At 71.5% G+C, this 55,588-nt stretch carries 51 protein-coding genes and 1 pseudogene (1 of these 52 cut by a window edge); 28 read left to right on the top strand and 24 right to left on the bottom strand.

The window, feature by feature from the left end:
* Both KBY47_RS17840 and KBY47_RS17835 read left to right on the top strand, forming a co-directional pair.
* On the top strand, positions 1 to 1,025 hold the 3' portion of the coding sequence (locus KBY47_RS17840; RefSeq protein ID WP_210922143.1) for a 3-hydroxyacyl-CoA dehydrogenase. It extends 502 nt beyond the left edge of the window; only the last 1,025 of its 1,527 coding nucleotides appear in the window; its start codon lies beyond the left edge, outside the window; the stop codon is at positions 1,023 to 1,025.
* The gene (locus tag KBY47_RS17835) at positions 1,022 to 1,609 is read left to right on the top strand and encodes a TetR/AcrR family transcriptional regulator (RefSeq protein WP_210922142.1); all 588 of its coding nucleotides are present in this window, start codon (positions 1,022 to 1,024) and stop codon (positions 1,607 to 1,609) included. Before KBY47_RS17840 ends, KBY47_RS17835 begins: the two co-directional genes overlap by 4 nt.
* Positions 1,610 to 1,630: 21 nt before the next feature.
* Here the strand turns inward: KBY47_RS17835 and KBY47_RS17830 are convergent, their stop codons facing one another.
* Entirely contained in the window at positions 1,631 to 2,140 is a 510-nt protein-coding gene (locus KBY47_RS17830) for an Lrp/AsnC family transcriptional regulator (protein WP_210922141.1), read from the bottom strand.
* A gap of 175 nt (positions 2,141 to 2,315) precedes the next feature.
* Here KBY47_RS17830 and pdhA (KBY47_RS17825) point away from each other — a divergent pair, with 175 nt between their 5' ends.
* The 5 genes from pdhA (KBY47_RS17825) (at position 2,316) to KBY47_RS17805 (ending at position 8,330) form a co-directional block, all read left to right on the top strand.
* Positions 2,316 to 3,449 carry a pyruvate dehydrogenase (acetyl-transferring) E1 component subunit alpha gene (gene pdhA / locus KBY47_RS17825; protein ID WP_210922140.1) on the top strand — a complete coding sequence of 378 codons (1,134 nt, stop codon included), beginning with the start codon at positions 2,316 to 2,318 and terminating at the stop codon, positions 3,447 to 3,449.
* Positions 3,449 to 4,453 carry an alpha-ketoacid dehydrogenase subunit beta gene (locus tag KBY47_RS17820; RefSeq protein WP_210922139.1) on the top strand — a complete coding sequence of 335 codons (1,005 nt, stop codon included), beginning with the start codon at positions 3,449 to 3,451 and terminating at the stop codon, positions 4,451 to 4,453. Before pdhA (KBY47_RS17825) ends, KBY47_RS17820 begins: the two co-directional genes overlap by 1 nt.
* Positions 4,453 to 5,919 carry a dihydrolipoamide acetyltransferase family protein gene (locus KBY47_RS17815; RefSeq protein ID WP_210922138.1) on the top strand — a complete coding sequence of 489 codons (1,467 nt, stop codon included), beginning with the start codon at positions 4,453 to 4,455 and terminating at the stop codon, positions 5,917 to 5,919. Before KBY47_RS17820 ends, KBY47_RS17815 begins: the two co-directional genes overlap by 1 nt.
* 96 nt (positions 5,920 to 6,015) lie before the next feature.
* Complete coding sequence (locus tag KBY47_RS17810) at positions 6,016 to 6,951, top strand: NTP transferase domain-containing protein (protein ID WP_308405191.1); 936 nt, start codon at positions 6,016 to 6,018, stop codon at positions 6,949 to 6,951.
* The gene (locus KBY47_RS17805; RefSeq protein ID WP_210922136.1) at positions 6,948 to 8,330 is read left to right on the top strand and encodes a molybdopterin molybdotransferase MoeA; all 1,383 of its coding nucleotides are present in this window, start codon (positions 6,948 to 6,950) and stop codon (positions 8,328 to 8,330) included. The genes KBY47_RS17810 and KBY47_RS17805 overlap by 4 nt, the downstream gene beginning before the upstream one ends.
* On the opposite strand, the gene KBY47_RS17800 is transcribed toward KBY47_RS17805, so the two are convergent.
* A complete protein-coding gene (locus KBY47_RS17800; protein WP_247694859.1) occupies positions 8,304 to 9,392 on the bottom strand; it encodes a TrkA family potassium uptake protein in 1,089 nt (362 codons plus the stop codon). The genes KBY47_RS17805 and KBY47_RS17800 overlap by 27 nt on opposite strands.
* A 149-nt stretch (positions 9,393 to 9,541) precedes the next feature.
* On the opposite strand from KBY47_RS17800, the pseudogene KBY47_RS17795 reads away from it, so the two are divergent.
* Positions 9,542 to 10,216, top strand: a pseudogene (locus KBY47_RS17795) (TrkA family potassium uptake protein); the annotation flags it as partial.
* A 15-nt stretch (positions 10,217 to 10,231) separates the two neighbouring features.
* Here KBY47_RS17795 and KBY47_RS17790 read toward each other — a convergent pair.
* Positions 10,232 to 11,080 carry an ABC transporter permease gene (locus KBY47_RS17790; protein ID WP_210922134.1) on the bottom strand — a complete coding sequence of 283 codons (849 nt, stop codon included), beginning with the start codon at positions 11,078 to 11,080 and terminating at the stop codon, positions 10,232 to 10,234.
* Positions 11,077 to 12,093 carry an ATP-binding cassette domain-containing protein gene (locus KBY47_RS17785; RefSeq protein WP_210922133.1) on the bottom strand — a complete coding sequence of 339 codons (1,017 nt, stop codon included), beginning with the start codon at positions 12,091 to 12,093 and terminating at the stop codon, positions 11,077 to 11,079. The genes KBY47_RS17790 and KBY47_RS17785 overlap by 4 nt, the downstream gene beginning before the upstream one ends.
* 171 nt (positions 12,094 to 12,264) lie before the next feature.
* On the opposite strand from KBY47_RS17785, the gene KBY47_RS17780 reads away from it, so the two are divergent.
* Entirely contained in the window at positions 12,265 to 13,245 is a 981-nt protein-coding gene (locus KBY47_RS17780) for an NAD(P)H-quinone oxidoreductase (protein WP_210922132.1), read from the top strand.
* A 6-nt stretch (positions 13,246 to 13,251) separates the two neighbouring features.
* Here the strand turns inward: KBY47_RS17780 and KBY47_RS17775 are convergent, their stop codons facing one another.
* Entirely contained in the window at positions 13,252 to 13,554 is a 303-nt protein-coding gene (locus tag KBY47_RS17775) for a hypothetical protein (protein ID WP_210922131.1), read from the bottom strand.
* Between the two features lie 412 nt (positions 13,555 to 13,966).
* Here KBY47_RS17775 and KBY47_RS17770 point away from each other — a divergent pair, with 412 nt between their 5' ends.
* Positions 13,967 to 14,500, top strand: a complete 534-nt coding sequence (locus KBY47_RS17770; protein ID WP_210922130.1) for a PadR family transcriptional regulator — start codon at positions 13,967 to 13,969, stop codon at positions 14,498 to 14,500.
* Between the two features lie 37 nt (positions 14,501 to 14,537).
* On the top strand, positions 14,538 to 15,080 hold the full coding sequence (locus KBY47_RS17765; RefSeq protein WP_210922129.1) for a bacterial proteasome activator family protein: 543 nt from the start codon (positions 14,538 to 14,540) through the stop codon (positions 15,078 to 15,080).
* Between the two features lie 97 nt (positions 15,081 to 15,177).
* On the opposite strand, the gene KBY47_RS17760 is transcribed toward KBY47_RS17765, so the two are convergent.
* A complete protein-coding gene (locus tag KBY47_RS17760; protein ID WP_210922128.1) occupies positions 15,178 to 16,818 on the bottom strand; it encodes a protein kinase in 1,641 nt (546 codons plus the stop codon).
* Positions 16,819 to 17,199: 381 nt separating this feature from the next.
* On the opposite strand from KBY47_RS17760, the gene KBY47_RS17755 reads away from it, so the two are divergent.
* Entirely contained in the window at positions 17,200 to 18,780 is a 1,581-nt protein-coding gene (locus tag KBY47_RS17755) for a protein kinase (protein WP_210922127.1), read from the top strand.
* Positions 18,781 to 18,843: 63 nt separating this feature from the next.
* On the opposite strand, the gene KBY47_RS17750 is transcribed toward KBY47_RS17755, so the two are convergent.
* A complete protein-coding gene (locus KBY47_RS17750) occupies positions 18,844 to 19,860 on the bottom strand; it encodes a phosphotransferase (protein ID WP_210922126.1) in 1,017 nt (338 codons plus the stop codon).
* A 498-nt stretch (positions 19,861 to 20,358) separates the two neighbouring features.
* Here KBY47_RS17750 and pdhA (KBY47_RS17745) point away from each other — a divergent pair, with 498 nt between their 5' ends.
* The 3 genes from pdhA (KBY47_RS17745) to KBY47_RS17735 are packed head-to-tail and all read left to right on the top strand — an operon-like array spanning position 20,359 to position 23,961.
* Complete coding sequence (pdhA, locus tag KBY47_RS17745) at positions 20,359 to 21,540, top strand: pyruvate dehydrogenase (acetyl-transferring) E1 component subunit alpha (RefSeq protein ID WP_210922125.1); 1,182 nt, start codon at positions 20,359 to 20,361, stop codon at positions 21,538 to 21,540.
* Between the two features lie 2 nt (positions 21,541 to 21,542).
* Complete coding sequence (locus tag KBY47_RS17740) at positions 21,543 to 22,523, top strand: alpha-ketoacid dehydrogenase subunit beta (protein WP_210922124.1); 981 nt, start codon at positions 21,543 to 21,545, stop codon at positions 22,521 to 22,523.
* 10 nt (positions 22,524 to 22,533) lie between these two features.
* A complete protein-coding gene (locus tag KBY47_RS17735) occupies positions 22,534 to 23,961 on the top strand; it encodes a dihydrolipoamide acetyltransferase family protein (protein WP_210922123.1) in 1,428 nt (475 codons plus the stop codon).
* Positions 23,962 to 24,074: 113 nt separating this feature from the next.
* Here the strand turns inward: KBY47_RS17735 and KBY47_RS17730 are convergent, their stop codons facing one another.
* On the bottom strand, positions 24,075 to 24,869 hold the full coding sequence (locus KBY47_RS17730; RefSeq protein WP_210922122.1) for a carbon-nitrogen family hydrolase: 795 nt from the start codon (positions 24,867 to 24,869) through the stop codon (positions 24,075 to 24,077).
* A 182-nt stretch (positions 24,870 to 25,051) separates the two neighbouring features.
* On the opposite strand from KBY47_RS17730, the gene KBY47_RS17725 reads away from it, so the two are divergent.
* Positions 25,052 to 25,876 carry a maleylpyruvate isomerase family mycothiol-dependent enzyme gene (locus tag KBY47_RS17725; protein WP_210922121.1) on the top strand — a complete coding sequence of 275 codons (825 nt, stop codon included), beginning with the start codon at positions 25,052 to 25,054 and terminating at the stop codon, positions 25,874 to 25,876.
* 82 nt (positions 25,877 to 25,958) lie between these two features.
* A complete protein-coding gene (locus tag KBY47_RS17720; protein ID WP_210922120.1) occupies positions 25,959 to 26,744 on the top strand; it encodes a cyclopropane-fatty-acyl-phospholipid synthase family protein in 786 nt (261 codons plus the stop codon).
* A 4-nt stretch (positions 26,745 to 26,748) separates the two neighbouring features.
* Here KBY47_RS17720 and KBY47_RS17715 read toward each other — a convergent pair whose 3' ends face one another.
* Together KBY47_RS17715 and KBY47_RS17710 are read right to left on the bottom strand one after the other, a co-directional pair.
* Complete coding sequence (locus KBY47_RS17715) at positions 26,749 to 28,059, bottom strand: nitrate/nitrite transporter (protein ID WP_210922119.1); 1,311 nt, start codon at positions 28,057 to 28,059, stop codon at positions 26,749 to 26,751.
* Positions 28,056 to 28,718 (bottom strand): GntR family transcriptional regulator, encoded by a 663-nt coding sequence (locus tag KBY47_RS17710; RefSeq protein ID WP_210922118.1) that lies wholly within the window; start codon positions 28,716 to 28,718, stop codon positions 28,056 to 28,058. The genes KBY47_RS17715 and KBY47_RS17710 overlap by 4 nt, the downstream gene beginning before the upstream one ends.
* A gap of 190 nt (positions 28,719 to 28,908) precedes the next feature.
* On the opposite strand from KBY47_RS17710, the gene KBY47_RS17705 reads away from it, so the two are divergent.
* A complete protein-coding gene (locus KBY47_RS17705; protein ID WP_247694858.1) occupies positions 28,909 to 29,808 on the top strand; it encodes a D-alanyl-D-alanine carboxypeptidase family protein in 900 nt (299 codons plus the stop codon).
* Between the two features lie 16 nt (positions 29,809 to 29,824).
* Here KBY47_RS17705 and KBY47_RS17700 read toward each other — a convergent pair whose 3' ends face one another.
* Together KBY47_RS17700 and KBY47_RS17695 are read right to left on the bottom strand one after the other, a co-directional pair.
* Complete coding sequence (locus tag KBY47_RS17700) at positions 29,825 to 30,319, bottom strand: LURP-one-related/scramblase family protein (RefSeq protein WP_210922117.1); 495 nt, start codon at positions 30,317 to 30,319, stop codon at positions 29,825 to 29,827.
* Positions 30,316 to 31,326, bottom strand: coding sequence for a GlxA family transcriptional regulator (locus tag KBY47_RS17695; protein ID WP_210922116.1), 1,011 nt, complete (start codon positions 31,324 to 31,326; stop codon positions 30,316 to 30,318). The genes KBY47_RS17700 and KBY47_RS17695 overlap by 4 nt, the downstream gene beginning before the upstream one ends.
* A 51-nt stretch (positions 31,327 to 31,377) precedes the next feature.
* Between KBY47_RS17695 and KBY47_RS17690 the strand changes: the two genes are divergently transcribed.
* Together KBY47_RS17690 and KBY47_RS17685 are read left to right on the top strand one after the other, a co-directional pair.
* Entirely contained in the window at positions 31,378 to 31,782 is a 405-nt protein-coding gene (locus KBY47_RS17690) for a cupin domain-containing protein (RefSeq protein ID WP_247694857.1), read from the top strand.
* A gap of 38 nt (positions 31,783 to 31,820) precedes the next feature.
* Positions 31,821 to 33,641 (top strand): NHL domain-containing thioredoxin family protein, encoded by a 1,821-nt coding sequence (locus KBY47_RS17685; RefSeq protein WP_210922114.1) that lies wholly within the window; start codon positions 31,821 to 31,823, stop codon positions 33,639 to 33,641.
* Between the two features lie 24 nt (positions 33,642 to 33,665).
* Here the strand turns inward: KBY47_RS17685 and KBY47_RS17680 are convergent, their stop codons facing one another.
* The 3 genes from KBY47_RS17680 to KBY47_RS17670 all read right to left on the bottom strand — a co-directional run bounded on the left by KBY47_RS17680 (position 33,666) and on the right by KBY47_RS17670 (position 37,274).
* The gene (locus KBY47_RS17680) at positions 33,666 to 33,917 is read right to left on the bottom strand and encodes a DUF6458 family protein (RefSeq protein ID WP_210922113.1); all 252 of its coding nucleotides are present in this window, start codon (positions 33,915 to 33,917) and stop codon (positions 33,666 to 33,668) included.
* A 105-nt stretch (positions 33,918 to 34,022) separates the two neighbouring features.
* Positions 34,023 to 35,321: a M18 family aminopeptidase gene (locus KBY47_RS17675; protein ID WP_210922112.1), complete on the bottom strand. Its 1,299-nt coding sequence runs from the start codon at positions 35,319 to 35,321 to the stop codon at positions 34,023 to 34,025.
* A gap of 126 nt (positions 35,322 to 35,447) precedes the next feature.
* On the bottom strand, positions 35,448 to 37,274 hold the full coding sequence (locus tag KBY47_RS17670; RefSeq protein WP_210922111.1) for an acyl-CoA dehydrogenase: 1,827 nt from the start codon (positions 37,272 to 37,274) through the stop codon (positions 35,448 to 35,450).
* A gap of 186 nt (positions 37,275 to 37,460) precedes the next feature.
* On the opposite strand from KBY47_RS17670, the gene KBY47_RS17665 reads away from it, so the two are divergent.
* From KBY47_RS17665 to KBY47_RS17655, 3 genes are all read left to right on the top strand, one after another.
* Complete coding sequence (locus tag KBY47_RS17665; RefSeq protein ID WP_210922110.1) at positions 37,461 to 37,925, top strand: SseB family protein; 465 nt, start codon at positions 37,461 to 37,463, stop codon at positions 37,923 to 37,925.
* Between the two features lie 148 nt (positions 37,926 to 38,073).
* On the top strand, positions 38,074 to 39,045 hold the full coding sequence (locus KBY47_RS17660) for a pirin family protein (RefSeq protein ID WP_210922109.1): 972 nt from the start codon (positions 38,074 to 38,076) through the stop codon (positions 39,043 to 39,045).
* Positions 39,046 to 39,123: 78 nt separating this feature from the next.
* Positions 39,124 to 40,173, top strand: coding sequence for an AI-2E family transporter (locus KBY47_RS17655; RefSeq protein ID WP_210922108.1), 1,050 nt, complete (start codon positions 39,124 to 39,126; stop codon positions 40,171 to 40,173).
* On the opposite strand, the gene KBY47_RS17650 is transcribed toward KBY47_RS17655, so the two are convergent.
* Positions 40,149 to 42,284, bottom strand: a complete 2,136-nt coding sequence (locus KBY47_RS17650) for a SpoIIE family protein phosphatase (protein WP_210922107.1) — start codon at positions 42,282 to 42,284, stop codon at positions 40,149 to 40,151. The two genes, KBY47_RS17655 and KBY47_RS17650, sit on opposite strands and share 25 nt — an antisense overlap.
* Before the next feature lie 153 nt (positions 42,285 to 42,437).
* Between KBY47_RS17650 and aspS the strand changes: the two genes are divergently transcribed.
* Entirely contained in the window at positions 42,438 to 44,201 is a 1,764-nt protein-coding gene (gene aspS, locus KBY47_RS17645; protein ID WP_210922106.1) for an aspartate--tRNA ligase, read from the top strand.
* A 297-nt stretch (positions 44,202 to 44,498) separates the two neighbouring features.
* On the opposite strand, the gene KBY47_RS17640 is transcribed toward aspS, so the two are convergent.
* The 3 genes from KBY47_RS17640 to KBY47_RS17630 form a co-directional block, all read right to left on the bottom strand.
* Positions 44,499 to 44,915: a PIN domain-containing protein gene (locus tag KBY47_RS17640; protein WP_210922105.1), complete on the bottom strand. Its 417-nt coding sequence runs from the start codon at positions 44,913 to 44,915 to the stop codon at positions 44,499 to 44,501.
* A 2-nt stretch (positions 44,916 to 44,917) separates the two neighbouring features.
* Positions 44,918 to 45,166 (bottom strand): type II toxin-antitoxin system VapB family antitoxin, encoded by a 249-nt coding sequence (locus KBY47_RS17635; RefSeq protein WP_210922104.1) that lies wholly within the window; start codon positions 45,164 to 45,166, stop codon positions 44,918 to 44,920.
* 77 nt (positions 45,167 to 45,243) lie between these two features.
* Complete coding sequence (locus KBY47_RS17630) at positions 45,244 to 46,158, bottom strand: helix-turn-helix domain-containing protein (protein WP_210922103.1); 915 nt, start codon at positions 46,156 to 46,158, stop codon at positions 45,244 to 45,246.
* A gap of 377 nt (positions 46,159 to 46,535) precedes the next feature.
* On the opposite strand from KBY47_RS17630, the gene KBY47_RS17625 reads away from it, so the two are divergent.
* Positions 46,536 to 47,411, top strand: coding sequence for a helix-turn-helix transcriptional regulator (locus KBY47_RS17625; protein WP_210922102.1), 876 nt, complete (start codon positions 46,536 to 46,538; stop codon positions 47,409 to 47,411).
* Complete coding sequence (locus KBY47_RS17620; RefSeq protein ID WP_210922101.1) at positions 47,408 to 47,620, top strand: DUF397 domain-containing protein; 213 nt, start codon at positions 47,408 to 47,410, stop codon at positions 47,618 to 47,620. The genes KBY47_RS17625 and KBY47_RS17620 overlap by 4 nt, the downstream gene beginning before the upstream one ends.
* Positions 47,621 to 47,643: 23 nt before the next feature.
* Here KBY47_RS17620 and KBY47_RS17615 read toward each other — a convergent pair whose 3' ends face one another.
* The 4 genes from KBY47_RS17615 to KBY47_RS17600 form a co-directional block, all read right to left on the bottom strand.
* On the bottom strand, positions 47,644 to 48,009 hold the full coding sequence (locus tag KBY47_RS17615; RefSeq protein ID WP_210922100.1) for a PH domain-containing protein: 366 nt from the start codon (positions 48,007 to 48,009) through the stop codon (positions 47,644 to 47,646).
* 75 nt (positions 48,010 to 48,084) lie between these two features.
* A complete protein-coding gene (locus tag KBY47_RS17610) occupies positions 48,085 to 48,354 on the bottom strand; it encodes a hypothetical protein (protein WP_210922099.1) in 270 nt (89 codons plus the stop codon).
* Positions 48,355 to 48,480: 126 nt separating this feature from the next.
* Complete coding sequence (gene metG, locus KBY47_RS17605; RefSeq protein ID WP_210922098.1) at positions 48,481 to 50,196, bottom strand: methionine--tRNA ligase; 1,716 nt, start codon at positions 50,194 to 50,196, stop codon at positions 48,481 to 48,483.
* 158 nt (positions 50,197 to 50,354) lie between these two features.
* The gene (locus KBY47_RS17600; protein WP_308405190.1) at positions 50,355 to 52,052 is read right to left on the bottom strand and encodes a VWA domain-containing protein; all 1,698 of its coding nucleotides are present in this window, start codon (positions 52,050 to 52,052) and stop codon (positions 50,355 to 50,357) included.
* A gap of 19 nt (positions 52,053 to 52,071) precedes the next feature.
* Here KBY47_RS17600 and KBY47_RS37230 point away from each other — a divergent pair, with 19 nt between their 5' ends.
* Together KBY47_RS37230 and KBY47_RS17595 are read left to right on the top strand one after the other, a co-directional pair.
* Complete coding sequence (locus tag KBY47_RS37230; protein WP_308405189.1) at positions 52,072 to 52,287, top strand: hypothetical protein; 216 nt, start codon at positions 52,072 to 52,074, stop codon at positions 52,285 to 52,287.
* A gap of 234 nt (positions 52,288 to 52,521) precedes the next feature.
* A complete protein-coding gene (locus tag KBY47_RS17595; protein WP_210922096.1) occupies positions 52,522 to 54,618 on the top strand; it encodes a PhoX family phosphatase in 2,097 nt (698 codons plus the stop codon).
* 37 nt (positions 54,619 to 54,655) lie between these two features.
* On the opposite strand, the gene KBY47_RS17590 is transcribed toward KBY47_RS17595, so the two are convergent.
* On the bottom strand, positions 54,656 to 55,585 hold the full coding sequence (locus KBY47_RS17590) for an endonuclease/exonuclease/phosphatase family protein (RefSeq protein WP_247694866.1): 930 nt from the start codon (positions 55,583 to 55,585) through the stop codon (positions 54,656 to 54,658).
* Between the last annotated feature and the right edge of the window lie 3 nt (positions 55,586 to 55,588).

Below are 55,588 nucleotides of genomic sequence, written 5' to 3'. Positions count from 1 at the left end.
CCACGCGCGCGTACGAGACCGCCCGCGCCTGGGGCAAGACGCCGGTCGCCTGCGCGGACACCCCCGGCTTCATCGTCAACCGCATCGCCCGGCCCTTCTACGCCGAGGCCTTCGCGGTCCTGGAGGCGCAGGGCGCCGACCCCGCCACCATCGACGCGGTGCTGCGCGAGAGCGGCGGCTTCAGGATGGGCGCCTTCGAACTGACCGACCTGATCGGGCAGGACGTCAACGAGTCCGTGACGCACTCCGTCTGGCAGTCCTTCTTCCAGGACGTGCGCTTCACGCCCTCGCTCGCCCAGCGGCGGCTGGTCGAGTCCGGCAGGCTCGGCCGCAAGAGCGGCCACGGCTGGTACGACTACTCGGGCGCCGACGGGGCCGCCGAGCGCCCCGAACCGCACACCGCCGAGCAGGCCCCGCCGCCCGCCTACGTCGTCGCCGAGGGCGACCTCGGCCCGGCCTCCGACCTGCTCGCGCTGATCCGCGAGGCGGGCATCCAGGTCCGTGAGGAGGAAGAGGACCACGGCACCCGGCTGGTGCTGCCCGGCGGTGGCCAGCTGGCGCTCGCGGACGGCCAGACGTCCGTGGAGTTCCGCGACGTCGTCTACTTCGACCTCGCCCTGGACTACCGGCGCGCCACCCGCATCGCCCTGTCCGCCTCCCAGGACACCTCCTCGACGACCCTCACCGAGGCCACCGGCCTGTTCCAGGCGCTCGGCAAGAAGGTCAGCGTCATCGGCGACGTGCCCGGCATGATCGTCGCCCGCACGGTCGCGCGGATCGTCGACCTCGCGCACGACGCGGTGGCCAAGGGCGTGGCGACCGAGGAGGACATCGACACCGCGATGCGGCTCGGCGTCAACTACCCTCTGGGTCCCTTCGAGTGGAGCCGCCGCCTGGGCCGCAACTGGGCGTACGCCCTCCTCGACGACCTGCACCTGCGCGACCCGTCCGGCCGGTATGCGCCGTCCCTGGCGCTCTACCGCCACGCCTACGCCTCCGACAAACGGGAGGGCAGCACCTCATGACCACCGCCAAGCGCGACACCTACACGCCGGAGACGCTGCTGTCGGTCGCCGTGCGGGTCTTCAACGAGCGCGGCTACGACGGCACGTCCATGGAGCACCTGTCCAAGGCGGCCGGGATCTCCAAGTCCTCGATCTACCACCATGTCTCCGGCAAGGAGGAGCTGCTGCGCCGTGCGGTGAGCCGGGCGCTGGACGGCCTCTTCGGCATCCTCGACGAGGACCACGCGCGCGTGGGGAGCCCCGCCGACCGCCTGGAGCACGTCGTACGGCGCATGGTCGAGGTGCTGATATCCGAGCTGCCCTATGTGACGCTGCTGCTGCGGGTGCGGGGCAACACCGGCACCGAGCGGTGGGCGCTGGAGCGGCGCCGGGAGTTCGACCACCGGGTCGCCGAGCTGCTGAAGGCGGCGGCGGCCGACGGGGACATACGGGACGACGTGGAGGTGCGGCTCGCGACCCGGCTGGTCTTCGGGATGGTCAACTCGATCGTCGAGTGGTACCGCCCGGACGGCCGCGGCATGGGCGAGCGTGAGGTGGCCGACGCGGTGGTGCGGGTGGCGTTCGCGGGGCTGCGGCAGGGCTGACGCCACGGGGAGGGGACCGGCTCAGCCCGGCGGTTCCAGGTCCTCCTCCTCGAACACCAGCAGGGTGCGGGTGCTGAGCACCTCGGGGATCGCCTGGAGCCGGGTGAGGACCAGCTCGCGCAGGGCGCGGTTGTCCGGGGTGTGCACCAGCAGCAGGACGTCGAAGTCGCCGCCCACCAGGGCGATGTGCGCCGCGCCGGGCAGCTGGCGGAGCCGCTCGCGGACCGTGCGCCAGGAGTTCTGGACGATCTTCAGGGTGATGTACGCCGAGGTGCCCTGGCCCGCGCGCTCATGGTCGACCCGGGCGCCGAAGCCGCGGATCACCCCGTCCTCGACCAGCCGGTTGATGCGCGCGTAGGCGTTGGCGCGCGAGACGTGCACGCGCTCCGCGACCGACCGTATCGACGCCCGGCCGTCCGCCTGGAGCATCCGCAGGATGTCCTGGTCGACGGCGTCGAGGGGACGCGCGGGCGGTGCGGGCGGCGCCGGGCCGCCGGCGTCCGCACCCCCGGCCATTTGTTCAGATGCCATGTCCCCCCGCCTCCGTAGCATGGACGTACTGCGTCCATCACAGGCTGTGGAGAACCGTTTGTCCACAGCCCATGGGTGCCTGTAGCCAAAATGTGCCGACGACCGAACAATCGGTAGGTGAGGCGCATCACACCCGCGCGCCTCTTCTCAGCCGCTCCCACGAGGAGGTGCCGTCATGACGGTCATGGAGCAGCGTGGCGCGTATCGGCCGTCGCCGCCGCCCGCCTGGCAGCCCCGCACCGACCCCGCGCCGCTGCTGCCCGACGCGGCCCCGTACCGCGTCCTCGGCACCGAGGCCGCCGCCCAGGCCGACCCCGCGCTGCTGCGCCGTCTGCACACCGAGCTGGTGCGCGGCCGCCGCTACAACACGCAGGCCACCGCCCTCACCAAGCAGGGCCGCCTCGCCGTCTATCCCTCCAGCACCGGCCAGGAGGCCTGCGAGGTCGCCGCCGCGCTCGCCCTGGAGGACCGTGACTGGCTCTTCCCCAGCTACCGCGACACGCTCGCCGTCGTCGCGCGCGGCGTCGACCCCGTCGAGGCGCTCACCCTGCTGCGCGGCGACTGGCACACCGGCTACGACCCGCACGCGCACCGCGTGGCCCCCCTGTCCACCCCCCTCGCCACCCAGCTCCCGCACGCCGTCGGGCTGGCGCACGCCGCCCGGCTCAAGGGCGACGACGTGGTCGCGCTCGCCATGGTCGGCGACGGCGGCACCAGCGAGGGCGACTTCCACGAGGCGCTGAACTTCGCCGCCGTGTGGCAGGCCCCGGTCGTCTTCCTGGTCCAGAACAACGGCTTCGCGATCTCCGTGCCGCTCGCCAAGCAGACCGCCGCCCCGACCCTGGCCCACAAGGCCGTCGGGTACGGGATGCCGGGCCGCCTGGTCGACGGCAACGACGCCGCGGCCGTGCACGAGGTGCTCAGCGAGGCGGTACGGCACGCCCGCGCGGGCGGCGGCCCCACCCTCGTGGAGGCGGTGACGTACCGCATGGAGGCACACACCAACGCCGACGACGACAAGCGCTACCGCGGTGACTCCGAGGTCTACGCCTGGCGCGACCACGACCCCGTCCAGCTGCTGGAGCGGGAGCTGACCGCCCGTGGCCTGCTCGACGAGGACGGCGTCCGGGCCGCCCGGGACGCCGCCGAGGCCTTCGCCGCCGACCTGCGCGCCCGCATGAACCAGGACCCGGTCCTGGACCCGGCGGACCTCTTCGCCCACGTCTACGCCGAGCCCACACCCCAGCTGCGCGAACAGCGGGCGCAGCTGGACGCCGAGCTGGCCGCCGAGCAGGAAGGGGCGCACTGATGACCACGGTCGCCGTGAAGCCCGCCACCATGGCGCAGGCCCTCACGCGCGCGTTGCGCGACGCGATGGCCGCCGACCCGGCCGTGCACGTCCTCGGCGAGGACGTCGGCACCCTCGGCGGTGTCTTCCGCGTCACCGACGGACTCGCCAAGGAGTTCGGCGATGACCGCTGCACGGACACCCCGCTCGCCGAGGCGGGCATCCTCGGCACCGCGGTCGGCATGGCCATGTACGGGCTGCGCCCGGTCGTGGAGATGCAGTTCGACGCCTTCGCCTACCCGGCCTTCGAACAGCTGATCAGCCATGTCTCCCGGATGCGCAACCGCACCCGCGGCGCGATGCCGCTGCCGATCACCGTCCGCGTCCCCTACGGCGGCGGCATCGGCGGCGTGGAACACCACAGCGACTCCTCCGAGGCGTACTACATGGCGACTCCGGGGCTCCATGTCGTCACGCCCGCGACCGTCGCCGACGCCTACGGCCTGCTGCGCGCCGCCATCGCCTCCGACGACCCGGTGGTCTTCCTGGAGCCCAAGCGGCTGTACTGGTCGAAGGACGCCTGGAACCCGGAGGAGCCCGGGACCGTTGAACCGATAGGCCGCGCGGTGGTGCGGCGCTCCGGCCGGAGCGCCACGCTCATCACGTACGGGCCGTCCGTACCCGTCTGCCTCGAAGCCGCCGAGGCGGCGCGGGCCGAGGGGTGGGACCTCGAAGTCGTTGACCTGCGCTCCCTGGTGCCGTTCGACGACGAGACGGTCTGTTCCTCGGTACGGCGGACCGGGCGAGCGGTCGTCGTCCATGAGTCGGGCGGGTTCGGCGGACCGGGCGGGGAGATCGCGGCCCGGGTCACGGAGCGCTGCTTCCACCACCTGGAGGCGCCGGTGCTGCGCGTGGCCGGGTTCGACATCCCCTATCCGCCGCCGATGCTGGAACGGCATCATCTGCCCGGCGTCGACCGGATCCTGGACGCCGTGGCGCGTCTGCAATGGGAGGCCGAGAGCTGATGGCAGGTGCTTCTGAGATGCACAGTCTGGAGTTCAGGCTGCCCGACCTCGGCGAGGGGCTCACCGAAGCGGAGATCGTGCGCTGGCTCGTCGAGGTCGGGGACCTGGTCGAGGTCGACCAGCCGGTCGTCGAGGTCGAGACGGCCAAGGCGATGGTCGAGGTGCCCTGCCCCTACGGCGGTGTGGTCACCGCCCGCTTCGGCGAGGAGGGCACCGAGCTGCCCGTGGGCGCGCCGCTGCTGACGGTCGCGGTGGGCGCGGCGGCCTCCGGCTCCCCTGAGCCGCGGACCGCTTCCCGTGCCGGTGCGGTCGCGGACGGGTCCGCCCGCGCGGAGGCGGCCCCGGCCCGGCAGCAGGGCGAGGGCTCGGGCAACGTCCTCGTCGGGTACGGCACCGGCGCGGCCCCGGCCCGGCGCAGAAGGGTCCGCCCTACGCCGCCCAGTCCCGCGTCCGGTGCGGCCGACGCCGTCCCGGCGGACCCCGGTTCGCCGCCGTCGGCGCCGGGCAACGCCCCGTCAGCTCCCGGCACCGCCCCCGCTCGGCCTGCCAACGGCCACCGCGGTGAGGGCCCCGTCCCCGTGATCTCGCCCCTCGTGCGGCGGCTCGCTCGGGAGAACGGGCTCGACCTGCGGGAGCTGACCGGCTCCGGGCCCGACGGGCTGATCCTGCGCGCGGACGTCGAGTACGCGCTGCGGGCGGCCGCGGCACAGGCCCGCCCGGCGGCGACCGCACAGCCGCGCAGCGAGGCGCCCGCCCCGGAGGCACCGGCCGCCCCCGGCGAGACCCGCGTCCCGCTCAAGGGCATCCGCGGCGCCGTCGCCGACAAGCTCTCCCGCAGCAGGCGCGAGATACCGGACGCGACCTGCTGGGTGGACGCCGACGCCACGGAGCTGATGCGCGCCCGCACCGCGATGAACGCGTCCGGCGGGCCGAGGATCAGCCTCGTCGCGCTGCTGGCCAGGATCTGCACCGCGGCCCTCGCACGGTTCCCCGAGCTGAACTCCACGGTCGACACGGCGGCCCGGGAGGTCGTCCGGCTCGACCGGGTGCACCTCGGCTTCGCGGCCCAGACCGAGCGCGGCCTGGTCGTGCCGGTGGTCCGGGACGCGCACACCCGCGACGCGGAGTCGCTGACCGCCGAGTTCGCGAGGCTGACCGACGCGGCCCGCGCCGGGACGCTCACCCCCGCGGAGCTGACCGGCGGCACCTTCACGCTGAACAACTACGGCGTGTTCGGCGTCGACGGCTCCACGCCGATCATCAACCACCCCGAGGCGGCCATGCTCGGCGTCGGCCGGATCGTCCCCAAGCCCTGGGTGCACGACGGCGAGCTGGCGGTGCGGCAGGTCGTACAGCTCTCGCTCACCTTCGACCACCGGGTCTGCGACGGCGGCACGGCGGGCGGCTTCCTGCGCTACGTCGCCGACTGCGTGGAACAACCGGCGGTGCTCCTGCGCACCCTGTGATCCCCGGGGCCCGTGTTTCCCAGGGGCCCAATGGCCCTGGTGATGAGGTCCTCCGTCCTCGTTCCCTGTGATCCGCCCGGCCCGCATACTCGGGGGGTGACCGAACACCAGCCCCCCGCGAGCCGGTCCACCGAGGACACGACGGCCTACGACGCCGTCGTGCTCGCCGGTGGTGGCGCACGGCGGCTCGGCGGCGTGGACAAGCCCGGAGTGCGGGTCGGCGGCCGGGCACTGCTCGACCGGGTGCTGGCGGCCTGTGCCGACGCCCGGCGCACGGTCGTCGTCGCCGAGCCCCGGGAGACCGCCCGGCCCGTGCTGTGGGCGCGCGAGGACCCGCCGGGCGGCGGACCGCTCGCCGCCCTCGGCGCCGGGCTGCGGCACAGCACGGCGGAGCTGGTCCTGGTCGCCTCGGCCGACCTGCCGTTCCTCGACACGGGAACCGTGCGGCGGCTGCGGGACGCCCTGCGGACCGGCGGCGCCGACGGCGCGCAGCTCATCGATGCCGAAGGCCGGGCACAACCGCTGGTGGCCGTGTACCGGGCCGCGGCGCTGCGCCGGGGGCTGGCCTCGGTCACCGAGGAGCGGGGCGGCCTGACCGGGCTGCCGCTGCGGCTGCTGACCGCCGGTCTCCACCTCACCCGGGTCCCGGACCCCGTCGCGGCCTTCGACTGCGACACCTGGGACGACATCGCCATCGCCAGGGCACGCATCAGGGAGCATGGGCACGTGTTGGATGAATGGATTTCCGCAGTCAAGGACGAGCTGGGCATCGAACTCGACGTCGACACCGGCGTCCTGCTCGACCTGGCCCGGGACGCCGCGCACAACGTGGCCCGGCCCGCGGCGCCCCTGACCACGTTCCTGGTCGGCTACGCGGCCGCGCAGGCCAAGGGCGGCCCACAGGAGGTCGCCGAGGCCGCCCGCAAGGCCGCGGCCCTGGCCCTGCGCTGGTCCGAGGAGGACACCAAGGCTCCCGGGAAGCCGGACGCGGCCCCGGACGCCACTCCGGACACCCGCCCGGACGCCGGATGACCGCCCCCGGCACCCGGACCGAGCAGGACGCCGACGACCTCGACGTCGAGGAGGCGCTCGCCCTGGTCAAGCACCCGGACCCCCCGCATGGACAGCCGTCGTCCCAGCGGCCCCAGGCGCCCCATGGATCACCGGAGTCACAGGCGACCCGCACAGCACACGACACCCACCACAGAGCCACCCCCTGGCCCGACGCGCGGGCGATCGCCGAGCGGGCCGGGCGCCGCGCCGGTGCCCGCCGGGAGCTGGTCTCGGTGACCCTGGACTCCGCGCTCGGCCTCACCCTGGCCGCTCCCCTGACCGCCCTCACCGACCTGCCGTCCTTCGACAGCTCGGCGATGGACGGCTGGGCGGTCGCCGGGCCCGGCCCCTGGGACGTCCGGGACGAAGGCGTCCTCGCCGGGCACGCCGAACCCGCGCCGCTCGGTGACGGCGAGGCCGTCCGGATCGCGACCGGCGCCCGTATCCCCGCCGGGACCACCGCCGTGCTCCGCAGTGAGCACGGCCGCACCGACGAGAAAGGCCGGCTGCACGGCACCCACGGCCCGGTCGGCCACGGCCAGGACATCCGCCCACGCGGCCAGGAGTGCCGCAGCGGCGACCAACTGCTGCCGGTCGGCGCCCTGGTGACCCCGGCCGTGCTCGGTCTCGCGGCCGCCGCCGGGTACGACACCCTCACCGCGGTCCCCCGCCCCACCGCCGAGGTCTTCGTCCTGGGCGATGAACTGCTCACCGAGGGACTCCCGCACGACGGCCTGATCAGGGACGCGCTCGGCCCGCTGCTGCCGCCCTGGCTGCGCGCGCTCGGCGCCGAGATCACCGCCGTGCGCCGACTCGGCGACGACGCCGAGGTGCTGTACCGCGCGGTCAGGGACAGCACCGCCGATCTGATCGTCACCACCGGCGGCACCGCCGCGGGGCCGGTGGACCATGTCCACCCCACCCTGCGCCGCGTCGGTGCCGAGCTGCTGGTGAACGGCGTCAAGGTGCGCCCCGGACACCCGATGCTGCTGGCCCGCACCAAGGAGGACCAGCACCTCGTCGGGCTCCCCGGCAACCCGCTCGCCGCGGTCTCCGGTCTGCTCACGCTCGCCGAGCCGCTGCTGCGGACCCTCTCCGCCCGCCCGGCGCCGGAGCCGTATGCGCTGCCGCTGGCGGAGGCGGTGCAGGGGCATCCGTACGACACCCGGCTGGTGCCCGTGGCGCTGCGGGGCGACCGGGCCGCGCCGCTGCACTACAACGGCCCGGCGATGCTGCGCGGTGTCGCGGCGGCCGACGCGCTGGCGGTCGTAGCGCCCGGTGGGGCCCGGATGGGTCAGGAGACGGAGATCCTCGATCTGCCCTGGGCGGCTTCAGGAATCAGCGTGTGTTTCACGTGAAACAGCCGCCCGTGCGATGGTGACCACCTGGTCCCCCTTCCGTAGCTCCGTCAGCCGGGGGTCGGTGAAGTCCAGGACGGTCTTGTCGCGCACCACGGCCAGGACCAGCTCGGTGCTCTCATGGGGCGGTCGTCCCACCTCACCGGGGGCCACCGGCCGCTCGATGAGGTCCAGGCCGCTGCCGATCGTCATCAGATCCTCCAGCGTCCGGGCCACGGGCGGGCTGACCAGGGACATTCCCAGGAGCCGACCGGCGGAGCTGGAGCTGGTCACCACGGTGTCCGCGCCGCTCTGGCGCAGCAGCGGGACGTTCTCGTCCTCGCGGACGGCCGCGACGATCGTGGCGCGCCGGTTGAGCTGGCGGGCGGTCAGGGTGATGAGCGTGGCCGCCTCGTCGCGCTGGGGGGCGACGATGACCTGCGCTGCGCGCTGTACCTCAGCCTTGAGCAGGGTCTCGGACCGGGTGGCGTCACCGGTCACCGCGACCAGACCGTCATCGCCGGCCGACTCGGCGTTCTTGCCCAGTGCGTCCACGACGACGATCCGGTCCCGGGGGATGCCCTGGGCGAGCAGAGTCCGTACGGCGTGCCGCCCCTTGGTGCCGTAGCCGATGACCACCACATGGTCGCGGGTGCGGTGCCGCCACCGGTGGATGCGGACCTGCTGCCGGGTGCGTTCGGTGAGCACCTCCAGCGTGGTGCCGACCAGGATGATCAGGAACATCACGCGCAGGGGGGTGATGACGAAGATGTTGGTGACCCGGGCCGCGTCACTGGCCGGGGTGATGTCGCCGTAGCCGGTGGTGGAGAGTGTGACGGTGGCGTAGTAGGCGGCGTCGAGCAGGTCGATGGAACCGTCGAGGTTGTCGTTGTAACCCTCACGGTCGAAGTAGACGATCAGGGTGGTGGTCACCAGGACCAGCAGGGCCATGGCCAGCCGCCGCAGCACCTGTTGGAGCGGTGGCAGGACGGTCTGGGTGGGCATGTTGATGGAGCGGCCCGCCTCGGCGTCGTCCCGGGCCTCCCGCTGTGAGCGGGTCCAGAGTGATCGGAAGAGGGACAATCGCCCCGACCGGGAAGGTGATTGCTCGTCTCCTGGCAACGCGGGCCCCCTGTGGTCCTGCTGATCCGGACAGTGGGCACCATGGTCTCCGACCGCTCGCGGTCACGCTCACCGGGTCACCCGTCCGTCACCTGCCCGCCCGACCCCACTGGAGAACTCACGTGCGCGACCACACCGTTGTCATCGGCTTCGGCACGAAGGGGCGGGCCACGATCCACGCCGTCTGCGCGGCCGGGCTGAGGAAGGACCAGGTCGCCGTCGTCGACACCTCGGCCAAGGTCATCGACGCGGCCATCGGCGAGGGCTACTCGGGCGTGGTCGGCGACGGCACGCGCAGCGATGTCCTGCGGCGGGCCGAGGTGCAGCGGGCCGGGCGGATCGTGATCTCGACGGGCCGGGACGACACCGCCGTACTGGTGGCGCTGACGGCCCGGCAGATCAACCAGGGAGCGAAGATCGTGGCCGCGGTGCGGGAGGAGGAGAACGCGCCGCTGCTGAAGCAGTCCGGCGCGGACGAGGTGGTCACCAGCTCGGGTGCGGCGGGGCGGCTGCTGGGACTGTCCGTGCTCAGCCCGGCGGCCGGTCTGGTGATGGAGGACCTGATCCGGCGCGGCACCGGACTGGAGATGGTGGAGCGGCCGGTGACCCGGGCGGAGGTGGGGCTGAGCCCGCGCGAGACGGACGACATGGTGGTGAGCGTCGTCCGCGGGCACCGGGTCCTCGGCTACGACGATCCGGCCATCGGGCGGCTGGAGCTGACCGACCGGCTGATCACCGTCGTACGGACCACGCCGGAGAAGAACCGGCGCGGGCCGCGCGACTGACGGGGTGGCAGAGGCCTACTTGCGGTTGTACAGCCGCATCGTGACCGGTCCGAAGACCAGGACGAACAGCGCGGCCCACCCGAGCGACCAGGCGATCTCGGCGGCGGGCCAGTCGCCCGCCATCAGTCCGCGCACCGCCGACGCCAGATGCGTGATCGGGCTGTTGTTGACGAAGGCCTGGAGCCAGCCCGGCATGGTGTGCGGGTCGACGAAGACGTTGGACAGGAAGGTGAGCGGGAAGATCACCATCATGCTGACGCCCATCACCGACTTCTCGGTGCGCAGCAGCAGCCCGAACATCGTCCAGATCCAGGAGAACGCGAAGGAGAACAGCACCAGCAGCGCGATCCCGACGAGCACACCGCCGACGCCGCCGTCCGGCCGGTAGCCGAGGATCATGCCGACCGTCAGCATCACCACGGACGCGATCGTGTAGCGCAGGGCGTCGCCGAGGAGATAGCCGACCATCACCGACGGCCGCCAGATCGGCAGGGTGCGGAACCGGTCGAAGACGCCCTTCTCGATGTCCGTGTTGACCGAGACCCCGGTGTACATCGTGATCATCACGACCGACATCACCAGGATGCCGGGCAGCAGGAACTGGATGTACTCCTTCGGCGAACCGGCCAGCGCCCCGCCGAACAGGTACGTGTACATCAGCACCATCATGATCGGGAAGGCGGTGACGTCGAAGAGCTGCTCGGGTACGTGCTTGATCTTCAGGATCGCCCGCCAGCCGAAGGTCAGCGAGGCCGACCAGGCGCTCGGCCGCGGCGGACGCTCCCTGGCGACCAGCAGCGCGGCGAGCGACTCGGCGCTGACGGGGGCGAGTTCCTTGGTCTCGGTGGTGGTCGCGGTGCTCATGCCGCCGCCTCGCTCTCGGTGCCGTCGGGGGAACCGGCATGCGTGTCATGGCCGGTGAGGGCGAGGAACACCTCGTCCAGACTGGGCTGACCCAGCGAGAAGTTGTCCACGACGACGCCGCCGCGGGCCAGTTCCGCCAGCGCCCGCGCCGCCTGCTCGGCCGCGCCCTGGCCGTTCGAAGCCCCGGCGCCCACCCGGGCCGTCAGCGCCACGGGATCGGGCTCCAGCTGCACATCGGCGTCCAGCGCCAGCCGCAGGACCTGCTCGGCCTGCGGGCGCTGCGCCGGGTCCCGCAGCCGCAGATGGACGGACCCGGCGCCCACGGACGCCTTCAGCTCGCCCTTGGTGCCCTCGGCGATCACCTTGCCGCGGTCGATGACCGCGATCCGGGACGCCAGCTGGTCGGCCTCGTCGAGGTACTGCGTGGTCAGCAGCACGGTGGTGCCCTGGGAGACGACCGCGCGCACGATGTCCCACACCTGGTTGCGGCTGCGCGGGTCGAGACCGGTGGTCGGCTCGTCCAGGAACAGCAGATCGGGGGTGTTGAGGATGGACGCGGCGATGTCGATACGGCGCCGCATACCGCCGGAGTAGTGCTTGACCTGCTTCCCGGCCGCCTCGGTCAGTCCGAACGCCGCCAGCAGCTGGTCGCCGCGCTCGCGTGCGGCCCGCTTGCCGTGCCCGAGGAGGCGGCCCAGCAGGACCAGGTTCTCGCTGCCGGTCAGGTCCTCGTCGACGGACGCGTACTGCCCGGTGAGGCTGACCCGGCCGCGCACCTCGTCGGCCTCGCGCACGACGTCGTGGCCGAAGACACGGGCCTCGCCGCCGTCCGGCCGCAGCAGGGTGGCGAGCATCTTGACGGTGGTGGTCTTTCCGGCGCCGTTGGGGCCGAGGACGCCGTAGACCGTGCCCGTCGGCACGGCGAGGTCGACGCCGTCGACGGCCCTGGTCTCACCGAACGTCTTCACCAGGCCCGCGGTCTCGATGGCCAGGCCTGGACTTCGCTCGCTCATGGTGGGGTGTCCTTCCGCGTACATGGGCTACGCATGGGGAGACCTTTACCGTCCCGCAAACTCATCGGTCCCGCACCGGAATTTCCTGCGGATCCGACCGACGACGCACCCCTGACTCCGTCCGGAGGCGGAAACGGATCGGCCGCAGGACCGAGGAGTAGCGTCCCCCGTATGCATGCGATCACGATTCCCGAACCTGGAGGGCCCGAGGCGCTGGTGTGGGACGAGGTCCCCGACCCGGTGCCCGGCGAGGGCGAGGTCCTGGTCGAGGTGGCGGCCAGCGCCGTCAACCGCGCCGACCTGCTGCAACGCCAGGGCTTCTACGACCCCCCGCCCGGCGCATCCCGCTACCCCGGCCTGGAGTGCTCCGGCCGGATCGCCGCGGTCGGACCCGGCGTCGGCGGCTGGTCGGTCGGCGACGAGGTGTGCGCCCTGCTGTCCGGCGGCGGCTACGCCGAGCGGGTCGCCGTCCCCGCCGGCCAGCTGCTGCCGCTGCCCGAGGGCGTCGGCCTGGTCGAGGCCGCCGCGCTGCCCGAGGTGACCTGCACGGTCTGGTCGAACGTCTTCATGGTCGCCCATCTGCGCCCTGGCGAGACCCTCCTCGTGCACGGCGGCTCCAGCGGCATCGGCACCATGGCCATCCAGCTCGCCAAGGCCGTCGGTGCCAAGGTCGCCGTCACCGCGGGCAGCGAGGAGAAGCTGGAGCGCTGCGCCGAGCTGGGCGCCGACATCCTGATCAACTACCGGGAGCAGGACTTCGTCGCCGAGATCAGGGAGGCCACCGGCGGCGCGGGCGCCGACGTGATCCTCGACAACATGGGTGCCAAGTACCTGGACCGCAACGTCAGGGCGCTGGCCGTGAACGGACGGCTGGCGATCATCGGGATGCAGGGCGGGGTCAAGGGCGAGCTGAACATCGGCGCGCTGCTCGCCAAGCGCGCCGCGATCAGCGCGACCTCGCTGCGGGCGCGCCCGCTGAGCGAGAAGGCGGCGATCGTCGCGGCCGTACGGGAGCATGTGTGGCCGCTGCTGTCCGGCGGTCATGTGCGGCCGGTCGTCGACCGTGAGCTGCCGATGCCGCAGGCGTCCGAGGCGCACCGGCTGCTGGAGGAGAGCGGTCACGTGGGCAAGGTCCTGCTGGTCACGTCCTGAACCGGCTCATCCGGCCCCGCGCCGCACCCGCAGCCCCACGAAGGCGAGCCCGAGCCCGAGGCCGATGAGGACCAGCCCGCTGCCGAGCGGCAGGATCCGCAGCACGGGCTCGGCGCCCCCGCCCGCCTGCCGTACGGGCTGCTCGGGCGGCGCGGGGGGCACGGGGACGGCCGTGGCCCGCTGCGGGGGCCCGGCGGACGCGGCGGGGGCCGTGGACGGCACCTCGGCCCCCGGCTCCACCGGCCGCCCGGGCCGCGCCCGCCCCTCCCCGGCGGAACTTCCGGCCCGCCGCGGGGCATCGCCGGACACGGACGGCAAGGGGGAGGACGGGGGGGATGCGGACACCGCGTACGCCGCTGGGGAGGCAGGCTTCGTGTATGCCGCCGGGGAGGACGAGGGGGGTGCGGACACCGCGTACGCCGCCGGGGAGGCAGGCTTCCTGTACGCCGCCGGGGGGGACGAAGGGGAGGGCGAAGGGGTGGCGGACACCGCGTCCGCCGTCGCGTGGCCGTACCCCGCGACGAAGCCCCCGGCCCCCCACCCGACCGCCACCGCGGCCACCACCGCCCCCCAGCGCACCAGACGCAGCCATGGAGTCACCCTCGTGACCCCCTCCCGGGCCGGACCCATCGAGCAGTCGGACCCTCCCAGCCTCACAGCGGCCGACGAAGGCGGCACTCGGGGCTCCGCCGATGGGCCGACCCCGCTGCACAATCCGCTTATGTCGATACGACACGGCCTGCTGGCCCTCCTGGAGCCGGGCTCCCGCTACGGCTCACAGCTGCGCACCGAGTTCGAGGCACGGACGGCGACGAGCTGGCCGCTCAACATCGGCCAGGTGTACACGACCCTCGGTCGTCTGGAACGGGACGGCATGGTCGTCCAGGAGGGCGTCGACGAGGCCCGGCGGGTGCGGTACGCGCTGACGGAGGCGGGCCGCGCCGAACTGCGGGCCTGGTACGCGCGGCCCGTAGAGCGGGCTACCCCGCCCCGGGACGAGCTGGCGATCAAGCTGGTGATGGCGGTCGCGGCGCCGGGCGTCGACGCGGGGCAGGTGCTGCGGACGCAGCGGCGCCATGTGACCGAGGCGCTCAGGACGTACGTACGCGAGCGGGAGCGGGCGCTCGCGCGGGCGGCGCCCGGACACCCGGAGGAGGTGGCGCGGCTGCTGCTGCTGGAACAGCGGGTCTGCCACGCGGAGGCGGAACTGCGCTGGCTCGACCACTGCGAGGCCCGGCTGTCGGGGCTGACCTGACGTCCGGTGTGCCATGGGTGTGGGGGAGAATGGCCGCATGGAGATGCCGAGGAACGAGAGGTCGCCGGAGAACGCCCAGCGGATCCTGGTCGTGGGCCAGGACGGCATGGCACTCGGCGGCGGCGGGGACGACGACTCCCACGAGACCCCGGTGACGGAGCAGGTCGAGCAGCCTGCCAAGGTCATGCGGATCGGCAGCATGATCAAGCAGCTTCTTGAGGAGGTGCGCGCGGCTCCCCTCGACGAGGCCAGCCGGGTCCGCCTCAAGGAGATCCACGCCAGCTCGGTGAAGGAGCTGGAGGACGGTCTGGCGCCGGAGCTGGTGGAGGAGCTGGAGCGGCTGTCGCTGCCGTTCACCGACGAGGCCACCCCGAGCGACGCGGAACTGCGGATCGCCCAGGCTCAGTTGGTCGGCTGGCTGGAGGGCCTGTTCCACGGCATCCAGACCACCCTGTTCGCGCAGCAGATGGCGGCCAGGGCCCAGCTGGAGCAGATGCGCCGGGCGCTTCCGCCGGGGGTCGCCCAGGAGATGGAGGACCACCAGGGGCCGGGGGGCCGTACGGGCGGGCCGTACCTGTAACCCGTACCCCCTCGACCAGCCACATCCGGGCCCGGCATCGGCGATGCCGGGCCCTGACCCTGTCCGGGGTGTCCTTGTCCGGGGTCCTCGTCCGGGGTCAGGAGGGCGGGTTGCCCGTGGACACACTCAGCTCGATGTCGGGCATCTTGTTGGGGTCGACGTCCGTGCCCGCCGAGGGGAACTGCTGCATGACGGCGCCCTCGCCGTAGGTGTTCTCGTTGACGTCCTTGATGTCCAGCTGCCAGCCCGCGGCCTGCGCGCACTTCTTCACCGAGTCGATGTGCTTGTACCGGAAGTCCGGGAGCTGGATCAGGTCCGGGTCGTTGTACGACTCGTGCGGCTCGCTGCACTCTGTCTCGTCGATCTTCTTCGACGTGTCCGGGCCGCGGTAGCCCGCCTCCTGGGTCTCCGAGGCCGACACCGAGGGATCGGCGGAGCCCTCCGCCCCGCCGCCGCCCTCGTCGCCCCCGCCGTTCATCATCAGGGCGGCGATCAGCCCGCCGACGGCGAGCAGGGACACCACGACCGAGCCGACGATCACGGGCTTGTTCCGGCCCCCACCGCCCGAGGGCCCCTGCGGGGTGATGTTGTACGGCGGCGGCGTCGACGGGCCCTGCGGGGTGTACGCGGACGGGTTCGGGGTCTGGTAGCCGCCCTGCTGCGGATAGCCGTACGCCGGGGAGGGCGCCGACGGGTGCGGGGTGTTGTACGGGTTCGGCTGCGGGGCCGGCTGGTACGGCGTCTGGACGCCGCTCTGGGGCGCCGGGGCGGACTGGTCGACCGGCGGGAACACCGCGGAGCCGACTCCGGCGCCGCTCGGTGTCTGCGCGCCGGGCACGATGCTCGGCGCGGCGGCGTGGAAGGAGGACGCCACGCGCAGGCACTCCTCGCGCATGGCGTCGGCGGTCGGGAAGCGCTCGTTCGGGTTCTTCCGCAGCGCGCGGGCGACGAGCGCGTCCACGGCGGGCGGCAGCGAGCGGTTGACGCCGGACGGAGCCACCGGCTCCTCCTGCACATGCGCGTACGCGATGGCCAGCGGCGAGTCCGCGTCGAACGGGAGCCGCCCGGTGACCAGCTGGAACAGCATGATGCCGACCGAGTACAGGTCGGAGCGGGCGTCCACGCCGCGGCCGAGGGCCTGTTCGGGGGAGAGGTACTGCGGGGTGCCGACGACCATGCCGGTCTGCGTCATCGACGTCACCCCGGACTGCATGGCGCGGGCGATGCCGAAGTCCATGACCTTGACCACGCCGCGCTTGGTCATCATCACGTTGCCCGGCTTGATGTCGCGGTGGACCAGCCCCGCCTCGTGGCTGATCTCCAGCGCGGCCAGCACGTCCGCGGTGATCTTGAGCGCCTTGTCGGCGGGCATCGCGCCGTACTGCCGCACGTCCTGGTCGAGGACCGAGCCGAGGGGACGGCCCTCGACGTACTCCATGACGATGTACGGCGTCATCACGCCGTCGACGTCGTCCTCGCCGGTGTCGAACACCGAGACGATGTTGGTGTGGGTGAGCTTGGCCACGGCCTGGGCCTCGCGGCGGAACCGCTCGCGGAACGCCTGCTCGCGGCCCAGCTCGGTGTGCAGGGTCTTGATCGCGACCTGGCGGTCCAGCACGGAGTCGTAGGCGAGGTGCACGGAGGCCATGCCGCCCTGGCCGAGCAGATCACGCAGTTGATAGCGGCCACCCGCGATCGCCCGCCCCGCGTACTGGTTGTGCGCGCCGTCCTGGCTCATCTCTCCGTGTCCCCCATACAGCCCGTGGCGCCGCCGACCGTCCTTCGGGCCACCGCCTGGCCCCCGTCAGGATCTGCCTGGACCTGTCTTGATCCAAAGTGTCTATTCCCGGCCAAGTCTGCCCCAGGGCACTGACACGTCAAGCTCGGTGCCCGTTCCGTGACCGTACGCGAAAGAAGCGTCGCGGAAGCGTTACAGCGGGCCTACGCCCGGTACACAGGATTTGCACGGCGGAGCGTCAGCGCGGTTTCATGGCCGGTCCGTCTCGGGCCGGTCCCGGCACCCATAGCGGACCGGCGGTTGGCGCGGAGGCTGTAGCGTGGCCGACGGAGACCGTAACAACACCGCGCGCACCGCGGGCAGAAACGACGGCGAGGACTGATGGCACAGCAGCAGCGCGCTCAGGGCCCGTCCGACCCCGAGGCGACTGGCGGCGGCATCTCGGACGCGCCGGAGACCTGGGGCAACGGAGGGCTTGTCGGGGACGGCCGGTACCGGCTCACCCGCAGGCTCGGCCGGGGCGGCATGGCCGAGGTGTTCGCGGCCGAGGACGTACGCCTCGGGCGCACCGTGGCGGTCAAGCTGCTCCGCGCGGATCTCGCCGAGGACCCGGTCTCCAAGGCCCGCTTCACGCGCGAGGCACAGTCCGTCGCCGGGCTGAACCACCACTCCATCGTCGCCGTGTACGACTCCGGCGAGGACGTCGTCGGCGGTCAGTCGGTGCCGTACATCGTGATGGAGATCGTCGAGGGGCGGACCATCCGCGATCTGCTCATCAACGCCGAGGCGCCCGGCCCGGAGCAGGCCCTGATCATCGTCTCGGGGGTGCTGGAGGCGCTCGCCTACTCGCACCAGCACGGCATCGTGCACCGCGACATCAAGCCCGCCAACGTGATCATCACCGACAACGGTGCCGTCAAGGTGATGGACTTCGGCATCGCGCGCGCCCTGCACGGCGCGTCCACGACGATGACGCAGACCGGCATGGTCATGGGCACCCCGCAGTACCTCTCCCCGGAGCAGGCGCTCGGCAAGGCCGTCGACCACCGCTCCGACCTGTACGCGACGGGCTGTCTGCTCTACGAACTGCTCGCCCTGCGCCCGCCGTTCGTCGGCGAGACCCCGCTGTCGGTGGTCTACCAGCACGTCCAGGACATCCCGACGCCGCCGTCCGAGGTCTCCGACGCGGTGCCGCCGGAGCTGGACGGCCTGGTGATGCGCTCGCTCGCCAAGGAGCCCGACGACCGCTTCCAGACCGCCGAGGAGATGCGCGGCCTGGTCCAGTACGGCCTCCAGATGCTGTACGACCAGGGCGGGCACACCGGCACCTGGAACACCGGGCCGGTGGCCGGCCACGACGGGCGCAAGACCGCGGTGATGGGCATGGCGGGCACCTCCGTCATGCCGCACCCCGACGCCTCCGGCACCACTCAGATCCCGCAGCCGATCCTGCCCTCCGGCTACGGCGGCGGGGACGACGGCGGCTTCGAGGGCCACGGCAACAAGGGCAGCGGTCGCGGCAAGCTGTGGATCCTCGCGGTGCTCGCGGTGATCGCCATCGCCGCCGGGGTCGCACTGGCCCTGAACAACGGCGACGGCGGGGAGGGCGGTCCCGGCACCACGCAGTCGCCGACGGTCTCCCAGACCACCACCGACGAGGAGGCCAGTCCGACGCCGAGCGAGGACGCCACCGAGGAGGAGACGGACCCCGGCACGGACCAGGGCACCGGCACCGGCGGCGACTGGAACTGGACGCCGACGCCGACACCGTCGTGGACGCCGTCGCCGACGCCCACCGACGACCCCACGGACACCCAGCCGACGAACACCGCGCCGACCGACACGGAGCCCACGGACACCGAGCCGACCGACACGGAGCCCACGGACACCGAGCCGACCGACACCGAGACGGGCGGCACGGAGGGCGGCACCGGGAGCCTGGAAGGTGCCCTGGGGGGCTGAGGCCCCCACCGAGGCCTGGCGCTGGGGGGGGCTGAGACCCCCACCGGGGCCTGAGGGCGGCCCTCACTCCACGAACGCGTCGCACACCGCGTCGTACTCGCGCGTCCACCACACCGCGAGCGCGGAGGCGGCCGGGAACTGCGGGTCCGCGCGGGTGTCGCCGCGCTCGTAGTGCCAGCGCAGCATCCAGAAGTCGTTCAGCCGCTCCCACCACACCCGGTGCACGGCCGCCGCGAGCTGCGAGGGCGTGGCCTGGGCGGCGCGCCGGTACGCGCGCGCGTACGCCCGCGCCTTCGTCAGGTCGAGGGTTCCGTCGGGCCGTACGAAGAAGATCGCGGCGGCGCGTACGGCCTCCTCGCCGCGGGGCTGCACGCCGAGCCGGTCCCAGTCGACGATCGCGGCCGGGGCGTCGCCCCGGTACAGCAGGTTGAACGGGTGGAAGTCGCCGTGCACCCAGCCGACCGAGCCACCGCGCGGGGGACGCCGGTCGGCGTGCCGTTCCAGCAGGGCGCGGCGCTCCAGGAGGCGGTGGTGGGCCAGTTCGTCGAAGGAGTCGGCGGGGCGGTGGCGGCGCACCCGCGCGAGCAGGTCGTCGATGAGGGCGAAGGTCTCGGCCGGGTCGGCGCTGCGCACGGGGTGCGGGCTGGTGGCGGGGGCGGTGCGCCCCTTCGGCGGCATCACCCGTTCCAGACCGGCGTGTACGGCGCCCAACAGCGCGCCCAGCCGGGTGCACTGGCCGGTGGTGAGCTGGCCGCCGTGCCGGTGGCGGCCGTCGATCCAGGGGTGCAGCGCATAGGTGTGGCCGCCGACGACGGCGACCGTACGGCCGTCCCGCCCGGCCAGCGGCGGGGCCACCGGGACGCCCAGGCCGGCGAGGCGCTGGGTGGCCCGGTGGCGGCGTTCCAGGGCGGCCGGGTCGGCGGTCTCGGGGTCGAAGTGGTGCTTGAGGAAGTAGTGGCCGCTGGTCGTGCGGAGCCGGTAGCCGCGGTTCAGCAGGCCTTGGTCGACGGGTTCGCAGGTGAGCGCCGAACCGGCGGCGTAGCGGCGGAGCAGGTCGCCCAACGGGGGCGCATGGGGCATGGGGGGTGGTACACACGGGCGCGACACGCGGCAGATGCTAGGGCACGAAAAACGCCGCTGAGCTGGGGGTAATCACAGAACGTCGCACTCTGTCACTTTCGGTCACAGCTGATGCTGCTCCATTCAGTGCGGCTGATCGGCTTGATTTTTCCGTGGTCGTCAGCTCTTCCCGTGACCTCGGTCACCGGGTTAACGTGCCGTTGTTCCGGCCCTCTGCAAGGCTGTGACCAGCAGCTGTCCCCTGATTCCCGGATTTACTTGGAAATCCAAGCAAAAACGCAGGTCAGATGGGGTTTCACAGAAATGTGCGGCTATAGGTAACGTGCTTTTTGCAGGGCGCTCGCCGGGGCACCTGTCACGCCTGGTCCCGACCGAGCGCACCCACCCTGTGCGCCCTGCCCGGATCGGGTGAGCCGCTCCCCCAAGCTCCTTAAAGGGAGCAGGGGGGACCCCCAGGCACCCGGCGAACCCGGGGGCCGGACCGACGGAGGAGCACACGTGACCGTGGAGAGCACTGCCGCGCGCAAGCCGCGACGCAGCGCCGGAGGCAAGAGCACGGCCGGCAAGCGCACGACCGCCAGGACGCCGGGCACCGAGCCCGAGCTCGTGCAGCTGCTGACGCCCGAGGGCGAGCGCGTCAAGAACGCCGAGTACGACAAGTACGTCGCCCAGATCACGCCCGAGGATCTGCGCGGCCTGTACCGCGACATGGTCCTCACCCGCCGTTTCGACGCCGAGGCCACCGCACTCCAGCGCCAGGGCGAGCTGGGCCTGTGGGCCTCGCTGCTCGGCCAGGAGGCCGCCCAGATCGGCTCCGGCCGGGCGCTGCGCGACGACGACTACGTCTTCCCGACCTACCGTGAGCACGGCGTCGCCTGGTGCCGCGGGGTCGACCCGACCAACCTGCTGGGCATGTTCCGCGGCGTGAACAACGGCGGCTGGGACCCGAACGGCAACAACTTCCACCTCTACACGATCGTCATCGGCTCCCAGACGCTGCACGCCACCGGCTACGCCATGGGCATCGCCAAGGACGGCGCGGACAGCGCGGTGATCGCCTACTTCGGTGACGGTGCCTCCAGCCAGGGCGACGTGGCGGAGTCCTTCACCTTCTCCGCGGTCTACAACGCCCCCGTGGTGTTCTTCTGCCAGAACAACCAGTGGGCGATCTCCGAGCCCACCGAGAAGCAGACCCGTGTCCCGCTCTACCAGCGCGCGCAGGGCTACGGCTTCCCCGGCGTCCGCGTCGACGGCAACGACGTGCTGGCCTGCCTCGCCGTGACCAAGTGGGCGCTGGAGCGTGCCCGCGGCGGCGAGGGGCCGACCCTGGTCGAGGCGTTCACCTATCGCATGGGCGCCCACACCACCTCCGACGACCCCACCCGCTACCGCGGCGACGAGGAGCGCCTCGCCTGGGAGGCGAAGGACCCGATCCTGCGCCTTCGCCGCTACCTGGAGGCCGCAAACCACGCGGACGAGGGATTCTTCGCGGAACTCGAGACCGAGAGCGAGGCGTTGGGCAGACGAGTGCGCGAAGCGGTCCGTGCCATGCCCGACCCGGACCACTTCGCCATCTTCGAGAACGTCTACGCGGACGGGCACGCGCTCGTCGACGAGGAGCGCGCCCAGTTCGCCGCCTACCAGGCGTCGTTCGCGGACGCAGAGGGACAGGGGGTCTGATCATGGCAGCCGAAAAGATGGCTCTGGCCAAGGCGATCAACGAGTCGCTGCGCCGTGCCCTGGACTCCGACCCCAAGGTCCTCGTCATGGGCGAGGACGTCGGCAAGCTCGGCGGCGTCTTCCGCGTCACCGACGGCCTCCAGAAGGACTTCGGCGAGAGCCGCGTCATCGACACCCCGCTCGCCGAGTCCGGCATCGTCGGCACGGCCATCGGCCTCGCCCTGCGCGGCTACCGCCCCGTCGTCGAGATCCAGTTCGACGGCTTCGTCTTCCCGGCGTACGACCAGATCGTCACCCAGCTGGCGAAGATGCACGCCCGCTCCCTGGGCAAGGTCAAGATGCCCGTCGTCGTGCGCATCCCCTACGGCGGCGGCATCGGCGCGGTCGAGCACCACTCGGAGTCCCCGGAGTCGCTGTTCGCCCATGTGGCGGGCCTGAAGGTCGTCAGCCCGTCCAACGCCTCGGACGCCTACTGGATGATGCAGCAGGCCATCCAGAGCGACGACCCGGTGATCTTCTTCGAGCCCAAGCGGAGGTACTGGGACAAGGCCGAGGTCAACACCGAGGCGATCCCCGGCCCGCTGCACAAGGCCCGCGTGGTCCGCGAGGGCACCGACCTCACCCTGGCCGCGTACGGCCCGATGGTGAAGACCTGCCTGGAGGTCGCCGACGCGGCCGCCGAGGAGGGCAAGAACCTGGAGGTCCTGGACCTGCGTTCGGTCTCCCCGCTCGACTTCGACTCCATCCAGGCGTCGGTGGAGAAGACCCGCCGCCTGGTGGTGGTCCACGAGGCCCCGGTGTTCTTCGGTTCGGGCGCGGAGATCGCGGCCCGCATCACCGAGCGCTGCTTCTACCACCTGGAGGCCCCGGTGCTCCGGGTCGGCGGCTACCACGCCCCGTACCCGCCGGCGCGCCTGGAGGAGGAGTACCTGCCGGGCCTGGACCGGGTGCTCGACGCCGTCGACCGTGCCCTGGCGTACTGAGGAGAGGGGCATGACGACGATGACTGAAGCGTCCGTACGTGAGTTCAAGATGCCCGACGTGGGCGAGGGACTCACCGAGGCCGAGATCCTCAAGTGGTACGTCCAGCCCGGTGACCAGGTCACCGACGGCCAGGTGGTGTGCGAGGTCGAGACGGCCAAGGCCGCGGTGGAGCTGCCGATCCCGTACGACGGCGTCGTGCGTGAGCTGCGCTTCCCCGAGGGCACCACGGTCGACGTGGGCACGCCCATCATCACGGTGGACGTCGGCGGCGGCGGTGCCCCGGCGCCCGAGGCCGCCCCCGAGGCGGCGCCGGAGCCGGAGGAGCCCAAGGCGGAGGGCCGCCAGCCGGTCCTCGTCGGCTACGGAGTGGCGGCCACCTCGACCCGCCGCCGCCCTCGCAAGGGTCCCGAGGTCCAGGTGCAGTCGGCCTCCGCGGCGATCCAGTCGGAGCTGAACGGCCACGGCACGGCACCGGCCGCGCCCGCGGCGCCCGCCGCGACCGCCGCCCCCACCGGCCAGCGCCCGCTGGCCAAGCCCCCGGTGCGCAAGCTGGCCAAGGACCTGGGCGTCGACCTGACGACGGTCGTCCCGACCGGCCCCGACGGGATCATCACCCGCGAGGACGTGCACGCGGCGGCGGCCCCGCGGCAGGCGCCGGAGCCCGTGGCGGCCCCGACGGCCCCGGCCGAGGCCCCCGCTCCGGCGTCCGCGGCCGTCCCGGCGTCGTACGACACCGCGCGTGAGACCCGGATCCCCGTCAAGGGTGTCCGCAAGGCGACGGCGGCGGCGATGGTCGGCTCGGCGTTCACGGCGCCGCACGTCACCGAGTTCGTGACGGTCGACGTGACGCGCACGATGAAGCTCGTCGAGGAGCTGAAGCAGGACAAGGAGTTCACCGGCCTGCGGGTGAACCCCCTCCTCCTGATCGCCAAGGCCCTCCTGGTCGCCATCCGGCGCAACCCCGACATCAACGCCTCCTGGGACGAGGCCAGCCAGGAGATCGTGGTCAAGCACTACGTCAACCTGGGCATCGCCGCGGCCACCCCGCGCGGGCTGCTCGTCCCGAACATCAAGGACGCGCAAGCCAAGACCCTGCCGCAGCTGGCGGAGTCGCTGGGCGAGCTGGTGTCGACCGCCCGTGAGGGCAAGACGTCCCCCGCCGCCATGCAGGGCGGCACGGTGACGATCACCAACGTCGGCGTCTTCGGCGTCGACACCGGCACGCCGATCCTCAACCCCGGCGAGTCGGCGATCCTCGCGGTCGGCGCGATCAAGCTCCAGCCGTGGGTGCACAAGGGCAAGGTCAAGCCCCGCCAGGTCACCACCCTGGCCCTGAGCTTCGACCACCGCCTGGTCGACGGCGAGCTGGGCTCCAAGGTCCTCGCGGACATCGCCGCGATCCTGGAGCAGCCGAAGCGGCTGATGACCTGGGCGTGAGCCGAGCCCAGGGCGGCGGTTGCCGCTGAAGCGAGGACGGCCCCTGCCGCCGGGAAACCGGGGTCAGGGGCCGTCTCCCGCATCCGGGAGACCGGGGCCAGGCCGTCCGTTGTTCACCGCCGGGGTTCGGCCAGCCCCAGCACCCGGTCCTTCAGCGCCGGGAACTGCTCCCTGGTGGCCTCGACCTTCCCGATGTCGACCGACACGGAGAGCACCTCCTCGCCGGGTCCCGCCTCGCCGACCACGTCGCCCCACGGATCCACCACGATCGAGTGACCCGCCTGCGGAACTCCCGCATGCGTCCCGGCCGTTCCACAGGCAAGCACGAACGCCTGGTTCTCCACCGCCCGCGCCCGAGCCAGCAGCGTCCAGTGCTCCCGTCGCCGCTCCGGCCACCCGGCCGGGACGACGAAGCCCTCGGCACCAGCGTCCACAAGCCCACGGAAGAGTTCGGGGAAACGGAGGTCGTAACAGGTGGCCAGCCCCAGCACGGTCCCCGCCGGCCGCGCGGTCACCAGCTCCCGCCCCGCGCCCATCAGCACGGCCTCGCCCTTGTCGAAGCCGAAGCGGTGGATCTTGCGGTAGGCGGCGGCCAGGTCACCGGCAGGAGAGAAGACCAGGGAGGTGTTGTAGAGGGTCCCGTCCGCGTCCCGCTCCGGGATCGAGCCCGCGTGCAGCCAGAGGCCCGCGTCGCTCGCCGCCTTCGCCATCGCCTCGTGCGTCGGCCCCTCCAGTGGCTCCGCCTCGTCGGCGAACACCCGGTAGGCGAACGCGCCGGTGGTCCACAGCTCCGGCAGCACCACCAGATCGGCTCCGGCCTGCTCCCTGACCAGCGAAGCGACTCGACGTCGGCGTGAATCAACCGATTCGTCGTCATCTACGGCGATTTGGAGAAGGGAGGCGCGCACACTACCACCGTCCTGGCATTCGAGCCGCTCATACGGGCCTACGATCGTCACACGAAAGCACTGCCGGGGTGCCGCACAGCAGCGTAACTTAGCGTTCCACGACACCCGCCGACAGCCGCCACCTCCCGCTGGCAACGCCGCCACCAACTGCCCGAGTACCAACCGCCGAGGGGTCCCGTTCCGTGAGTCTGCATCCCACTCTCCAGCCCTACGCCGACGCCTGGACCCACTCCATCGAAGCGATATCCGAGCTGGTGGGGCCCCTGGTGGAGGCCGACTGGAACCGGCGCACCCCGTGTCCGGGCTGGTCCGTCCGCGACATCGTCTCCCATGTCATCGGCCTCGACTGCGAGATGCTCGGCGACCCGCGCCCCATCCACACCCTCCCGCGCGACCTGTTCCATGTGACGAACGATCACCAGCGCTACATGGAGATGCAGGTGGACGTCCGCCGCCACCACACGGCGCCCGAGATGACCTCCGAGCTGGAGTACACGGTCATCCGCCGCAACCGGCAGCTGCGCAACGAGTCCCGGGACCCCGGCACCAAGGTGCGCGGCCCGCTCGGCGCCGAGCTGACCCTTGAGGAGGCCATGCGGGGCCACGCGTTCAACGTGTGGGTGCACGAACAGGACCTGCGCGCCGCCCTCGGCCGCCCCGGCAACCTCGACTCCCCCGGCGCCCTCGTCGCCCGGGACGTCCTGCTGGAGCGGCTCCCCGAGGTCGTCGCCGGACGGGCCGACGCGCCCCGCAGCTCGGCGATCGTCTTCGATGTGCACGGGCCGGTCGAGTTCCTGCGCACGGTCCGCGTCGACATCCAGGGCCGCGGCACCGTGGAGACCACCCCGGCGCTCGGCCCGGCCGCCACCCTCACCCTCGACTGGGAGACCTACGTCCGGCTGGCCTGCGGCCGGGTCGCCCTGGAGTCCGTGCAGGACCGGGTGAAGGCGGAGGGCGACCCGGAGCTGACGGCGGCCATCCTGCGGCACTTCACCGTGACGCCGTAACGCGCGACGGACGAGGGCCGGCCGACGCCGGGCGCCAGGAAATTCCCGGCGCCCGGGGCACCGCCCCAGTACGGTCCCGGACATGACCCCCTCTCAGCCTGCCACCGCCACCGACCTCCCGCCCCGCCTCACCCGCCTCACCTTCCACGGCCCGCTCTCCGAGGCCCGGGCGGACCGGATCGTAGGGCGGCTCGCCCAGGCGGCGCCCGCGTCCGCGACCGTGCTCGACATCGGCTGCGGCTGGGGCGAGTTGATGCTGCGGCTGCTGGCCGCCGTGCCCGGCGCGAGCGGTGTCGGCCTCGATCTGAACGCCGACGACCTGGACCGGGGCCGCCGCAACGCCGAGCGGCGCGGGCTCGCGGACCGGGTCCGGTTCCTTCAGGAGTCCGCGCAAGGCACCCCGCACGGCCCCGCCGACCTGGTGCTCTGCGTCGGCTCCAGCCAGGCGCTCGGCCCCGTCGAGCCGCCCCGGCACCTCCCCGAGGCGCTCGCCGCCCTGCGCCGACTGGTCAGCGACGACGGCCGGGTGCTGCTCGGAGAGGGCTTCTGGCAGCGCACCCCGACCGAGGCCGAGCTGTCCGGCATGTGGCCGGGCGCCTCCGCCACCGACCACCCCGGCCTCGGCACGCTGCTCGACCTCGCGGTGGCCGCCGGGTTCCGGCCCGAGTGGACGGAGACCGCGAACGCCGACGAGTGGGAGGAGTTCGAGTCGGCGTACCAGGCGGACACGGAGGTGTGGCTGGCCCGGCACGGCGACCATCCGCTGGCCGCCGTGACCCGGGAACGGCTCGACGGGCACCGCTCCCAGTGGATGAGCTACCGGGGCGTGCTCGGGCTCGCGTACCTCACCCTCGTACCGGTGATCTGAGCGCTCACGCCGGGACGTGCACCGTCTCCACCCGGCTGGCGACCAGCCGCTCGCGCTCCCGGCGGGCGGCGCGTCGGCGCAGCCGCAGGATCTGGCTCACGCCGAGCGCCTGGAGCACGAAGACGGACGAGAAGGCGACCGTGTAGTCGTCGTCGGTCGCGTCCAGCAGCACGCCCACCGCGAACAGCGTCGTCATCGAGGCCACGAAACCACCCATGTTGGTGATGCCGGAGGCGGTGCCCTGACGCTCCGGCGGGTTCGCGGGGCGGGCGAAGTCGAAGCCGAGCATCGAGGCCGGCCCACAGGCGCCCAGCACCACGCACAGCACGATCAGCAGCCACATCGGCGCCCGGTCCGCCCCGGTGAGCGCGGGGTGGAAGACGGTCGACGCCCACAGCAGCGCCGTAGCGCCCACCGTGCCCAGCGCGAGCGGCAGCCGCGCCCCGTGGTGCCGGGCGACGATCTGGCCGTAGACCAGGCCGATCACCATGTTCGACAGCACCACCAGCGTCAGCAGCTCACCGGCCGTGGCCCGGGACAGACCCTGCGCCTCGACGAGGAACGGCAGCCCCCACAGCAGCAGGAACACCATCGCCGGGAACTGGGTCGTGAAGTGCACCCACAGCCCCAGCCGGGTGCCCGGCTCCCGCCAGGAGGCGGCGATCTGCCGTCGTACATAGGCGGCGCCCCGGTGCGGGAAGGGCTGCGGTTCATGGCCCTCGGGGTGGTCCTTGAGGAAGAGCAGCAGCAGGACCAGGACGACGACACCGGCGAGCGCGCTGCCGGCGAACGCCGCGGTCCAGCCGACGCCGTGCAGCAGCCGGGCCAGGACCAGCGTGGAGACCAGGTTGCCCGCCATCCCGGCGAGCCCCGCGAGCTGCGCGATCAGCGGCCCGCGCCGGGCCGGGAACCAGCGGGTGCCGAGCCGCAGCACGCTGATGAACGTCATCGCGTCACCGCAGCCCAGCAGCGCCCGCGAGGCGAGCGCCGTGCCGTACGACGGGGAGAGCGCGAAGCCCAGCTGTCCGGCCGTGAACAGCACCACCCCGATGGTCAGCACCCGCTTGGTGCCGAGCCGGTCCACCAGCAGGCCCACGGGTATCTGCATGCCCGCGTAGACCAGCAGCTGGAGGATCGAGAAGGTGGACAGCGCGGAGGCGTTGACGCCGAAGCGGTCGGCGGCGTCGAGTCCGGCGACCCCCAGCGACGTACGGAAGATGACGGCGACGAAGTAGACCGAGACGCCGATGCCCCAGACGGCGAGGGCGCGGCGACCGCCGGGAGGATCACCCGGCAGGGTGCCGGTCCGGCTCACCGGACCTCACCCCGCGCCAGGTGCGAGAACCAGCCGATGTGCCGGTGGATGACGCCCACGGCCTCGTCGGCGTCGCCGGAGCGCAGCGCCGCCAGGATCTCCTCGTGCTCGGCGAGGGTCTTGGCGATCCGGTCGGGGTGGGAGTGCATGACGGCGACGCCCATCCGCAGCTGACGGTCGCGCAGCTGGTCGTAGAGGCGGGAGAGGATCTCGTTGCCGCCGCTGCGGACGATCTCGGCGTGGAAGCAGCGGTCGGTGACGGCGGCCCCGGCGAGGTCGCCCTCGGCGGCCTGCCGCTGCTGCTTCTCCAGCAGCTCCGCGAGCCGTTCGACGAGGCCCGGCGGGGCGGGTACGGCCTTGCGCGCGGCGTGCTCCTCGACCAGCAGCCGGGTCTCCACGACGTCCTTGATCTCCTGCGCGGAGACCGGCAGGACCAGCGCGCCCTTCTTCGGGTACAGCTTCAGCAGGCCCTCGACCTCCAGCCGCAGCAGCGCCTCGCGCACCGGGGTGCGGGAGACCCCGACGGCCTCGGCCAGCTCGCCCTCGGTGAGGAGGGTGCCGCCTTCGTAGCGGCGCTCCAGGACGGCCTGTTTGACGTGGGTGTAGACGCGGTCGGCGGCAGGGGGCTGTTTGACGGCGGTCACGTCGGCCAAGGTCATGCCGACAGGATAGATACAACACGTACGCATGTCGGCGCCGGTCCAGCATGCGGACGTCAAGAACGCCGCGGAAAACACCGGTCCGCCGCACAACCCTTCACCCCCCTCGCGTGTCTCATACGTGCGGCCCAACCCTGTCGCCCCAACACGGCCGCACCCACGGGGCATTCACGCAATCGGGGTATACGACTTGATTACCGGCATCAAGGGCGTCCGTGTCCGCAGAGCCGCCGCCGTCGGCGTGACCACCGGCGCCATGCTCGCGGCCTGGGCCGTCACCGCCACGCCCGCCCAGGCGCTGACCAAGCCCACCATCTCCGCCCTCGGCGGCTACGCCATGAACGGCGCGAACGGCACCACCCTCTACACCAAGGCCGCCGACACCAAGCGGGCCACCGGCTCCACCACGAAGATCATGACCGCGAAGGTGGTGCTGACCCAGGCGAACCTCAATCTCGACGCCAAGGTCACCATCCGCAAGGCGTACAGCGACTACATCGTGTCGAAGAACGCCTCCTCCGCGCGGCTGATCGTCGGCGACAAGGTCACCGTCCGCCAACTGCTGTACGGCCTGATGCTGCCCTCCGGCTGCGACGCCGCCTACGCGCTCGCGGACAAGTTCGGCACCGGCGACACCCGCGCGGCGCGCGTGAAGTCGTTCATCGGCAAGATGAACCGCAAGGCCGCGCAGCTCGGCATGACCAACACGCGCTTCGACTCGTTCGACGGCATAAGCAATGGCTCGAACTACTCGACGCCGCGCGACCTGACCAAGCTCGCCCGCAGCGCGATGGGCCACTCCACCTTCCGCGCGGTCGTGAAGACCAAGTCGACCCAGCAGAAGGTCACCACCGCCAGCGGCGGCTACCGGTACTACAACTGGTCGAACACCAACACACTGCTGAGCAACTACTCCGGCGCCACGGGCGTGAAGACCGGCTCCGGCAGCCTCGCCAAGTACTGCCTGGTGTTCGCCGCCACCCGCAACGGCAAGACCGTGTACGGCGCCGTGCTCACCGCGCCGTCCGCCAGCCAGCGCGAGACGGATGCCAAGCGGATCCTCAACTACGGGTTCGCCAGGCTGGGCTGAGCGTCCGAGGCGGCGGTCACGCGTTGTCGCGCTCCTTCTCGGAGAGGTGGATCGCGCAGACCGCCACCGCGATCAGCAGCGCCGGATCGGCGTCGTCGCGGACGATGTCGATGCCGTAGGTGTCGCGGACGTGGAACCAGCGGCGGGAGACCACGGCCAGGAGTTCGTCGTCGTACTCGACGGCGAACTCACGGTCGAGGATCTTGCCGCTGACGTCCAGTTCGGTGCCGTCGACGAGCGTCACCCGGTAGTGGTTGCGCAGCAGTGACAGCCGCTTGCGGCGGATGGTGGCCAGCGGGCCGCCGTCGCGTTCGATGAGCATGGTGTCCCGCAGGGAGAGCAGCTTCTGCCGGATGTCGATCAGCACCCGGCCCTGCGGGTCCTTCAGCTCGAAGGTGTCCCGCAGCCGCATCGCCTTGCCGTCGACGAGGAACGCCTTGTCGCCCTGCTGGTCCTCGATCCAGTAGTCGTCACCGAGGCCCAGGATCCGGTCGCGCACGAGATATCTCATGGGACCACCGGTTCCCCGGCGGCCGGTCCGAAACGCCGTCGATAGGCCGACGGACTGAGTCCGGTCTCCCGGCGCAGCCGCGCCCGCAGGTTGGCCGCGGTGCCCAGGCCGCTGCGGGCCGCCACCACGTCCAGGCGCTCCTCGCCCCGCTCGATCAGACGGCAGGCCAGCGCCACCCGCTCACCCGTCAGCCACGCCAGCGGGGTCGTCCCGAGCTGCGCCCGGAAGCGGCGGTGCAGGGTGGCCGGGGAGAGCGCGGCACGCTCGGCGAGGTCCGTCACCGTCAGCGGCTCGGACAGGTGTTCCCGCGCCCAGGCCAGCAGCGGTGCCAGCGACTCGTCGGGCACTTCCGGAAGCGGGCGTTCCACGAACTGCCGCTGTCCGCCGTCGCGGTGCGCGGCGAAGACCAGCCGCCGGGAGACGGCGTTCGCGACCTCGGCGCCGTGGTCGCGGCGGATGACGTACAGCCCGAGGTCGAGCGCGGCGGCGCTGCCCGCGGCGGTGAGGATGTCGCCCTCGTCCACGAAGAGCACATCGGGTTCGAGGAGCACGCGCGGGTGCAGCTCCCGGAAGGCGTCGGCCCACATCCAGTGCGTGGTGGCCCGCCGCCCGTCCAGCAGCCCCGCCTCGGCGAGCGCGAACGTGCCCGTGCACAGGCTCAGCACGCGTGCCCCGCGCGCGTGGGCGCGCCCGATGGCGTCCAGGACGTCCGCGCCGCGCGGGACGACGTTGTCGGGGCGGCCGGGCACCACCAGGGTGTCCGCCTCGTCGACGGCCTCCAGACCGGGCAGTCCGGTCATGGTGAAGAAGCCGTGGTTCATGCGCACCGCGCGCGTGGGCGTGCACAGCGTCACCCGGTACAGCGGCCCCTCCAGCCCCAGCTCCGGCCGTGGCAGCCCGAACAGCTCCGTGGCGACGCCCACCTCGAAGGGGTTGGTGCCCTCGTCGACGATCACGGTCACCCGGTGCGGTGCCGTCGTGGCGGCCTGAGAGGATCGTTGCGGCATATGCGATTTCTAGCACTCGTACGGCGCCCTGTCCCGCCCGAGGATGGCCGCATGGCATCCGAACCCGTCTCACAGCCCGTCTCCCTGCCCGCCGCATTCGCTTCCTTCTCCGAGCAGTGGAGCCCCCGCATCGTCACCGCCGTCAACGACTACGACGTCCGCGTCGCCAAGGTCGAGGGCGAGCACCTCTGGCACGTGCACGACCACACGGACGAGTTCTTCCTCGTCCTGGAGGGGGAACTGCACATCGGCCTGCGCGAGCCCGGCGGGGAGCGCACGGTCGTGCTCGTGAAGGACTCCGTCTTCACCGTCCCGCGCGGTATCGAGCACAAGCCGTACGCCCCCGTCCCGACGCGCATCCTGCTCTTCGAGCCCACCGGCACCCTCACCGTCGGCGACCGCCACGACGCCGTACCGGCCCATGTGGACGCGACGACCGGGCACCGGCTGGCCTGACCGGCCGATTGTCGGTGGCGGGTGGCACTCTTGGGTCCATGACCGCTTCGTCCCCCCGCCGCCGCGCCCGCGTCCGCGCCCCCGAGCTGACCGGCAAGGGCGGCTGGCTGAACACCGGTGGCAGCCAGTACAGCCTCGCCGACCTGCGCGGACGCATCGTCGTCCTGGACTTCTGGACGTTCTGCTGCATCAACTGCCTGCATGTCGTGGACGAGCTGCGGGAGCTGGAGGAGCGGCACCGGGACACGGTCGTGGTGATCGGGGTGCACTCCCCGAAGTTCGTGCACGAGGCCGACCACGAGGCGGTCGCGGACGCGGTGGAGCGGTACGGCGTCGAGCATCCGGTGCTCGACGACCCCGAGCTGGCGACCTGGAAGCAGTACGCCGTGCGCGCGTGGCCGACGCTCGTCGTGATCGACCCGGAGGGATACGTTGTCGCCCAGCACGCCGGTGAGGGGCATGTGCACGCCATCGAGCGCCTGGTGACGGAACTGGAGGCGGAGCACGAGGCGAAGGGCACCCTGCGCCGCGGCGACGGCCCGTACGTCGCTCCGGAGCCGGAGCCGACCGTGCTGCGCTTCCCCGGCAAGGCGATCCTGCTGCCTTCGGGGACCTTCCTGGTCAGCGACACCACCCGGCACCAGCTGGTGGAGCTGGCGGCGGACGGGGAGACCGTGGTGCGGCGGATCGGGTCCGGGGCGCGCGGCCTCACGGACGGCGGCGCCGGCACGGCCTCCTTCAGTGAGCCCCAGGGACTCGCCCTGCTGCCCGACGGCTCCGTGGTGGTCGCCGACACCGTCAACCACGCCCTGCGCCGCTTCGACCCGGAGACGGGCCGTACGACGACCCTGGCGGGGACCGGCGCCCAGTGGATGCACGGGGACACCACGTCGGGCCCGGCCCGCGAGGTGAACCTGTCCTCCCCCTGGGACGTCGCCTGGTGGCGGGGCCGGGTCTGGGTCGCCATGGCCGGCATCCACCAGCTGTGGGCCTACGACCCCGACGCGGACACCGTCGCCGTCGCCGCGGGCACCGCCAACGAGGGGCTCGTCGACGGACCCGGCGCCGAGGCCTGGTTCGCCCAGCCGTCCGGGCTCGCGGCGACCGGGGACCGGCTGTGGCTCGCCGACTCCGAGACCAGTGCCCTGCGCTGGGTGGACCCGGACGGCGCCGTCCACACCGCCGTCGGCACCGGCCTGTTCGACTTCGGGCACCGTGACGGCGCCGCCGGACAGGCCCTCCTCCAGCACCCGTTGGGCGTCACCGCGCTGCCCGACGGCTCGGTCGCCGTCAGCGACACCTACAACCACGCCCTGCGCCGCTACGACCCGGCCACCGGCGAGGTCACCACCCTCGCGACGGACCTGCGCGAACCGAGCGGTGCCGTGGTGGCGGGGGAGGACATCGTCGTCGTGGAGTCCGGGCGGCACCGGCTGACCCGGCTGCGGCTGCCCGAGGAGGCCGTCCGCGTCGAGGCGGTCGCCCACCGCACCCGGCGCGCCGCCACCGAGGTCGCCGCCGGGAAGGTCCGGCTGGACGTGGTCTTCCAGGCCCCGGCCGGTCAGAAGCTGGACACCCGGTACGGCCCCTCGACCCGGCTGCTGGTCTCCGCGACCCCGCCCGAACTCCTGCTGCACGGCGAGGGCGCGGGAACCGAGCTGTCCCGCGCCCTGGAGCTGAACCCGGCCGTGCCGGAAGGGGTGCTGCACGTCTCCGCGACGGCCGCGTCCTGCGACGACGACCCGGAGAACGCGTACCCCGCCTGCCATGTCCACCAGCAGGACTGGGGCGTCCCCGTCCGGCTGACGGCGACCGGCGAGGACCGGCTGCCGCTGGTCCTCGCCGGGCTGGATGTCTGACGGTGCCCGTGCCGGGCGTGGTGCTCACATGCCGTAGCCGTCGCTGTAGCCGTCCCGTCGTGAGTGGGGCCGCTCCTCGTCGATCACCGGCGTCGCGGGGGGCACCACCACGCGCCTGCGCCTCGCGATGCTGCTGAACGTGGTGACGCCGATCAGCCCGACGATCATCAGGATGATCCCGACGAGGTCGAGGTTGACGCCTTCCATCTCCCAGTTGGTCGCGAAGGTGAGGATGGCTCCCGCGGCGATGAGGATGATGCACCCGCCGAGGCCCATGAGTTGTCGCCTCCTGCCCGGTCCGGTCGTTCCGTCTTTCCGGTCAACAACGGGTACCCGGAGACGTCGTGGGCAGTCCTCACCCCCGGACCCGGCGGGCGGGCCTCACCCCTGGAGGAACGCCACCAGCGCGTTGGCCAGCAGATGCGGGTCGTCCCCGCCGCACAACTCCCGTGCGCTGTGCATGGACAGGATCGCCACCCCGATGTCCACGGTCTTGATGCCGTGCCGGGCCGCGGTGATCGGGCCGATCGTGGTGCCGCAGGGCATGGAGTTGTTGGAGACGAAGGACTGGAAGGGCACGCCCGCCTTCTCGCAGGCCGCCACCCACACGGCCCGCCCCGAACCGTCCGTCGCGTAGCGGTTGTTGACGTTCACCTTCAGGATCGGGCCGCCGTTGACGCGCGGGTGGTGCGTCGGGTCGTGGCGCTCGGCGTAGTTGGGGTGGACGGCGTGGCCGGTGTCGGAGGAGAGGCAGACGGTCCCGGCGAAGGCCCGTGCCCGGTCCTCGTAGCCGCCGCCCCGGGCGAACACCGAGCGCTCCAGCACACTGCCGAGCAGCGGTCCGTCGGCGCCGGTGTCGGACTGCGAACCGTTCTCCTCGTGGTCGAAGGCGGCGAGGACGGGGATGTACGGCAGCCCCGCGTCGGCCGTCGCCACCGCCGCCAGGGCCGCCGCCCCGGCGTGCACGGAGAGCAGGTTGTCCATCCGGGGCCCGGCCACCAGCTCCCGGTCGCGGCCCAGGTGGGCGGGCGGCTCCACGGAGTGGACCATCAGGTCCCAGCCCGTCACCTCGCCCGCCGCGAGCCCCGACTCCGCCTCCAGGAAGGAGATCAGGCCGCCGTCGCGGACGTCGTCGCCCAGGCCCCAGACCGGCTGGAGGTGGCGCTGCTTGTCGAGCTTGAGGCCCTCCGAGGAGACCGCGCGGTCCAGGTGGATGGCGAGCTGCGGCACCCGCAGCAGCGGCCGGTCGACGTTGACCAGGCGGGTGGAGCCGTCGCGCAGGCTGAGGCGGCCGGCGAGGCCGAGGTCGCGGTCGAGCCAGGAGTTCAGCAGGGGGCCGCCGTAGATCTCCACGGCGATCTGGCGCCAGCCGTGCGCGCCGGTGTCCGGCAGGGGCTTGACCCGCAGGTTGGGGGAGTCGGTGTGGGCGCCGACGATCCGGAAGGGGGTGTGCGGTGCGGCGCCCTCGGGGACGTACCAGGCCACGATCGCGCCGCCGCGCAGCACGTACTTGCCCCCGCTCGTGCCGTCCCAGGCGTCCGTCTCGGCGACCTGGCGGAAGCCCGCCTTCTCCAGCCGTTCGGCGGTGTTCGCCACGGCGTGGTACGGCGACGGGCTGGCCGCCAGGAAGGACATCAGGTCGTCGGTGTGGCCGCGGTCGAAGCGGGAGGGTGCGCTCATGGAGTTCACCTTAACGACGTGGGAACGGTCGCCTCGCGGGTCGCGTCGGCGCCGGGGAGCACGAAGCGGGCCGTACCCGGACGGTGTGTCCGGATACGGCCCGCTCGGTGCCCTGGGAGGCGGGGACTAGAACGCGTCCTCGTCCAGCTCCATGACGTCCAGGTCGACGCCCTCGGCCACCTTGCGGGCCAGGGTGACGCCGGGCAGGACGGTGGCCGCGAAGAACTTCGCCGCGGCGATCTTGCCGGTGTAGAAGGCCTTGTCCTTGGCGGAGGCCGAGGGCAGCTTCTCGGCGGCGATCGCGGCGCCCTTCAGCAGCAGGTAGCCGACGACGACGTCACCGGAGGCCATCAGCAGGCGCGTGGTGTTCAGGCCCACCTTGTAGATGTTCTTGACGTCCTGCTCGGTGGCGGCGAGGTCGGTCAGCATCAGGCCGACGATCGCCTCCAGCTCGACGGCGGCCTTGGCCAGGTGCTCGCGGGCCGTGGAGAACTCCTCGCCGCCGGTGCCGAGGGCGAGGAACTTCTTGATGTCCTCGGCGAGGGTGTTCAGCGCGGCGCCCTGGTTGCGGACGATCTTCCGGAAGAAGTAGTCCTGGCCCTGGATGGCCGTGGTGCCCTCGTAGAGGGTGTCGATCTTGGAGTCCCGGATGTACTGCTCGATCGGGTACTCCTGGAGGAACCCGGAGCCGCCGAAGGTCTGGAGCGACTGGGCGAGCTGCTCGTAGCCCTTCTCGGAGCCGTAGCCCTTGACGATCGGCAGGAGCAGGTCGTTGAGCGCGTGCTCGGCCTTGGCGTCCTCGCCCGCCGCCTCCTTCACCGCGATCGCGTCCTGGACCGAGGCGGTGTACAGGACGAGGGCGCGCATGCCCTCCGCGTACGCCTTCTGCGTGAGCAGCGAGCGGCGCACGTCGGGGTGGTGGGTGATGGTGACCTTGGGCGCGGTCTTGTCCATGAAGTTCGCCAGGTCGGGACCCTGGACGCGCTCCTTGGCGTACTCCAGCGCGTTCAGGTAGCCGGTCGAGAGCGTGGAGATCGCCTTCGTGCCGACCATCATCCGCGCGAACTCGATGATCCGGAACATCTGGCGGATGCCGTCGTGCTTGTCGCCGATCAGCCAGCCCTTGGCGGGGTGGCGGTCGCCGAAGGTCATCTCGCAGGTGTTGGAGGCCTTCAGGCCCATCTTGTGCTCGACGTTGGTGGCGTAGACACCGTTGCGCTCGCCCAGCTCGCCCGTCTCGAAGTCGAACAGGTACTTGGGCACGAGGAAGAGGGAGAGGCCCTTGGTGCCGGGTCCGGCGCCCTCGGGGCGCGCGAGCACGTAGTGGAGGATGTTCTCCGACATGTCGTGCTCACCGGAGGTGATGAAGCGCTTCACGCCCTCGATGTGCCAGGACCCGTCCTCCTGCTGGACAGCCTTGGTGCGCCCGGCGCCCACGTCGGAGCCCGCGTCCGGCTCGGTGAGCACCATCGTCGAGCCCCACTGCTTCTCGACGGCGATCTCGGCGATCTTCTTCTGTACGTCGTTGCCCTCGTCGTAGAGGATCCCGGCGAAGGCGGGGCCGGAGGAGTACATCCACACGGCCGGGTTGGCGCCGAGGATCAGCTCCGCGTACGACCAGATCAGCGACGGGGGAGCCGTGGTGCCGCCGATGGCCTCGGGCAGCCCGAGGCGCCAGTACTCGGAGTCCATGAAGGCCTGGTAGCTCTTCTTGAAGGACGCCGGGACCGGCGCGGTGTTCGTCTCGGGGTCGAAGACCGGCGGGTTGCGGTCGGCGTCCGTGAAGGACTCGGCCAGCTCGTTCTCGGCGAGCCGGGTCAGCTCCTCGAGGACGCTCCTGGCGGTGTCCACGTCCATCTCCTCGAACGGGCCGGTGCCGTACAGCTGGTCGCGCCCGAGTACTTCGAAGAGGTTGAACTCGATGTCGCGGAGATTCGACTTGTAGTGCCCCATGGCGTCTGGCTCCGTAAGAGAGTCGGCGAGGCACTGTCTCCTCGCACCTAGTTCACGTACCAACAAGTAGCTACGATGATGCTACCCGTCGGTAATAAGAAGCAACCCCGATCGGGCATCTGTGACGCGTGGCTCAGGTGACGGAGGCTCCGGTGGGGGACCGCTGCGCTCGGTACTCTTGCGCTCATGTACGGCTACGACCAGACCGTGGGCCCCCAGCAGCAGTACGCCCCTCCGCAGCAGCCGATGAACGGCGGATACGGGCAGCAGCCGCCGCTGTACCCCGAGCCGTCCCCTCCCTCGCTCGCGGACGCGGTCCGGGCGTTCACCTCCGGGCAGATGATCGCCGAGGACTTCCAGCAGGTCTTCGCGACGTCGAAGGTGTACTGCCCGCGCGGCGACAACCCCGGTTTCCTCGCGCTGCACAACACCCAGCAGCCGGTGATCCCGATGTTCACCTCGCTGAAGGAACTGCGCAGGTACGCGGGCAAGGAGTCCAAGTACTTCGTGATCACCGGTGCCGAGGTGATCGACCTGCTGCCGACCGGCTACGGCTTCGTCCTCGACATGGAGGGCGAGCATCGCATCGTCTTCGATGCGAAGGCCGTGGAGGAGATGGTCGACTTCGCCATGCGCAGGATGTACGGATAGCCGGCCCCGGCTACCGGTATCCGGCCCGTTCGAACCGGTATCCGGCCCCGTTCGAGCAGCCCGGAGGGAATGCCCTCCGGGCTTTCTCTGTTGGGGGTAGCAGAAAGTTCAACGCTCAACTAAACTGGTCGCACAAGGAGGTACCGACATGCCCGCAGTGACCGTCGAGAACCCGCTGACGCTGCCCCGCGTGACCGCCGCCGCAGAGGCCGTGGCACGTCCCGTGCTCGCCGTCACCACCGCACCGAGCGGCTTCGAGGGCGAGGGCTTCCCGGTGCGCCGGGCGTTCGCCGGGATCAACTACCGCTATCTCGACCCGTTCATCATGATGGACCAGATGGGAGAGGTGGAGTACGCGCCGGGCGAGCCCAAGGGCACCCCCTGGCACCCCCACCGCGGCTTCGAGACCGTCACCTACATCATCGACGGCATCTTCGACCACCAGGACAGCCACGGCGGTGGTGGCACCATCACCAACGGTGACACCCAGTGGATGACCGCGGGCTCCGGCCTGCTGCACATCGAGGCTCCCCCGGAGCACCTCGTGGTCTCCGGCGGTCTCTTCCACGGGCTCCAGCTGTGGGTGAACCTCCCGGCCAAGGACAAGATGATGGCGCCGAGGTACCAGGACATCCGCGGCGGCAGCGTCCAGCTGCTCACCTCCCCCGACGGCGGCGCGCTGCTCCGCGTCATCGCCGGTGAGCTGGACGGTCACGCGGGCCCCGGGATCACCCACACGCCGATCACCATGATCCACGCGACCCTCGCGCCGGGCGCCGAGATCACGCTGCCCTGGCGGGAGGACTTCAACGGCCTCGCCTACGTCCTCGCCGGACGCGGCACGGTCGGTGCGGAGCGCCGCCCGGTCCACCAGGGGCAGACGGCCGTCTTCGGGGAGGGTGGCTCGCTCACCGTCCGCGCGGACGAGCAGCAGGACTCCCACACCCCGGACCTGGAGGTCGTCCTCCTCGGCGGGCAGCCGATCCGGGAGCCCATGGCCCACTACGGTCCCTTCGTCATGAACACCAAGGCGGAGCTCCAGCAGGCCTTCGAGGACTTCCAGAAGGGCCGCCTCGGCTCCGTCCCCGCCGTCCACGGGATGACCGAGAACGGCATCTGACCAGACGAGTTGACATGGCGTCACCCGGCCGGGCCGTCCGCACAGGACAGCCCGGCCGCGGCATGATCCGCTGGGGACGTGCCGCTGCTCCCCGACCCCGTACGCAGACTCGCCGCCTGGTGCGCCGTACTGCTGCTGGTCGCGGGCGTGGTCTGGGTCGGCATCCGGCTCTGCGCCGAGCTGCGCACCGCCGTGGTGCCGGTGCTGCTCGCGCTGCTCGGGACCGCGCTGCTCGGCCCCCTGCACCGGCGGCTGGTCAAGGCCCGTGTGAACCCCTCCCTCGCGGCCGGGCTGACCTGTGTCGCCGTGGTGGCCGTGGTCGGCGGCGCCGTCTACATCATCGTCGCCGCGCTCATCGACACCGGCGACCAGATCCTCGCCTCGCTGCGGACCGCCGCCCAGGACCTCGCCCGGCACTTCGGAGCGGCCGGGACCTCACTGGACGACCTGGCCTCCAACGCCCGTGAGCTGCTCGACCGGTTCGGCGGCACGGCCGCCTCCGGGGTGATCAGCGGCGTCAGCGTCGTCGGGGAGAGCCTCGCCATGGCCGTGCTCGCCCTGCTGCTGGTCTTCTTCTTCCTGCGGGACGCGGACCGGGCCGCCGGAGCGCTGCGCGGCCTCGCGCCCAGCGGCAGCGCCGAGCTGGTGGAGGCGATGGCGCGGCGGGCCTTCCGGGCCGTCGAGGGCTTCATGCGCGGGACCACCTTCATCGCCTTCATCGACGCCGTCTGCATCACCGTCGGCCTGCTGATCCTCGATGTGCCCGGCGCGCTCGGCCTCGGCGCGCTCGTCTTCGTCGGCGCCTACATCCCCTACCTCGGCGCCTTCATCTCCGGGGCGGTGGCGGTGCTGGTGGCGCTCGCCGACCGGGGGTTCGTGATCGCGCTGTGGGCGCTCGGGGTGGTGCTGGCCGTGCAGGTGCTGGAGGGGCATGTGCTCCAGCCGGTGATCCAGAGCCGGACCGTGCAGATGCACCCGGCGGTCGTCATGGTCACCATCACCGCGGGCGCGTCCGTCGCCGGAATCCTCGGCATGCTGCTCGCGGTGCCGCTGACCGCCGCCGCCTTCGGCGTCGTCCTGGAACTGCGCGGCCGGTACGGGGCTCAGGAACCGTCCGGGTCGTCGTAGCGTTCGCCCAGCTCGAACCAGGTGCTCTTGCCCTCGCCGCGCGGATCCACGCCCCAGTCGTCCGCGAGCAGCTCGATCATCAGCAGACCGCGCCCGGAGGACGCCAGCTCGCCGGGCCTGCGCTTGTGCGGCAGGTCGTCGCTGGCGTCGGTGACCTCCACCCGCAGCCGCCGCCCGCCCGCGTCGCCCTGCACCTCGGCGGTGACCAGCGCGTCGGTGTCGGTGTGGACGAGGACGTTGGTGAGCGTCTCGGAGAGCAGCAGCACCGCCGAGTCGACCTGGTCGGTCGAGGCCCAGTCGTGCAGCAGCTCGCGCAACTGCTGGCGGGCCACGGCGATCCGCTCCGGCTCGGCCTGCGCCACCGTCATCATCGTGCGGCGCACCCGCGGCGGTACGGCGACGGTGCCGCCGCAGCCGCAGTCCTCGCCCTCCCGGCAGAGCAGCAGCAGGGCGATGTCGTCCTCGCGCCGGTCGGCGAGCGGCCCGGTGGTGTAGTACGACGACGGCCCGTGCACCGTCCGCACCAGGGCGTCGGCCAGCTCCTCCAGGTCGCCCTTGTGCTCCTCCAGGGTGGTACGGATGCGCAGCCAGCCGGTGTCCAGGTCGTGGCCGCCGGTCTCGATCAGGCCGTCCGTGCAGATCAGCAGGGTCTCGCCGGGCTCCAGCAGGATCCGGGTGGTGGGGTAGTCGGCGTCCGGGTCGATGCCCAGCGGCAGCCCGCCCGCCGTCGGCCGCTTCAGCACCGTCCCGTCGGCCATCCGGATCGCCGGGTCCGGGTGCCCGGCGCGGGCGAGGTCCAGTGTCCCGGTCGCCGGGTCGACCTCGACGTACAGGCAGGTCGCGAAGCGCAGGGCGGCGAAGTCGTCCTCGTCGGCGGCGGCGCTGATGCCGTGCAGGAAGCGGGAGGCGCGGGAGAGCACCGCGTCGGGCCGGTGCCCCTCGGAGGCGTACGCCCGCAGGGCCGTCCTCAGCTGCCCCATCAGCCCCGCCGCCCGTACGTCATGCCCCTGGACGTCCCCGATGACCAGCGCGAACCGTCCGCTGGGCAGCGGGATCATGTCGTACCAGTCCCCGCCGACCTGAAGGCCGCCGCCGGTCGGGATATAGCGGGCGGCGACGCTCATGCCCGGGATCCGGGGGATCAGCGTGGGCAGCATGGAGCGCTGGAGGCCGTCGGTCAGCTCCCGCTCGGACTCGGCGGCACCGGCGCGGCTGAGGGCCTGCGCGAGCATCCGGGCCACCGTCGTCAGCACGGAGCGCTCGTCCGGGGTGAACGCCACCGGATAGCTGAACGCCGCCATCCAGGCGCCCATCGTCCGCCCGGCCACGGTCAGCGGCAGGAACGCCCAGGAGCGGCGGCCGAAGTGCTGGGCCAGCGGCCAGGTGAGCGGATAGCGCGACTTGTACTGCTCCGGCGTGGACAGGTACACCGCCCGACCGGTGCGCACCACCTCCGCCGCCGGATAGTCGGTGTCCACCGACATCTGGGTGAAGGGGCCCTCGTCGCCGTCCTGCTGACCGTGGTGGCCGATGATCGTCAGCCGCTCGCCGTCCACCCCGAACACGGCCAGCCCGTCCGGGGAGAACCCCGGCATCGACAGCCCCGCCGCGACCCTGAGCACCTCATCCGTGGACCGTGCCTCGGCCAGCGCCCGGCCCGCGTCCAGCAGGAACGCCTCCCGGGAGCGCCGCCAGTCGCCGGTGACCGCGCTGCGCCCGGCGGGCGTGCCCGGCGCCGGTTCGGTCACCTCCTGGAGGGTGCCGATCAGCTCGTAGGCCCGCTTCTGCGTGTCGAAGGTCGGCTTGGACCTGGACCGGACGACGCGGATGATGCGGCCCCGGTCGTCCATGATCCGGATTCTGACCTCCGCGAGGGTGCCCTCGGCGACGGCGAGCTGCACCACACCGGTGATCTCGTTCCAGTCGACGGGGTGCAGCCGGGCCCTGACCTGGGCCTCGGTCAGGGTCGTCGGATCGGCGGGCAGACCGAGCAGCCGTGCGGCCTCGGCGTCGACCGTGACCTGCCCGGACGCCGTGTCCCAGTGCCAGAGGCCGGTCGCGAGGGCGGCGAGGACCTGCCCCACGGCGGGCAGGGGCTCACCAGTGCGCATTGCCCCACTGTAAGAAGAGGTGATTGGACGATGCCACTGAAGTCGTACGGGGCCCGCCTGTTATGGATGAGAGTTGATCTTGGGCTGCCCGGTACCCTTGGGGTTGTTTCACGTGAAACACGGCCCCGATCCGCGAAGACTGGATGAACGACGATGCATCGGTACAGGTCCCACACCTGCGGGCAGCTCCGCGCCTCTGACGTCGGCACCGACGTCCGGCTGAGTGGCTGGCTGCACAATCGGCGCGACCTGGGCGGCATCCTCTTCATCGATCTGCGCGACCACTACGGCATCACGCAGCTCGTCGCTCGTCCCGGCACCGCCGCCTACGAAGCCCTGGACAAGCTCTCCAAGGAGTCCACGGTCCGCGTCGACGGCCAGGTCGTCTCCCGGGGCACCGAGAACATCAACCCCGAGCTGCCGACCGGTGAGATCGAGGTCGAGGTCGGCGAGGTCGAGCTGCTCGGCGCCGCCGCCCCGCTGCCCTTCACCATCAACACCGAGGACGGGGTCAACGAGGAGCGGCGCCTCGAGTACCGCTTCCTGGACCTGCGCCGCGAGCGTATGCACCGCAACATCATGCTGCGTACGGCGGTGATCTCGGCGATCCGTCACAAGATGACCGCGCTGGGCTTCAACGAGATGGCGACGCCGATCCTGTCGGCCACCTCCCCCGAGGGCGCCCGCGACTTCGTCGTCCCCTCCCGCCTGAACCCGGGCAAGTTCTACGCCCTCCCCCAGGCGCCCCAGCAGTTCAAGCAGCTCCTGATGATCTCCGGCTTCGACCGGTACTTCCAGATCGCGCCCTGCTTCCGCGACGAGGACGCCCGCGCCGACCGCTCGCCGGGCGAGTTCTACCAGCTCGACGTCGAGATGAGCTTCGTCGAGCAGGAGGACGTCTTCCAGCCCATCGAGCAGCTCATGACCGAGCTGTTCGAGGAGTTCGGCAACGGCCGCCACGTGACGTCCCCGTTCCCGCGCATCCCCTTCCGCGAGGCGATGCTGAAGTACGGCTCCGACAAGCCCGACCTGCGGGCCCAGCTGGAGCTGGTCGACATCACCGACATCTTCGAGGGCTCCGAGTTCAAGGCCTTCGCGGGCAAGCACGTGCGCGCCCTGCCGGTGCCGGACGTCTCCGGCCAGCCCCGCAAGTTCTTCGACCAGCTCGGTGAGTACGCCGTCTCGCTGGGCGCGAAGGGCCTGGCCTGGGTGCGCGTCGGCGAGGACGGGGCGCTGTCCGGCCCGATCGCGAAGTTCCTCACCGAGGAGAACGTCGCCGAGCTGACCAAGCGGCTCTCCCTCGCCCCCGGGCACGCCGTGTTCTTCGGCGCGGGCGAGTTCGACGAGGTGTCGAAGATCATGGGCGGCGTGCGGGTGGAGGCCGCGAAGCGCGCGGGCCACTTCGAGTCGGACGTCTTCCGCTTCTGCTGGATCGTCGACTTCCCGATGTACGAGAAGGACGAGGAGACCGGCAAGATCGACTTCTCGCACAACCCCTTCTCGATGCCGCAGGGCGGCCTGGAGGCCCTTCAGACCCAGGACCCGCTGGACATCCTCGGCTGGCAGTACGACATCGTCTGCAACGGCGTCGAGCTGTCCTCCGGCGCGATCCGGAACCACGAGCCCGAGATCATGCTCAAGGCGTTCGAGATCGCGGGCTACGACCGGGAGACCGTCGAGGAGCAGTTCGCGGGCATGCTGCGCGCCTTCCGCTTCGGCGCCCCGCCGCACGGCGGCATCGCCCCCGGCGTCGACCGTATCGTCATGCTGCTCGCCGACGAGCCCAACATCCGCGAGACCATCGCCTTCCCGCTCAACGGCAACGCCCAGGACCTGATGATGGGCGCCCCCACGGAACTGGACGAGGCCCGCCTGAAGGAACTGCACCTGTCGGTGCGCAAGCCGCAGCCGAAGTAGTGCTCGCCTGAGCGAAGGGCCCGGAACCGTGATCGGTTCCGGGCCCTTTTCAGGTTCCACAGCTAGCCACAGCCCGCCCTCATGCGACAGAACATCGGCAGGGCGTGATCCGGCCCTTCACGCACGGCGCATGACGTAACGGCTGGGAGGTGACGGTCAGGGGCGATCTGGAGCCGCAGGGGACGAGCGTGCGGATGCGGGGAGTGACGGAGTTCGTGCTGCGGCCGGAGTAGCGGACCCGGCCAGGCGGTTCCCTCTTCCGATGCTCCAGGTGAGGCCGCCCCCGTGGTCCGGCGGTCATCCCACCGCTGCGAACACGTTTCGTTCCACTACATCGGTGAGCACGAGCGCTGCGGCCCGGAAGTCGTGGTCGTCGTGCAGGACGACGAGGCCGTGGTGAGCGGCCGTGGCACAGACCAGCCAGTCCACCGGCGACAGGCCCTGATGCTGTCCCCGCTGGGCGAGCCGGTACTGGGCCGCCTCGATCCAACGCCAGGCGGCCTTGGGGACCAGGACGTCCGGGTACAGGTCGGCGAACATCTCCGTCATGTGGTCGAACTCGTCGAGGCTGCGCGCCGACTGCAAGAACTCCGTCCGTTGTGCGGCGCACGACCCGATGGCGCCTTCGTCGATCTCATGTGCCCAGAGGTCGTTGAGCTTCCGATCGCGCTGAAGTCGCCAGACGGCGGTGGAGTCGGCAAGGTAGCGGATCACGGTCAGGCGATGTCCTTGTCCGCGTGGTTGTCGCTTGGAGAACTCTTCTCCGCCGCGTGCCGAGCCCAGAACCCGGCCTCGTCCCACTGCTGGGCCCGTTCCAGGTGACGCATGCGGGCCTCGGTACGCCGACGACGCTCGGCATACTCCCGAAGAGCCAGGTTGACCATCTCCTTCTTCGTCTTCGCGTTGGACAGCCTCATCGCCTCCGCGAGGGCGTCGTCATCGATGTCGATCTGAGTGGCGGACATGGGGCACCTCCCTAGCATGTGCTTCATACAAAGCTACCCCACACTTCATACGAAACGCAGGCGTCAGCCGCCGATTCTCAACGTGGCAGGCCTTTGGTGGAGATAGTCCGGTCGGCGATCTCGGCGGGCTCCGGCAGATCGGAGTGGCAGTCGCGGCAGCGGCCGGGCTCGGGTGCGCGGAAGGCGCGGTCGCAGCCGTCGCAGGTCTGGAGGGGGTGTCTGGGCGCCGGGGGCGGCGGGGCTGGGGGACGGAACGGGGGGAGGGGTGGGAGCTGGGCGGTCAGTCGGTGGGCCAGGAAGGCGGCCGGGCGGATCAGGGGTTCCAGCGGGAGGTTCTCGGTCAGGGCTTGGCGTACGGCGGTGGGGGTGACGTCGCGTTCGAGCCAGGCGGCGACGGCCGGGGCGAGGTGTTCGGCGTCCGTGGCGGAGAGGAGGAGGCGAGGGTCGTGGCGGCGGAGTCCGGCGAGGACGTCGACGGCTGTCCGGAGGAGGGCGGGGGCGGCGAACGAGGGCTGGGGTACGGCGGGGAGGCGCCGCTTGCGGGGCGGGGGTTTGTCCTGGGCGGCCGGGCGTCGGGCGGGCCTGCTGGTGGTGTCGGGCGCGGTGGTGCGGTGGCCGGGCCTGTTGCTGGAGACCGTGCGGGTGACGATCCGGCCGGTCGGGGCCCGTAAGCGGGTACGACGCAGGTAGCCGTGGGATTCGAGTTCTCGCAGGGCCGCGGCGATGCGGGTGGGGCCCTCCGGGAAGCGGGCGGCGAGGGTTTTGATGTCGATCGCCGTGCCCGGCCGCACCGACTGGATGTAGCAGCCCAGCCCGATCGCCAGCAGCGACAGCTCCTTGTGCTGGGTGAGGTCGTTGCCGATCACCGTGAAGTTCTCGGTGAGGCGGACGTTGTCGTGGATCACGCCGGAGCTCGGGCGCGCGTGGGGGTGGTTTTTGCCCGGGATACGGGACTGGGCGCGCGAGGGCGCGCTAGGGTTTTCGGAGTCCATCGGGAAGCCCTACTTCCTCGGTGGTCAGGCCCTCGCACTGGGATTGCCGTCCCTGCGGGGGCCGTCGCATGTCTGGGGGGTTGTGGCCTGCTGCGGTGAGCGTAAGGCAGGCAACCGGTCCCGAATCCAGCCGAGTTGGGCATATTCACTCGCGCGAGTGAGTTTGCCCGGCGGGAGGGAGGGGTGGGGCTTGGTGGGGGTGCTTTCTCCTCAGTGGGTGGTTCACAGGGAGCGCAGGTCAGACCGGGGTATGGGCCCTCAGGCTCCGGTGGCCCGTCGACCACGTAGAGGTGAGTTCCCGCATTACGTCACTCAGCGTGTCCGGGACTCCTTACCGTGAGGAGCGACGTTGCGGTACGACGGAGGGCGACACGGACATGTTGGTGGACACGGAGGCGGTGCGGCTCAGGACGGAGGCGGATGAGCCGGGGTGGGAGGTTGATCCGGACGACGAGTGGGGAGTCGCCGTCATCGCCACCGTGGGGCGGCAGTTGAAGCTGCGGCGGGAGGCGGTGGGGATGCGGGCCGCCGAGTTCGGGAAGCGGCTCGGGTACGGCGAGGACATGGTGTACAAGATCGAGGGAGGGAAGCGGATTCCCAGGCCCGAGTATCTGGAGGACGCCGACAGGGTGCTGGGGGCGGGTGGGCTGCTCGCCGCGATGAAGGAGGACGTGGAGAAGGTTCGGTATCCGAGGAAAGTGCGGGATCTGGCGGACATGGAGGCGAAGGCCGTCGAGATGGGGGTGTACGTCGGGCTCAGCATCCATGGCCTGTTGCAGACTCCGGAACATGCGCGAGCCTTGTTCGAGGTGTCTCAGTCTTCCTACTCGGAGCCGGAACTGGAACGTCTGGTGGCCGCTCGCATGGGACGCAAGTCGATCTTCGAGCGCTCCCCGCGGCCCGCGCTCAGTTTCGTCCAAGAGGAGGTGACACTGCGCCGAAGGGTCGGAGGCACAATGGTGTGGCGTCAGCAGCTTGAACACCTGCTCGAAGTCGCGCAGTTGCGTAACGTCACCCTCCAGGTGATGCCGACGGACTCTGGGGCTCACCCTGGGCTGAGTGGCAAGATCGAGGTGCTGAAGTTCGAGGACGGTACGGCGACGGGCCGCTCCGACGGTGCGTACAACGGCCGTCCGACCTCTGACCCGAAACAGCTCCGCATCCTTGAGCTGCGGTACAGCACCATTCGGGCCCAGGCTCTCACCCCACGGGAGTCGCTGACCTTCGTCGAACAACTGCTGGGAGAAACATGATCCGCGTGATTGCCGCCGGGGACGCCTCCGAACTGGTGTGGTTCAAGAGCAGTTACAGCGATGGCCCGGAGGGCGACTCCTGCGTCGAAATAGCCACCACCCCCGGCATCGTCCACGTCCGTGACTCCAAGTACCGCGGCGCCAGCCCCCGTCTCGCGCTGGCGCCGGAAACCTGGTCGGACTTCGTGGCGTACGCGTCGGGGAGCTGACGCCTCCACCGCCCCGCTGGTGGCTACCGCGCGACGAACTGCGTCAGTATCGCCTGCACCTCGTAGATGTCGACGCCCTTGGTGAAGGTCTTCTGGATCGGCGTCGCGGAGCCCGAGAGCCAGATCTTCAGTTCGGCGTCGAGATCGAAGGTGCCCGCCGTCTCCACGGCGAAGTGCGTGATGCTGCGGTACGGGATGGAGTGGTACTCCGTCTTCTTGCCGGTGATGCCCTGCTTGTCGACCAGGATCAGCCGCCGGTCGGTGAACAGGATGGTGTCGCGGATCAGCAGATACGCGGCGTGCACCTGCTCGCCCTGGCCCAGCAGACGGGCGTACTCCTGCTGGGCCTGCGCCGGGTCGATGGCGTGGGCGTTGCCGAAGAGTGCCATGGGTGGTCCCCCCACTTGGTTCGATGGCCTCACAGGATCATGGCCGGTGGAGGGATGTGTCCAGGGCCGGGTGGGTCAGACTTCGTCGTCGGTGAAGATCGCTTCGGCGGTGGGGGCGACTACGGCTTCCAGGAGCCAGCGGTCGAGGGTTTCGAGGTCGTCGCAGTGGGTGATGCGCTCCTGGACCTCTTCCGAGACCTCGATGCCGCGCTTCGCCAGGACCTTCAGGATGTCCAGCGCGGCGCGTTCGGCGCGGCCTTCTTCGCGGCCTTCTTCGCGGCCTGCCTCTCGGCCTGCTTCGCGGAGTTCCTGGGAGAGGGGCGACTTGTAGAAGGAAAGGTCCACGGCCACTAGGTTCCTCCACAGTTCTGCGGCGGGGCTGGTGCCCAGGCGGACCGACCCGGAAAAGTGATGCCGGGGCGGCTGTGGGCCCCAGGTTGCCGTGGTGGCGGAGGTCTGGGGCCCGCTTTGTTACGCCTCTTCGCCGCCGAAGCGGTCCTTGTACGCTGCCAGGTCGTCTTCCGTGAGCTTGGCGAAGAGGACCGGGGGGACCGTGAAGGGGGTGCCTGCGGGGAGCTTGGTCAAGGACTTCGCCTCGGGCTGGGTGGCCCAGGTCGCGGTGTCGTTGGGGAGGGTGAAGACCTGGCGCATGGCTGCCGCCGTGGTCGGGATGAACGGTTCCGAGACGATCGCGTAGAGGTGGATCAGGTTCATCGCCGTGCGGAGGGTGAGGGCGGCGCCCTCCTTGTTCGTCTTGATCTCCAGCCAGGGGGCCTTCTCCTCCAGGTAGGAGTTGCCCGCGGACCACAGCGCGCGCAGGGCGGCTGCCGCCTTGCGGAACTGGAGGGCGTCCATCTGCTGCTCGTACTCCGTGAGGAGGCGGGCGATCTCCTCGCCCAGCTTCTCCTCCGCCTCACCGGGCTCCGCGCCCGCCGGGACCTCCTCGCCGAAGCGCTTCTTGGAGAAGGACAGGACGCGGTTGACGAAGTTGCCGAGGGTGTCGGCGAGGTCCTTGTTCACCGTGGCCGTGAAGTGCTCCCAGGTGAAGGACGAGTCGTCCGACTCCGGGGCGTTCGCCATCATGAAGTAGCGCCAGTAGTCGGCGGGGAGCACTTCGAGGGCGTCGTGGGTGAAGACGCCCCGGCGCTGCGAGGTGGAGAACTTGCCGCCGTAGTAGTTCAGCCAGTTGAAGGCCTTGATGACGTCGACCTTCTTCCACGGGGCGCGGGTGCCCAGCAGGGTCGCCGGGAACATGACGCTGTGGAAGGGGACGTTGTCCTTGCCCATGAACTGCGTGTAGTGGACGTCCGAGTCCGACTTCCACCACCACGAACGCCAGTCGCGGTGCTCCGGGTCCTGGTCCGCCCACTCCTTCGTCGCGCCGATGTACTCGATCGGGGCGTCGAACCACACGTAGAAGACCTTGCCCTCGGCGGCGAGGTCCGGCCAGGTGTCGGCCGGGACCGGGACGCCCCAGTCGAGGTCACGGGTGATCGCGCGGTCGTGCAGGCCCTCCGTGAGCCACTTGCGGGCGATCGAGGACGCCAGCACCGGCCAGTTGTCGGCGCGCTCGTCGACCCAGCTCTCGACCTCGCCCGCGAGCGCGGACTGGAGGAGGAACAGGTGCTTGGTCTCGCGGACCTCCAGGTCGCTGCTGCCGCTGATCGCCGAGCGGGGCTCGATGAGGTCGGTGGGGTCGAGCACCCGGGTGCAATTCTCGCACTGGTCGCCGCGGGCCTTGTCGTAGCCGCAGTGGGGGCAGGTGCCGATGATGTAGCGGTCCGGGAGGAAGCGGCCGTCGGTGATCGAGTAGACCTGGCGGATCGCCCGCTCCTCGATGAAGCCGTTCGCCTTCAGCTCCCGCGCGATCTCCTGGGTGATCTCGTGGTTCTGGGGGGAGCTGGAGCGGCCGAAGTAGTCGAAGGCGAGGCTGAAGCCGTCGTAGATCGCCTTCTGGGCGTCGTGCGCCTGCGCGCAGAAGTCCGCTACGGGCAGGCCCTGCTCCTTCGCGGCGAGTTCCGCGGGGGTGCCGTGCTCGTCGGTGGCGCAGATGTAGAGGACGTCGTGGCCGCGCTGGCGGAGGTAGCGGGAGTACACGTCCGCCGGGAGCATGGACCCCACCATGTTGCCCAGGTGCTTGATCCCGTTGATGTACGGAAGGGCGCTGGTGATGAGGTGTCGAGCCATCGCGGCTGCTCCCAGGTCGGTCGTTTTGTGAACCTTGAAATCGTAGCCGACACGGGGCGGCCGCCCGCTTCCCGTTTTGAGGGGTGGGAAGGGGCGGCCGGGGTGGTCTCGGTGATCTTCTGCTGTGGTCTTCTGCCCTGGTCTTCTGCCGTGGTGTTTTACGGGCGCCAGTTGGCGAGGACGCCCTCGTAGAGTTCCGCGTCCGTGAGTTCCTTCGGGGTCGGGCCCGCGTGGAAGAACGACGTGTTGCCGGTCTTCAGCTTGCGGAGGTAGTCGAAGGCCTTGTTGTCGTGCTCGCCGAAGGCGACGAAGGCGAAGTGGATGTCGGGGTGCTTCTTCGCCGCGTCCGTGAGGGACTGGGTGGCGGGGGTCTTGGCGTCGGGGGCGCCGTCCGTCTGGAAGATGACCAGGGCGGGGGCGTCCGTGCCGGACTTCTCGTAGTGGGCCACGACCTCTTCCACGGCGGCGTGGTAGCTGGTACGGCCCATGCGGCCGAGGGACGCGTGGAGGGTGTCGATCTTGTCCTCGTGGTCGGTGAGGGTCAGCTCGCCGGTGCCGTCGAGTTCCGTGGAGAAGAAGACGACGTGGACGGTGGCGTTCGCCGGGCCCGCGGGGTCGAGGTGGGCGGCGAGGGCGAGGGTCTGCTCGGCGAGGGCCTGGGCGGAGCCGTCCTTGTAGTACGGGCGCATGGAGGCGGAGCGGTCGAGGACGAGGTAGGTCTTGGCGGGGGTGGTGGTGAGGTTGTGGGTGGTGAGGGTGGTGGCGGCGGTGGTGTAGGCGGTGCGGAGGGTTGGGGGGACGGGAGGCTCGGCCTCGGCCTCGGCTTCGCCTTCGGCCTCGGTGGGGTTCCCACCCGCACCACCCGTGCGGCTCTCGTTGTCGGGGGCGGGTGGCCCCTGGGGGGCGGACTCGCCGTCGGCGGCTGCGGGCTCGGGAGTGGGGTCGGTCGCGGGTTCGGGGTCGGGTTCCGGCTCGGGCTTGTGCTCCGCCTCTGCCTGCGGCTCCGTGACCGCCTCGGCCTTCGGCTCCGTGACCGCCTCCGTCTTCGCCTCCGGCGCGGCGACCGTCTCCGCCTTGGCCGCTGCCCCGGTCTGCGCGTCTGCCTCGGGGGCGGTCTCTGCGACCTCCGCCTTTGAATCGGCGGTCGCCTCGGGCTGCGGTTCGGAATCGGGCTCGGCCTTGGCCTCCGCCTCGGGCTCCGCAACGGCTTCCGCCGGCGCCGCGTCCTCGGCTGCGGGCTTCTCCTCGGCAGAGGGCTTCTCCTCTGCGGCCGGGGACTCCTTCGGCTGCGCCTCCTCGGCCTGCGGCGCCTCCGCCACCGGCTCAGCCTCGGTGACGGGCTCATCCGTGGTGACCGGCTCCGCCTCGGCGACCCTTTCCGCCTTGGTGACCGGCTCGTCCGTGGTGACCGGCTTCTCCTCGGTGGGCGCTTCCTCCGTCGCCGTCGGCTTGTCGGCCGCGGCCGGTTCGTCGGCTGCCGCCGGTTCCTCCGCGACCGTCTCCCGCTTCTCCGGCTCCGTGAGCTGGTCAGCCTTCGCGGTGGGCTCCGCCGGCGCCGCCTCCTCCCGCGCTGCGGGCTCCTGCGCCTCTGCGGTCTCTGCGGTCTTCGGGCTGTCCGCCGTCTCCGCTGCCGGCGTCCCGGTGGGTTCCGCAACCTCGGCAGCCTCAGCGGTCTCCGAGGCGTCCTGGACGTTCTGGGCGTCCGAGGTCTCCTTGGCGTCCGAGGTCTCCGCAACCCCCCGGCCCCGCTCCGCCCCGTCCGTCGACTCCCGTGCCGCCGGGACCGTCGGCTTCTGGACCGTGACGTTGTCGAAGGCGGCGGAGACGAGGTCGTCGACGACCGAGGGGGAGGGCACCGGGGAAGGAGAGGGGATCTTGGGGGGTGACGGCTCCGTCGTAGTCGATGCCGATGCCGATGCCGATGCCGATGCCGAGGTCGGCGTCGGCTCCGACGTCGGTGTGGGCTCCTGCGCGGAGGGCTCCGGCGTCGGCGTTGCCGTCTCGGTGTCGCGGGTCTTGCGTGAGCGGCTGAATGCGTTCCGCAAGAGAGTGAGAATGCCCATGGTGCGCAACCCTTCGCATGAGTTGTAGCCCGTCGATCCCTGGCCAGGACGGACACGTAAGGTTAGCGGCCCCGTGCGGTGATCTTGGGAAGGGGCGGGGCGGCCGCGGGGCCGCTCGTCAAGAGGGGTCCCGGCCGTTCGGGCAACGGCGTGACGGATGCCCGGGGTTCACCGGTCGTTCACCCCGGCGCCCCGCTCCCGCACAAACGTGCTCCTAGCGTCCGTCGAGCTGGATCCAAAGGGGAAGCTAGGGGAGAACCAAGTGCGCATGCAGCTGCCCATCATCAGAACCTCGTCGTCGTCATCGTCGTCCGAAGCCCATCCTGGTGGGCGGTCCGCCCTCACCTGCCGGTACCGCTGTGGTGACGCCTGTTTCCACGAGGTGCCGAACACCTCCGCGAACCCGTACGTCGGTGATGTCATCGCCGGTGCCCTCAGCCGCCGTTCCGTGATGCGCGCCGCCGCCGTGGTCACCGCGACCGCCGCCGCCGGTGCCGCCGTCTCCGTGGCCGCCGCGCCGGAGGCCCAGGCCGCCCCGGCCGCGGGGAAGAAGCCCGGCAAGCCCGGCAAGCCCGGCAAGGGTGCTCGCGGGCTGCGGTTCACCCCCGTCGCCCCCAACACCGCCGACGCCGTCACCGTCCCCGACGGCTACGGGCAGAACGTGGTCATCCGCTGGGGCGAGCCCATCCTGCGGGGCGCCCCCGCCTTCGACGCGGAGAAGCAGACGGCGAAGGCGCAGGCCGGGCAGTTCGGGTACAACTGCGACTTCCTCGCTCTGATGCCCCTCCCCGGTGAGCGCGGGCGGCAGCTGCTCGTCGCCAACCACGAGTACACCGACGAAGTGCTCATGTTCCGTGGGTACGACGCCGCCAACCCGACCCGTGAGCAGGTCGAGATCGCCTGGGCCGCGCACGGCCTCTCCGTCGTCGTGGTCGAGGAGGACCGCCGTACCGGCAAGCTGACCGCCGTACCGCGGCACTCGCTCAACCGGCGGGTCACCGCCACCACCGAGTTCCGGCTCACCGGCCCCGCCGCCGGTTCCGACCTGCTGAAGACGTCCGCCGACCCGACCGGCACCAAGGTCCTCGGCACCCTCAACGACTGCGCGGGCGGCACCACCCCGTGGGGCACCACCCTGCACGGCGAGGAGAACTTCAACCAGTACTTCGCCAACAGCAGCGGGACCACCGGCGCCCGCTACGGGCTGCCCACTGGGGCCAGCGAGCGCAAGTGGGAGCGTTTCGACAAGCGGTTCGACCTGGCCCAGGAGCCCAACGAGGTGCACCGGCACGGCTATGTCGTCGAGCTGGACCCGTACGACCCCGACTCCACCCCGCGCAAGCACACCGCGCTCGGCCGCTTCAAGCACGAGGGTGCGACCGTGCGGCTCACCGACGACGGCCGTCCCGTCGTCTACTCCGGTGACGACGAGCGCTTCGACTACTTCTACAAGTTCGTCGGCAGCAAGCGGATGAAGAAGGGCCAGTCGCGGGCCGCGCGTGAGCACAATCTCTCGCTGCTCGACGAAGGGACGCTGTACGTCGCCAAGCTCACCGGTGACTCCCCTGCCATCGAGATCGACGGCACTGGGAAGCTCCCGTCCGACGGGGAGTTCGACGGCAGCGGCGAGTGGATTCCGCTGGCCACCGCCACCGCCAAGGGTGCCGTCTCGCACGTCGAGGGCATGACCGCGGAGGAGGTGTTCGTCTTCACGCGCCTCGCCGGTGACAAGGTCGGTGCCACGAAGATGGACCGCCCCGAGGACGTCGAGCCCAACCCGCACACCGGCAAGGTGTACGTCGCCCTCACCAACAACTCCCGCCGCGGCACCTCCGGCAACCCGGGCGTCGACGAGGCCAACCCGCGCATCGGCAACAAGCACGGGCAGGTCCTGGAGCTGACCGAGCGCTGGAACCGCGCCGACAGCACCAGGTTCGCCTGGAGCCTGTTCCTGGTCGCCGGTGACCCGTCCGACCCGGCCACCTACTTCGCCGGGTTCCCCAAGGACCAGGTCAGCCCGATCTCCTGCCCGGACAACGTCGCCTTCGACCCGTACGGGAACCTGTGGATCTCCACCGACGGCAACCAGCTCGGCTCCCACGACGGTCTCTTCGGTGTGGCCACGCGCGGTGAGCGGCGCGGTGAGCTGAAGCAGTTCCTGACGGTGCCGAAGGGCGCCGAGACCTGTGGCCCGATCATCCAGGACCGGCGGGTGCTGGTCGCCGTGCAGCACCCGGGTGAGCTGGACGGCGCCTCCGCCGAGAATCCGCTGAGCGCCTGGCCCGACGGCCCCGGCAAGGTCAACCGCCCGGCCGTGGTGGCCGTGTGGCGCGCCGACGGCTGCGACATCGGGGCCTGAGCCCCGGCAGTCGACCGAAGAGCGCGGGCCGTCCCGGTCAGGGGCGGTCCGCGCCGTCGTTCCCGCGGTGCAGGGTCACGTCCACCAGCAGCGCGCGGTGGTCCGTGCGGGCCAGGTCCAGGAAGCGGGTGTCGCGCACCGAGAAGTCCCGGGAGACCAGGACGTGGTCGATCTGCACCCCGAAGCGGGGCGCGGTGCGGGCGGGCCAGGTGGGGGTGCGGTCGGCGCCGGTCAGCCGGGCGGCGTCGTACAGGCCGGTGTCGAGGACGCGGCGGAAGGCCGCGTGGTCCTGGGAGGCGTTGAAGTCCCCGGCGACGATCAGCGGGGTACCCCGGTGGTCGGCGGCGAAGTCGCGCAGGGCGGCCAGGTCGCGCCGCCAGAGGTCGAGGTCGCCGGGGACCGGCGGCATCGGGTGCGCGAGCTGGAGCCGTACGGCCCTCCCGCGCACCTCGGCGACGGCACCGGGCATGCCCAGGTCACCGGGGACGGGGTCGGTGCCCCGCAGCGGAAAGCGGCTGAGGATGACCGCGCCGTCGGAGCCGTAGCCCGCGACGGCCTGCCGGTGGGGGTAGTCGGCGTCGAGGTCCGTGGTCAGCCGCGCGGCGCAGGACTCCTCGCACTCCGGTACGAACACCACGTCCGGCCGGTGCTGCCGTACCGCGTCCACCAGGGCCCCCGTGCCCCGCCCGTACTGCACGTTCGCGGTGAGCACCCGGAAGGACGCCACCGGCGTACCGCCCGGCGAGAGGCTCTTGCCGTACGGCTCGATGAACCACGCCAGCACTCCGAGGACGACGACCCCCCACACCAGCCCGGCCCACCACCGCGCGACCAGCGCGAGCAGCAGCCCGGCGCCCACCGGCACCAGCAGCCACGGCAGGAAGGACAGCAGCTGTGCCACGGGTGTGATCGCGTCGGTGCCGGCCGCCCGGCAGCCGACGACCACGCTCACCCCGGCGAACAGCAGCCC

The sequence above is a fragment of the Streptomyces sp. B93 genome (assembly GCF_018070565.1).
In the GTDB taxonomy this organism is placed as follows: domain Bacteria; phylum Actinomycetota; class Actinomycetes; order Streptomycetales; family Streptomycetaceae; genus Streptomyces.
The sequence above is the reverse complement of the archived record's forward strand: the minus strand, read 5'-3'. Positions and strand labels throughout refer to the sequence as shown.

What these genes read in the sequence shown, in the direction of transcription:
- KBY47_RS17690 (WP_247694857.1), top strand. Translation starts at nt 31,378, where the DNA reads ATGGCATCCGAACCCGTCTCACAGCCCGTCTCCCTGCCCGCCGCATTC.
- KBY47_RS17695 (WP_210922116.1), bottom strand. Translation starts at nt 31,326, where the DNA reads ATGCCGCAACGATCCTCTCAGGCCGCCACGACGGCACCGCACCGGGTG.
- KBY47_RS17650 (WP_210922107.1), bottom strand. Translation starts at nt 42,284, where the DNA reads ATGCGCACTGGTGAGCCCCTGCCCGCCGTGGGGCAGGTCCTCGCCGCC.
- KBY47_RS17785 (WP_210922133.1), bottom strand. Translation starts at nt 12,093, where the DNA reads ATGAGCGAGCGAAGTCCAGGCCTGGCCATCGAGACCGCGGGCCTGGTG.
- KBY47_RS17735 (WP_210922123.1), top strand. Translation starts at nt 22,534, where the DNA reads ATGACGACGATGACTGAAGCGTCCGTACGTGAGTTCAAGATGCCCGAC.
- KBY47_RS17765 (WP_210922129.1), top strand. Translation starts at nt 14,538, where the DNA reads ATGGAGATGCCGAGGAACGAGAGGTCGCCGGAGAACGCCCAGCGGATC.
- KBY47_RS17635 (WP_210922104.1), bottom strand. Translation starts at nt 45,166, where the DNA reads ATGTCCGCCACTCAGATCGACATCGATGACGACGCCCTCGCGGAGGCG.
- KBY47_RS17755 (WP_210922127.1), top strand. Translation starts at nt 17,200, where the DNA reads ATGGCACAGCAGCAGCGCGCTCAGGGCCCGTCCGACCCCGAGGCGACT.
- KBY47_RS17820 (WP_210922139.1), top strand. Translation starts at nt 3,449, where the DNA reads ATGACCACGGTCGCCGTGAAGCCCGCCACCATGGCGCAGGCCCTCACG.
- pdhA (WP_210922140.1), top strand. Translation starts at nt 2,316, where the DNA reads ATGACGGTCATGGAGCAGCGTGGCGCGTATCGGCCGTCGCCGCCGCCC.
- KBY47_RS17835 (WP_210922142.1), top strand. Translation starts at nt 1,022, where the DNA reads ATGACCACCGCCAAGCGCGACACCTACACGCCGGAGACGCTGCTGTCG.
- KBY47_RS17620 (WP_210922101.1), top strand. Translation starts at nt 47,408, where the DNA reads ATGATCCGCGTGATTGCCGCCGGGGACGCCTCCGAACTGGTGTGGTTC.
- KBY47_RS17790 (WP_210922134.1), bottom strand. Translation starts at nt 11,080, where the DNA reads ATGAGCACCGCGACCACCACCGAGACCAAGGAACTCGCCCCCGTCAGC.
- KBY47_RS17710 (WP_210922118.1), bottom strand. Translation starts at nt 28,718, where the DNA reads ATGACCTTGGCCGACGTGACCGCCGTCAAACAGCCCCCTGCCGCCGAC.
- KBY47_RS17805 (WP_210922136.1), top strand. Translation starts at nt 6,948, where the DNA reads ATGACCGCCCCCGGCACCCGGACCGAGCAGGACGCCGACGACCTCGAC.
- KBY47_RS17615 (WP_210922100.1), bottom strand. Translation starts at nt 48,009, where the DNA reads ATGGCACTCTTCGGCAACGCCCACGCCATCGACCCGGCGCAGGCCCAG.
- KBY47_RS17780 (WP_210922132.1), top strand. Translation starts at nt 12,265, where the DNA reads ATGCATGCGATCACGATTCCCGAACCTGGAGGGCCCGAGGCGCTGGTG.
- KBY47_RS17760 (WP_210922128.1), bottom strand. Translation starts at nt 16,818, where the DNA reads ATGAGCCAGGACGGCGCGCACAACCAGTACGCGGGGCGGGCGATCGCG.
- KBY47_RS17830 (WP_210922141.1), bottom strand. Translation starts at nt 2,140, where the DNA reads ATGGCATCTGAACAAATGGCCGGGGGTGCGGACGCCGGCGGCCCGGCG.
- metG (WP_210922098.1), bottom strand. Translation starts at nt 50,196, where the DNA reads ATGGCTCGACACCTCATCACCAGCGCCCTTCCGTACATCAACGGGATC.
- KBY47_RS17770 (WP_210922130.1), top strand. Translation starts at nt 13,967, where the DNA reads ATGTCGATACGACACGGCCTGCTGGCCCTCCTGGAGCCGGGCTCCCGC.
- KBY47_RS17750 (WP_210922126.1), bottom strand. Translation starts at nt 19,860, where the DNA reads ATGCCCCATGCGCCCCCGTTGGGCGACCTGCTCCGCCGCTACGCCGCC.
- KBY47_RS17660 (WP_210922109.1), top strand. Translation starts at nt 38,074, where the DNA reads ATGCCCGCAGTGACCGTCGAGAACCCGCTGACGCTGCCCCGCGTGACC.
- KBY47_RS17815 (WP_210922138.1), top strand. Translation starts at nt 4,453, where the DNA reads ATGGCAGGTGCTTCTGAGATGCACAGTCTGGAGTTCAGGCTGCCCGAC.
- KBY47_RS17685 (WP_210922114.1), top strand. Translation starts at nt 31,821, where the DNA reads ATGACCGCTTCGTCCCCCCGCCGCCGCGCCCGCGTCCGCGCCCCCGAG.
- KBY47_RS17680 (WP_210922113.1), bottom strand. Translation starts at nt 33,917, where the DNA reads ATGGGCCTCGGCGGGTGCATCATCCTCATCGCCGCGGGAGCCATCCTC.
- KBY47_RS17720 (WP_210922120.1), top strand. Translation starts at nt 25,959, where the DNA reads ATGACCCCCTCTCAGCCTGCCACCGCCACCGACCTCCCGCCCCGCCTC.
- KBY47_RS17740 (WP_210922124.1), top strand. Translation starts at nt 21,543, where the DNA reads ATGGCAGCCGAAAAGATGGCTCTGGCCAAGGCGATCAACGAGTCGCTG.
- KBY47_RS17700 (WP_210922117.1), bottom strand. Translation starts at nt 30,319, where the DNA reads ATGAGATATCTCGTGCGCGACCGGATCCTGGGCCTCGGTGACGACTAC.
- KBY47_RS17675 (WP_210922112.1), bottom strand. Translation starts at nt 35,321, where the DNA reads ATGAGCGCACCCTCCCGCTTCGACCGCGGCCACACCGACGACCTGATG.
- KBY47_RS17625 (WP_210922102.1), top strand. Translation starts at nt 46,536, where the DNA reads ATGTTGGTGGACACGGAGGCGGTGCGGCTCAGGACGGAGGCGGATGAG.
- KBY47_RS17665 (WP_210922110.1), top strand. Translation starts at nt 37,461, where the DNA reads ATGTACGGCTACGACCAGACCGTGGGCCCCCAGCAGCAGTACGCCCCT.
- KBY47_RS17630 (WP_210922103.1), bottom strand. Translation starts at nt 46,158, where the DNA reads ATGGACTCCGAAAACCCTAGCGCGCCCTCGCGCGCCCAGTCCCGTATC.
- aspS (WP_210922106.1), top strand. Translation starts at nt 42,438, where the DNA reads ATGCATCGGTACAGGTCCCACACCTGCGGGCAGCTCCGCGCCTCTGAC.
- KBY47_RS17670 (WP_210922111.1), bottom strand. Translation starts at nt 37,274, where the DNA reads ATGGGGCACTACAAGTCGAATCTCCGCGACATCGAGTTCAACCTCTTC.